General features: G+C 70.0%; 55 protein-coding genes (1 of these 55 running past the window's edge). 26 read left to right on the top strand and 29 right to left on the bottom strand.

From position 1 onward, the window contains the following. Together glpX and LXN57_RS41455 are read left to right on the top strand one after the other, a co-directional pair. On the top strand, positions 1-556 hold the 3' portion of the coding sequence (glpX, locus tag LXN57_RS41460; RefSeq protein WP_251803790.1) for a class II fructose-bisphosphatase. 488 nt of this gene lie to the left of the window's left edge; the window shows 556 of its 1044 coding nt (coding positions 489-1044); the start codon falls outside the window, past its left edge; it ends in the stop codon at positions 554-556. 137 nt (positions 557-693) lie between these two features. Further along, positions 694-1353: a rhomboid family intramembrane serine protease gene (locus LXN57_RS41455; protein WP_251803789.1), complete on the top strand. Its 660-nt coding sequence runs from the start codon at positions 694-696 to the stop codon at positions 1351-1353. Here LXN57_RS41455 and LXN57_RS41450 read toward each other — a convergent pair whose 3' ends face one another. The 3 genes from LXN57_RS41450 to phoH2 form a co-directional block, all read right to left on the bottom strand. Then, the gene (locus tag LXN57_RS41450) at positions 1354-2130 is read right to left on the bottom strand and encodes a S1 family peptidase (protein WP_251803788.1); all 777 of its coding nucleotides are present in this window, start codon (positions 2128-2130) and stop codon (positions 1354-1356) included. It abuts the gene before it with no gap. 68 nt (positions 2131-2198) lie between these two features. Beyond that, entirely contained in the window at positions 2199-2927 is a 729-nt protein-coding gene (locus LXN57_RS41445; RefSeq protein ID WP_251803787.1) for an aggregation-promoting factor C-terminal-like domain-containing protein, read from the bottom strand. Between the two features lie 304 nt (positions 2928-3231). Then, positions 3232-4641 (bottom strand): RNA 5'-3' helicase PhoH2, encoded by a 1410-nt coding sequence (gene phoH2 / locus LXN57_RS41440; protein ID WP_221375602.1) that lies wholly within the window; start codon positions 4639-4641, stop codon positions 3232-3234. A gap of 269 nt (positions 4642-4910) precedes the next feature. Here phoH2 and otsB point away from each other — a divergent pair, with 269 nt between their 5' ends. Then, a complete protein-coding gene (gene otsB / locus LXN57_RS41435) occupies positions 4911-5723 on the top strand; it encodes a trehalose-phosphatase (protein WP_251803786.1) in 813 nt (270 codons plus the stop codon). Here otsB and LXN57_RS41430 read toward each other — a convergent pair. The 4 genes from LXN57_RS41430 to LXN57_RS41415 all read right to left on the bottom strand — a co-directional run bounded on the left by LXN57_RS41430 (position 5720) and on the right by LXN57_RS41415 (position 10446). Then, entirely contained in the window at positions 5720-6502 is a 783-nt protein-coding gene (locus LXN57_RS41430; protein WP_221375600.1) for an isoprenyl transferase, read from the bottom strand. The two genes, otsB and LXN57_RS41430, sit on opposite strands and share 4 nt — an antisense overlap. Positions 6503-6534: 32 nt before the next feature. Next, on the bottom strand, positions 6535-7662 hold the full coding sequence (locus tag LXN57_RS41425) for an NAD(P)/FAD-dependent oxidoreductase (RefSeq protein WP_438872976.1): 1128 nt from the start codon (positions 7660-7662) through the stop codon (positions 6535-6537). A gap of 91 nt (positions 7663-7753) precedes the next feature. Further along, positions 7754-8590, bottom strand: coding sequence for a hypothetical protein (locus tag LXN57_RS41420; RefSeq protein WP_251803784.1), 837 nt, complete (start codon positions 8588-8590; stop codon positions 7754-7756). A 29-nt stretch (positions 8591-8619) separates the two neighbouring features. Beyond that, positions 8620-10446 (bottom strand): phosphoenolpyruvate carboxykinase (GTP), encoded by a 1827-nt coding sequence (locus LXN57_RS41415; protein ID WP_308206702.1) that lies wholly within the window; start codon positions 10444-10446, stop codon positions 8620-8622. 278 nt (positions 10447-10724) lie between these two features. Here LXN57_RS41415 and LXN57_RS41410 point away from each other — a divergent pair, with 278 nt between their 5' ends. Genes LXN57_RS41410 through LXN57_RS41400 form a run of 3 tightly spaced genes read left to right on the top strand, consistent with a single transcriptional unit; the run spans position 10725 to position 12645 of the window. Further along, on the top strand, positions 10725-11480 hold the full coding sequence (locus tag LXN57_RS41410; protein WP_251803782.1) for a sigma-70 family RNA polymerase sigma factor: 756 nt from the start codon (positions 10725-10727) through the stop codon (positions 11478-11480). Further along, positions 11461-12075, top strand: a complete 615-nt coding sequence (locus LXN57_RS41405) for a GtrA family protein (protein WP_438872975.1) — start codon at positions 11461-11463, stop codon at positions 12073-12075. Before LXN57_RS41410 ends, LXN57_RS41405 begins: the two co-directional genes overlap by 20 nt. 27 nt (positions 12076-12102) lie before the next feature. Continuing rightward, the gene (locus LXN57_RS41400) at positions 12103-12645 is read left to right on the top strand and encodes a GtrA family protein (RefSeq protein ID WP_221375593.1); all 543 of its coding nucleotides are present in this window, start codon (positions 12103-12105) and stop codon (positions 12643-12645) included. Here the strand turns inward: LXN57_RS41400 and LXN57_RS41395 are convergent. The 3 genes from LXN57_RS41395 to LXN57_RS41385 are packed head-to-tail and all read right to left on the bottom strand — an operon-like array spanning position 12642 to position 15145. Continuing rightward, positions 12642-13217 (bottom strand): PH domain-containing protein, encoded by a 576-nt coding sequence (locus LXN57_RS41395; RefSeq protein ID WP_251803780.1) that lies wholly within the window; start codon positions 13215-13217, stop codon positions 12642-12644. The two genes, LXN57_RS41400 and LXN57_RS41395, sit on opposite strands and share 4 nt — an antisense overlap. A gap of 4 nt (positions 13218-13221) precedes the next feature. Further along, a complete protein-coding gene (locus tag LXN57_RS41390; RefSeq protein WP_251803779.1) occupies positions 13222-14073 on the bottom strand; it encodes a biotin--[acetyl-CoA-carboxylase] ligase in 852 nt (283 codons plus the stop codon). Between the two features lie 16 nt (positions 14074-14089). Beyond that, complete coding sequence (locus LXN57_RS41385) at positions 14090-15145, bottom strand: hypothetical protein (protein ID WP_251803778.1); 1056 nt, start codon at positions 15143-15145, stop codon at positions 14090-14092. Positions 15146-15267: 122 nt separating this feature from the next. Between LXN57_RS41385 and LXN57_RS41380 the strand changes: the two genes are divergently transcribed. Next, entirely contained in the window at positions 15268-16821 is a 1554-nt protein-coding gene (locus LXN57_RS41380) for an acyl-CoA carboxylase subunit beta (protein ID WP_251803777.1), read from the top strand. Here LXN57_RS41380 and LXN57_RS41375 read toward each other — a convergent pair. The 4 genes from LXN57_RS41375 to LXN57_RS48690 all read right to left on the bottom strand — a co-directional run bounded on the left by LXN57_RS41375 (position 16818) and on the right by LXN57_RS48690 (position 22399). Further along, positions 16818-17477: a M50 family metallopeptidase gene (locus LXN57_RS41375; protein ID WP_251803776.1), complete on the bottom strand. Its 660-nt coding sequence runs from the start codon at positions 17475-17477 to the stop codon at positions 16818-16820. The two genes, LXN57_RS41380 and LXN57_RS41375, sit on opposite strands and share 4 nt — an antisense overlap. A 132-nt stretch (positions 17478-17609) precedes the next feature. Continuing rightward, positions 17610-18344 carry a M50 family metallopeptidase gene (locus tag LXN57_RS41370; protein WP_251803775.1) on the bottom strand — a complete coding sequence of 245 codons (735 nt, stop codon included), beginning with the start codon at positions 18342-18344 and terminating at the stop codon, positions 17610-17612. Between the two features lie 73 nt (positions 18345-18417). After that, a complete protein-coding gene (locus tag LXN57_RS41365; protein WP_251803774.1) occupies positions 18418-18606 on the bottom strand; it encodes a hypothetical protein in 189 nt (62 codons plus the stop codon). Between the two features lie 97 nt (positions 18607-18703). Further along, positions 18704-22399 (bottom strand): serine/threonine-protein kinase, encoded by a 3696-nt coding sequence (locus LXN57_RS48690; protein ID WP_438872974.1) that lies wholly within the window; start codon positions 22397-22399, stop codon positions 18704-18706. 101 nt (positions 22400-22500) lie between these two features. Here LXN57_RS48690 and LXN57_RS41355 point away from each other — a divergent pair, with 101 nt between their 5' ends. The 4 genes from LXN57_RS41355 to LXN57_RS41340 all read left to right on the top strand — a co-directional run bounded on the left by LXN57_RS41355 (position 22501) and on the right by LXN57_RS41340 (position 26450). Then, positions 22501-22698: an acyl-CoA carboxylase subunit epsilon gene (locus tag LXN57_RS41355; RefSeq protein ID WP_251803773.1), complete on the top strand. Its 198-nt coding sequence runs from the start codon at positions 22501-22503 to the stop codon at positions 22696-22698. A 92-nt stretch (positions 22699-22790) separates the two neighbouring features. Further along, on the top strand, positions 22791-23237 hold the full coding sequence (locus LXN57_RS41350) for a hypothetical protein (RefSeq protein ID WP_251803772.1): 447 nt from the start codon (positions 22791-22793) through the stop codon (positions 23235-23237). A gap of 1288 nt (positions 23238-24525) precedes the next feature. Beyond that, positions 24526-25761 (top strand): S8 family serine peptidase, encoded by a 1236-nt coding sequence (locus LXN57_RS41345; RefSeq protein ID WP_251803771.1) that lies wholly within the window; start codon positions 24526-24528, stop codon positions 25759-25761. A gap of 77 nt (positions 25762-25838) precedes the next feature. Further along, entirely contained in the window at positions 25839-26450 is a 612-nt protein-coding gene (locus tag LXN57_RS41340; RefSeq protein ID WP_251803770.1) for a Maf family protein, read from the top strand. 6 nt (positions 26451-26456) lie between these two features. On the opposite strand, the gene LXN57_RS41335 is transcribed toward LXN57_RS41340, so the two are convergent. From LXN57_RS41335 to LXN57_RS41325, 3 genes are read right to left on the bottom strand one after another with little or no spacing between them, the layout of a single operon-like run. Continuing rightward, the gene (locus LXN57_RS41335; RefSeq protein ID WP_251803769.1) at positions 26457-27212 is read right to left on the bottom strand and encodes an ABC transporter permease; all 756 of its coding nucleotides are present in this window, start codon (positions 27210-27212) and stop codon (positions 26457-26459) included. A 3-nt stretch (positions 27213-27215) separates the two neighbouring features. Further along, complete coding sequence (locus tag LXN57_RS41330) at positions 27216-28160, bottom strand: ATP-binding cassette domain-containing protein (RefSeq protein ID WP_221375568.1); 945 nt, start codon at positions 28158-28160, stop codon at positions 27216-27218. Between the two features lie 29 nt (positions 28161-28189). Beyond that, positions 28190-28774 (bottom strand): PadR family transcriptional regulator, encoded by a 585-nt coding sequence (locus LXN57_RS41325; RefSeq protein ID WP_251803768.1) that lies wholly within the window; start codon positions 28772-28774, stop codon positions 28190-28192. A 59-nt stretch (positions 28775-28833) separates the two neighbouring features. Between LXN57_RS41325 and LXN57_RS41320 the strand changes: the two genes are divergently transcribed. Continuing rightward, complete coding sequence (locus tag LXN57_RS41320) at positions 28834-30576, top strand: acetyl/propionyl/methylcrotonyl-CoA carboxylase subunit alpha (protein ID WP_251803767.1); 1743 nt, start codon at positions 28834-28836, stop codon at positions 30574-30576. A gap of 319 nt (positions 30577-30895) precedes the next feature. On the opposite strand, the gene LXN57_RS41315 is transcribed toward LXN57_RS41320, so the two are convergent. Beyond that, the gene (locus LXN57_RS41315; RefSeq protein WP_251803766.1) at positions 30896-31438 is read right to left on the bottom strand and encodes a GNAT family N-acetyltransferase; all 543 of its coding nucleotides are present in this window, start codon (positions 31436-31438) and stop codon (positions 30896-30898) included. A gap of 341 nt (positions 31439-31779) precedes the next feature. Between LXN57_RS41315 and LXN57_RS41310 the strand changes: the two genes are divergently transcribed. After that, entirely contained in the window at positions 31780-32607 is an 828-nt protein-coding gene (locus LXN57_RS41310; RefSeq protein ID WP_251803765.1) for a DedA family protein, read from the top strand. On the opposite strand, the gene LXN57_RS41305 is transcribed toward LXN57_RS41310, so the two are convergent. Continuing rightward, the gene (locus LXN57_RS41305; RefSeq protein ID WP_251803764.1) at positions 32537-33982 is read right to left on the bottom strand and encodes an NAD(P)H-quinone dehydrogenase; all 1446 of its coding nucleotides are present in this window, start codon (positions 33980-33982) and stop codon (positions 32537-32539) included. The two genes, LXN57_RS41310 and LXN57_RS41305, sit on opposite strands and share 71 nt — an antisense overlap. A 90-nt stretch (positions 33983-34072) precedes the next feature. On the opposite strand from LXN57_RS41305, the gene LXN57_RS41300 reads away from it, so the two are divergent. After that, on the top strand, positions 34073-34534 hold the full coding sequence (locus LXN57_RS41300) for a gamma-glutamylcyclotransferase (protein WP_221375564.1): 462 nt from the start codon (positions 34073-34075) through the stop codon (positions 34532-34534). 8 nt (positions 34535-34542) lie between these two features. Here LXN57_RS41300 and LXN57_RS41295 read toward each other — a convergent pair whose 3' ends face one another. The 4 genes from LXN57_RS41295 to LXN57_RS41280 all read right to left on the bottom strand — a co-directional run bounded on the left by LXN57_RS41295 (position 34543) and on the right by LXN57_RS41280 (position 37945). Further along, entirely contained in the window at positions 34543-35499 is a 957-nt protein-coding gene (locus tag LXN57_RS41295; protein WP_251803763.1) for a GNAT family N-acetyltransferase, read from the bottom strand. 40 nt (positions 35500-35539) lie between these two features. Continuing rightward, positions 35540-36277, bottom strand: coding sequence for an SCO6745 family protein (locus LXN57_RS41290; RefSeq protein WP_251803762.1), 738 nt, complete (start codon positions 36275-36277; stop codon positions 35540-35542). 98 nt (positions 36278-36375) lie between these two features. Continuing rightward, entirely contained in the window at positions 36376-37308 is a 933-nt protein-coding gene (locus LXN57_RS41285) for a hypothetical protein (protein WP_251803761.1), read from the bottom strand. A gap of 1 nt (position 37309) precedes the next feature. Continuing rightward, the gene (locus LXN57_RS41280; RefSeq protein WP_251803760.1) at positions 37310-37945 is read right to left on the bottom strand and encodes an MBL fold metallo-hydrolase; all 636 of its coding nucleotides are present in this window, start codon (positions 37943-37945) and stop codon (positions 37310-37312) included. Positions 37946-38087: 142 nt separating this feature from the next. Between LXN57_RS41280 and LXN57_RS41275 the strand changes: the two genes are divergently transcribed. Next, complete coding sequence (locus tag LXN57_RS41275; protein ID WP_251803759.1) at positions 38088-39053, top strand: DUF4349 domain-containing protein; 966 nt, start codon at positions 38088-38090, stop codon at positions 39051-39053. 52 nt (positions 39054-39105) lie between these two features. On the opposite strand, the gene LXN57_RS41270 is transcribed toward LXN57_RS41275, so the two are convergent. Both LXN57_RS41270 and LXN57_RS41265 read right to left on the bottom strand, forming a co-directional pair. Beyond that, positions 39106-40362 (bottom strand): amidohydrolase, encoded by a 1257-nt coding sequence (locus LXN57_RS41270; protein WP_251803758.1) that lies wholly within the window; start codon positions 40360-40362, stop codon positions 39106-39108. Positions 40363-40571: 209 nt separating this feature from the next. Next, positions 40572-42137, bottom strand: a complete 1566-nt coding sequence (locus LXN57_RS41265; protein WP_251803757.1) for an acyl-CoA mutase large subunit family protein — start codon at positions 42135-42137, stop codon at positions 40572-40574. Between the two features lie 206 nt (positions 42138-42343). On the opposite strand from LXN57_RS41265, the gene LXN57_RS41260 reads away from it, so the two are divergent. Beyond that, entirely contained in the window at positions 42344-44251 is a 1908-nt protein-coding gene (locus LXN57_RS41260) for a serine/threonine-protein kinase (RefSeq protein ID WP_251803756.1), read from the top strand. 27 nt (positions 44252-44278) lie between these two features. After that, positions 44279-45919, top strand: a complete 1641-nt coding sequence (locus tag LXN57_RS41255) for a phospho-sugar mutase (protein WP_251803755.1) — start codon at positions 44279-44281, stop codon at positions 45917-45919. Here the strand turns inward: LXN57_RS41255 and LXN57_RS41250 are convergent, their stop codons facing one another. Next, complete coding sequence (locus tag LXN57_RS41250; RefSeq protein ID WP_251803754.1) at positions 45920-46603, bottom strand: GOLPH3/VPS74 family protein; 684 nt, start codon at positions 46601-46603, stop codon at positions 45920-45922. An 86-nt stretch (positions 46604-46689) separates the two neighbouring features. Between LXN57_RS41250 and LXN57_RS41245 the strand changes: the two genes are divergently transcribed. Beyond that, positions 46690-47178: an NUDIX hydrolase gene (locus LXN57_RS41245; RefSeq protein WP_251803753.1), complete on the top strand. Its 489-nt coding sequence runs from the start codon at positions 46690-46692 to the stop codon at positions 47176-47178. Positions 47179-47238: 60 nt separating this feature from the next. Here the strand turns inward: LXN57_RS41245 and upp are convergent, their stop codons facing one another. Next, a complete protein-coding gene (gene upp / locus LXN57_RS41240) occupies positions 47239-47871 on the bottom strand; it encodes a uracil phosphoribosyltransferase (RefSeq protein ID WP_251803752.1) in 633 nt (210 codons plus the stop codon). Positions 47872-47930: 59 nt separating this feature from the next. Between upp and deoC the strand changes: the two genes are divergently transcribed. The 7 genes from deoC to LXN57_RS41205 all read left to right on the top strand — a co-directional run bounded on the left by deoC (position 47931) and on the right by LXN57_RS41205 (position 55890). After that, positions 47931-48881, top strand: coding sequence for a deoxyribose-phosphate aldolase (deoC, locus tag LXN57_RS41235; RefSeq protein ID WP_251803751.1), 951 nt, complete (start codon positions 47931-47933; stop codon positions 48879-48881). A gap of 56 nt (positions 48882-48937) precedes the next feature. Next, on the top strand, positions 48938-50356 hold the full coding sequence (locus LXN57_RS41230) for an aldehyde dehydrogenase family protein (protein ID WP_251803750.1): 1419 nt from the start codon (positions 48938-48940) through the stop codon (positions 50354-50356). After that, on the top strand, positions 50349-51173 hold the full coding sequence (locus tag LXN57_RS41225; protein ID WP_251803749.1) for an aldehyde dehydrogenase family protein: 825 nt from the start codon (positions 50349-50351) through the stop codon (positions 51171-51173). Before LXN57_RS41230 ends, LXN57_RS41225 begins: the two co-directional genes overlap by 8 nt. A 120-nt stretch (positions 51174-51293) precedes the next feature. Then, positions 51294-52166: a SatS C-terminal domain-containing protein gene (locus LXN57_RS41220; protein ID WP_251803748.1), complete on the top strand. Its 873-nt coding sequence runs from the start codon at positions 51294-51296 to the stop codon at positions 52164-52166. Between the two features lie 61 nt (positions 52167-52227). After that, complete coding sequence (locus LXN57_RS41215) at positions 52228-54456, top strand: transposase (protein WP_251803747.1); 2229 nt, start codon at positions 52228-52230, stop codon at positions 54454-54456. Positions 54457-54592: 136 nt separating this feature from the next. Continuing rightward, positions 54593-54817 (top strand): hypothetical protein, encoded by a 225-nt coding sequence (locus LXN57_RS41210; RefSeq protein WP_251803746.1) that lies wholly within the window; start codon positions 54593-54595, stop codon positions 54815-54817. Between the two features lie 86 nt (positions 54818-54903). Continuing rightward, entirely contained in the window at positions 54904-55890 is a 987-nt protein-coding gene (locus LXN57_RS41205; protein WP_251803745.1) for a glycosyltransferase, read from the top strand. 42 nt (positions 55891-55932) lie between these two features. On the opposite strand, the gene LXN57_RS41200 is transcribed toward LXN57_RS41205, so the two are convergent. Together LXN57_RS41200 and LXN57_RS41195 are read right to left on the bottom strand one after the other, a co-directional pair. Then, complete coding sequence (locus tag LXN57_RS41200; protein WP_251803744.1) at positions 55933-56580, bottom strand: 4a-hydroxytetrahydrobiopterin dehydratase; 648 nt, start codon at positions 56578-56580, stop codon at positions 55933-55935. Beyond that, positions 56577-57053, bottom strand: coding sequence for an Lrp/AsnC family transcriptional regulator (locus LXN57_RS41195; protein WP_251803743.1), 477 nt, complete (start codon positions 57051-57053; stop codon positions 56577-56579). The genes LXN57_RS41200 and LXN57_RS41195 overlap by 4 nt, the downstream gene beginning before the upstream one ends. Positions 57054-57140: 87 nt before the next feature. Between LXN57_RS41195 and LXN57_RS41190 the strand changes: the two genes are divergently transcribed. Continuing rightward, positions 57141-57599 (top strand): DUF2000 domain-containing protein, encoded by a 459-nt coding sequence (locus LXN57_RS41190; protein ID WP_251803742.1) that lies wholly within the window; start codon positions 57141-57143, stop codon positions 57597-57599. Positions 57600-57671 lie beyond the last annotated feature (72 nt).

Below are 57671 nucleotides of genomic sequence, written 5' to 3'. Positions count from 1 at the left end.
CAACGACGTGACCGTCTGCATCCTCGACCGGCCGCGGCACGCCGCGCTGGTCGAGGAGGTGCGCCAGGCCGGCGCGAACATCAAGTTCATCTCCGACGGCGACATCGCCGGCGCGATCTCGGCGGCGCGGTCCGAGTCCGACGTGGACGTGCTGATGGGCATCGGCGGCACCCCCGAGGGCATCACCGCGGCCTGCGCGCTCAAGTGCCTGGGCGGCATGATCCAGGCCAAGCTGTGGCCGCAGGACGCCGCCGAGCGCGAGAAGGCTCTGGCCGCCGGGCACGACCTCGACCGCGTGCTGACCACCGACGACCTTGTCACCGGCGACAACTGCTTCTTCGTGGCCACCGGCGTGACCTCGGGCGACCTGCTCAAGGGCGTGCGCTACCGCTCCGGCGGCGCGCACACCCAGTCGATCGTCATGCGCTCCAAGAGCGGCACCATCCGGGTGATCGACTCGTACCACCGGCTCGAGAAGCTGGCCCTGTACTCGGCCGTCGACTTCGACGGCCACCTGCCGACCGTCCCCCTGGGCGACGGCGACCCAGTTATCTGAGACCTCGCTGATGGCAGGGTCCGCCCACTGGAACTGCCGTCGGGCCCTGCTGCCGCAGCGACCCGGTTGTCTGAGAACTCGCTGATGGCAGGGTCCGCCCATTGGCGGGGCCTGCCATTGCCTGGAACTATCGAAAGATGAGTTACGGGGCGCAAGCGCGAGCGGACGCAGAGGCGAAGTTCGGCACGGACGCTTTCTATGCGTCCCTGGGACGGGCGTTCGTCACCATGTGCGCCGTCATCCCGGTGCTCTTCCTGGTCGAGGCGATCGACGTCGGCATCGGTTCGGGTCAGCTCGACGTGGCCGGCGGCATCATCCCCCACCGCGTCGACGGGCTCGACGGCGTGCTGTTCAGCCCGTTCCTGCACGCCGGGTGGGACCACCTCTACGGCAACGCCGTGCCGCTGATCCTGGTCGGCACGTTCGCGCTGGCCGGCGGCACGAAACGGTTCATCTGGTCGACCTTCGTCATCATGCTGGTGAGCGGTCTCGGCGTGTGGTTCGTGGGCGACCCCCAGAGCGTGGTCGTGGGGGCCAGCGGCGTTGTCTTCGGCTACCTGGGCCTGCTGCTCACCCGCGGCCTGGTCGAGCGCTCGTGGTGGAACCTCGGCGTCGCCGCCTTCATCGGCCTGCTGTACTGGTACCAGCTCTACAACATCCTGCCGACCGACCAGCCGATCTCGTGGCAGGGGCACCTGCTGGGCCTGCTGGGCGGCGCGATCGCGGCCGTCATCTTCCGCCGCAAGCGGGTGCGCCCGGCCCCCTCCACCAACAGCACGTCGACGCTGGAGTTCTGATCAGCGCAGCTTGCGCACGGCGGCCTTGATCGCCGGGCGAAAGGTCGAGATCTGGGTGTAGACGCCCGGGTAGCCGTCCCGCGCACAGCCCAGGCCCCAGCTCACGATGCCCACCTGCACCCATTCGCCGTGCCGGCCGTGGCCGATCATCGGTCCGCCGCTGTCACCCTGACACGTGTCGACGCCGGGCGAGCCGGCACAGAACTGCTCATCGGGCACCAGAGCCACTCCCGCTTTCTGGTACGACGTGGCGCATCTCTCATCCGGCACGGTCCGCACGGTCGCGTAGTGCAGCCGATCCTCCTGCTGGATCGAGTCCTCCCGGGTCTGGCCCCAGCCCATCACCACGTACCGCCCCTCGCCGATCGGCTCCCGGCCGATCGGCAGGGTCGGCAGGTGCAGTGGCTTGTCGAGCCGCACAACCGCCCAGTCGTCGCCGCGGACCTCGTTGACGAAGCCCTCGGCCCGGATCACCTGTTCCGACTGCGCGGTCTGAGCCCGCCGGGATTTGAGGTCGGTGACACCGGCGGTGACCACGATGCTGCTGTTCTTTCCGGTGCCGCCCACGCAGTGCCCGGCGGTCAGCACCACCCGCGGCTCGACCAGGGTCCCGCCGCAGCCCATCGAGAGCCGCACCGCCCACGGGAACTTGCCCTGCGGCGCCACCAGCCCACCGACCACGTCACGGGCCGGGCGCGTGTCGCTGACTGCCTGAGCGGACTGCCCTCCGAGCAGCAGCACCGTGGCCAGCGCCAACAAAGCGGCTTTTCGGACCATACAGACATTTGATCACAATGAAACGGGCCGCGCGGTTAGCCGCGCGGCCCGTCACCAAGCTCGTCTACTTAGTACCAGCCCACGTCCTGCGAGTGTCCCCACGCGCTGCACGGGGTGCCGTAGCGCCCCTCGATATAGCCGAGGCCCCACTCGATCTGGGTGGCCGGGTTGGACTTCCAGTCACTGCCGGCCGACTTCATCTTGCTGCCCGGCAGGGCCTGCGGGATGCCGTACGCCCCCGAGCTGCGGTTCTCGGCCTTGTGGTTCCAGCCGCTCTCCTTCTTCCACAGCTTCTCGAGGCAGGAGAACTGGGAGATCTTGAAGCCGGCGTCCAGCATCAGCGTGCAGCCGATGGCCCGGTTGCCACTGAACTCGTCGCAGGAGGCCGGGATGTCGCCGGTGAACTCCGGCGTGCTGCTCGAGCCGCCGTCGCTCTCCTTCTTGGCCGCTTCTTCCTCGGCCTTCTTCTTCGCGGCAGCGGCGGCCGCGGCCTTCTTCTGCGCGATGACCTTCGTCTCGAGCTGGTGAGCCTTGCCGGCGGCGGCCTTGGCGGCACTCGCGGCCTTGGCGGCGGCGTCACCGGCGGCCTCGCGCTGCGACGCGCGGGCGGCGGCGTGCTCGGCCTGACGTTGCTTCAGCAGCAGCACGTCGTCGACGGCGACCTGCGCGACGACGCTCGCTTCGGCTGACTGCTGGACTTCGCGGTCTTGTCCGAGGTAGATGCCGGTGGCCGCACCCGCAACCAGCAGGCTGACCGAGGCAACTCGTACTCCGACCCGGCTCCAGAGCCGATTCACGAAGTTTCCCTTCGTCGGGGGCAATGACGCGGCATCCGGCCACCAGGTCGATCAGTGGCTGAACACGCCGCGAGCGCCCGGCCCGCAATCGGGTCGGCGCGGGGTCTGAAGTCGATCTCCGACGACGGTGACACCGCATGGCGCTCGTCAGACACCATGGCCCACGGTGAAGGGGATGTGAAATGACGACGCGGTCTTGTGAACTTGCTCACACAAATTTGCCGCTCATACCGGGTGAAATACCCCAGAAATCGCGTCACTCCGAAGGGGAATCCGTGATCACGCCACGGATTCCCCCCACCACTCAGAGTGGAATTTCCTCCAGCAGATCGGTGACCACTTCGGCGATCGGCGAGCGCTCGGATCGGGTGAGCGTGACGTGGGCGAAGATCGGGTGGCCCTTCAGCGCCTCGATCACCGCCGTGACGCCGTCATGCCGGCCGACGCGCAGATTGTCGCGCTGGGCCACATCGTGAGTGAGCACCACCCGCGAGCCCTGCCCGATACGTGAGAGCACCGTGAGCAGGACGTTGCGTTCCAGCGACTGCGCCTCGTCGACGATCACGAAGGCGTCGTGCAGGCTGCGCCCGCGGATGTGGGTCAGCGGAAGCACCTCGAGCATGCCGCGGGCCATCACCTCTTCGACCACGTTGGCGTGCACCACGGCGCCCAGCGTGTCGAACACGGCCTGAGCCCACGGCGACATTTTCTCGTTCTCGGTGCCGGGCAGGTATCCCAGCTCCTGGCCGCCCACGGCATAGAGCGGACGGAAGACGATCACCTTTTTGTGGCGGTTGCGCTCCATGGTGGCTTCGAGCCCCGCGCACAGCGCCAGCGCCGACTTACCGGTGCCGGCCCGGCCGCCCAGCGAGACGATGCCGATCGACTCGTCCAGCAGGATGTCCAGGGCGACGCGCTGCTCGGCCGACCGGCCACGGAGGCCGAACGCCTCCCGGTCACCGCGTACCAGCCGTACGGTCTTGTCGGGGTTGACCCGGCCCAGCGCCGACCCGCGCGGCGAGTGCACCACCAGACCCGTGTGGCACGGCAGGTGGTCGACCTCCTCGAGTTCCAGCTCCTCGCCGCTGTAGAGCGCGTTGACCTCTTCCTCGCCCAGCTTCAGGTCGGCCATGCCCGTCCAGGTCGGGTCGCTCGCCTGACCGTGGCGGTATTCATCGGCCGTCAGGCCCACCGACGCCGCCTTGACCCGCAGCGGCATGTCCTTGCTGACCAGCGTGACCTCGCGGCCCTCGGCGGCCAGCCCGAGGGCGACCGAGAGGATCCGGGTGTCGTTCGAGTCGTTGCGGAAGCCCTGCGGCAGCACGCTCTGGTCGGCGTGGTTGAGCTCGACGCGCAGCGTGCCGCCCTCGTCGTTGCAGAGCACGGGCTGGTCGAGCCGCCCGTACTTGATCCGCAGTTCGTCGAGAAGACGCAGCGACTGCCGCGCGAACCACCCGAGCTCGGGATGGTGACGCTTGCCCTCCAACTCGCTGATGACCACGAGCGGAATGACCACCTCGTGATCGGTGAAGCGGCGGAACGCCGCCGGGTCGGACAGCAGGACCGAAGTGTCCAGAACGAAAACACGGCCCGCGGGGGCCGGTTCTGCGTCAGCGTGCCTGTCCCGGGACTTGCGCCCGGTGCGCGCTGTGCTGGGGGAGACTTCGGCGGCCGAGTCGCGGGCGACGTCGGCGTCTGATCGGCGAGATGTCACAGGCCTGCTCCAGCGGCGGGCGTGCAACCCGGTACGCCCGCGGTCCGCCACCTCCGGCGCCCGTCTCAAGCACGGGGTCGGATTGCGGGGCCCCGTGGCGCACTTGTCGCAGGTCCGGGCCGGCCGGCTGGCTCGGGATGACCCCGTGCCATGACCCAAACGCTAGCGGTCAACTGCGCAACGCGGTAGTACGCAAAAACGGGTGACGGGCGACGTCCAGGCAAATTTCTCCGGCATGAAACGTCACCTCAGGCGGGTAATCTGACGACGTGGCACAGACTCCGCGTCCGACCCATCCGCCGAGCATCGACGAGGCCTGGGCGTTCACCGCCGCCCACGCATCGGCGACCACCTTCTTCTTCGACTTCGACGGCGTGCTCTCACCCGTCACCGACGACCCCGACGCGTCACAGCCCGCGGCGGCCGTCCTCGGCACCCTCGAACGCCTGGCCGGGGTGGTCCAACGCGTCGCGATCGTGTCGGCCCGCCCCGTGAGCTTCCTGCGCTCCCGGTTCGCCTCGCTCGATCACGTCGACCTCTACGGCTTGTACGGCCTCGAGGTGTGGCACGACGGCAAGGTCGTCACCAACCTCGCTGCCGAGCCCTGGGTGCCCGCGATGGCCGAGCTGGCCGATCGGGCCCGGGCCGAGCTGCCCGCGTCGACCCTGGTCGAATACAAGCGTCTCTCCGTCGCCCTGCACTACCGCACCGCCCCGCACGAGGCGCCCGCGGTCGAGCGCTGGGGTCACGAGCAGGCCGAACAGCTCGGGCTGCGCATCCAGGCCGGCCGCATGGTGGTCGAGTTGAAGCCCCCCGTCGACCAGGACAAGGGCATGGTCATCACCGAGGGCGTCCGCAACGCCGGGTGCGCGTGGTATTTCGGTGACGACATGTCCGACATCAAGGCGTTCGACGCGCTGCGCGCCCGCGAGGCCGTCGACCCGTCGTTCTTCGGGGTGGCGGTCGCCGTGGCCAACCCCGAGACGGGCGCCGAGGTTTCCAGCGCAGCCGACCTCACGCTCGATTCGCCCGACGCGGTCGCAGCCTTCCTCAACGAGGGCCTGCGAAGTTTTGGGGTCTAGGCGCCGTAGCGGCGCTGCCTGCTTCCGTACGACCGAAGGGCCCGCAGGAAGTCGATGCGGCGGAAGTCCGGCCAGTTGGCGTCGTGGAAATAGAACTCCGAGTGCGCCGACTGCCACAGCAGGAAGCCGGAGAGCCGCTGTTCCCCACTGGTGCGAATGACCAGGTCGGGGTCGGGTTGCCCGCGGGTGTAGAGGTGCTCGGCGATGTGCTCGACGTCGAGGATCTCGGCCATCTCCTCGATCGTGCGCCCGGCCGCGGCCTGCTCGTGCAGCAGTGACCGCACGGCGTCGGCGATCTCGCGGCGACCGCCGTAGCCGACCGCCAGGTTGACCTCGACGCCGATCGTGCGGTCGCGGGTCTTCTCCTGTGCCGCTTTCAAGGTCGCCGCGGTGGCGGCGGGCAGCACGTCGAGCGCGCCCACCATGCGCAGCCGCCACGGGTTGCCGTCCTCGGCCAGCTCAGTGGCCAGATCTTCGATGATCTTCACCAGCGGGTCGAGCTCGGCGGCCGGGCGTTGCAGGTTGTCGGTGGCCAGCAGATAGAGCGTGACGTGCTTGATGCCGGCCTGGTCGCACCAGGTCAGCAGCTCTTTGATCCGGGTCGCGCCGACGCGGTGGCCGTCGTTGGGGTCGACGAAGCCCATCTCGCGGGCCCAGCGGCGGTTGCCGTCGCACATGACGCCGACGTGCTGGGGCACGGGCTTACCGGCCAGCTTGCCGGCCAGCCGACGTTCATACACGCGGTAGAACGGAGTTGAAATCAACGACCGCAGACTCATCGCTTAAAACCCTAGCCCTTGTCGACGACGACTCAAGGGGCGGCCGGGTGACGCCGGCCCAACCGGGACGCGATGCGACCGATCGTGCGGAGGTCGAAAACTCCGTCACCGAGGCCAAGCTCCACCATCCGGTCGAAGACCTCACCATCTCGGGCAGCCGCCGCCACCGCGGCGTCAACCACCCAGGACTGACGGGTGAGTGAAGCCGCCAAGCCGGAGTGCCGCAGATGCCGGCCGAGCCGGTGACGAAGAGCACGCCCGTACCGTTCGGCGACCCGCTTCCCACCGGCCGCGGCCACTTCGCCGGCCAAGGCTCCGGAGAGGACGGCGTAGAAGATGCCCTCCCCCGTGAACGGGTTGATCAGCGACAACGCGTCCCCCGCGAGCAACACGCGCCCACGCGCCGGCGGCGGCCGGTGGGTGGACAACGGCAGGTGATGCCCCCGCAGGTCGCTCGGTTCGCGGCCGGGCAGCAGGTGGCGGAGGCGTTCCACCAGGTACGCCCGGGAGAGCGGGGCGCCGCGCAGAACTTCCCCGTAGCCGACGTTGGCGGTGCCGTCTCCGAGCGGAAATTCCCACGCGTACGCCGGCCAGCGCGCCCGCGTCGTGACGATGATCTGCTCGCTGGTGTTCGCGGTGCGCGTGTAGCCCCGAAGGGCGACAGCCAGATGCCCCGGTGGATTGACCGCGAACCCGAGCGCCCGCCGTACCACCGAGCCCGCGCCGTCGGCCCCGATGAGCACCCCGGCCCGCCACCGCCCGTCGATCGTGACGCTGCTGCCGGTGGCGCGAACCGCCCGTACGGTGTGTTTGCGCAGTTCCGCACCCGCCGCCACCGCCGCCCGCACGAGCCGCTCGTCGAAGACCCGCCGCGGCACGGTGTGCGCTACCCGGGGCAGTGGCCTCGCCACCGCCGAACCGCGCGGCCCGACCAGGCGCAGACTCTCGACCGCCGGGTAACCATCGGTGACACCCTGCACGCCCAGTCCATCCAGGACGGTGATGGCCTCGGCCGCGATGCCGTCGCCGCAAACCTTGTCGCGTGGGAAGTCGGCCCGGTCGAGCAGCAGCACGCGCGCGCCCGCCCGGCACGCCGCCAGGGCCGCCGCCGACCCCGCAGGCCCGGCGCCGACAACCGCGACATCAAACTCGCGCAAGATCGTTCCGCCTCGCCGCCCATCCCCAGCCCCCGTCTCGGGGGGCGTTGTGGGGTGGACGTTACGCCTTTGTCCACCGCGCGGCTGACCGTGCTCAGGCGGTGTCGAGCTTGGCCGCTCGGTGGAGTGCGTACCAGGTCAGCAGGCCTGCGGCCAGCAGTGGGACGCCGTCGCGGATCAGGCCGTCGACGCCCAGCAGGAAGTAGCAGAGCGGCAGGTCCCACAGCAGGACGAAGAGGGTCAGCCAGCCCAGGTAGCGGCGCGCTCCCGGCTTGCCGCGCAGCAGGAAGAACGTGCCGAGCAGCACCGCGTAGCTGACTCCGATGCCCGTGGCGAGCCAGAACAGCACGGCCAGCAGCCACTCCGGACGGTCGCGCAGTTCGCCGAACGAGACCAGGCAGGGCACGAGCATCAGCGGGCTGTAGGTGAACGCCGCTATGCGAGCCGTCAGCAGCCAGCCGGTCACGGGGGCGCGGCGCGGGGCTGCTTCCTCGACGCGCAGGCCCTCGCGGGTCAGCACCACGCGGTTCGGATGGCGGACCAGGTACTCGCGGACGACCGGATGCCGGTAGAGCAGGACGACCACGGCCACGCACAGCAGGAGCAGCACAACGAAGCCGGCCACGCCGGGCAGCGGCGGCAGGCCGGTACGCGGCACGATCAGCCGGCCGACGGCGAACACCGTGGTGACGGCCAGGATCAGGCCCAGTGGCCGGGCGACCGCTCGGTTGCGGCGCACCTGCCGGACGAGCAGCAGCCAGCCCAGGGTGCGCAGCAACGCCCAGCCTGTGCGCACCGCAAAACCGAAGCCGTGCGATGGCGCGTACCAGTAGTTCAGCACCTCGACCACGACGGTCGCCGCGGCCGTGGCCAGCAGGAGGGCGGTCAGCGCGCGCAGCACGCGTGGCCGCCGCTCCGCATCGATCGTCACCACCGGGTCTTACCCGGTGCGGGCCGAAATCAGGCCAGGCGGGCCTTCAGCGCGTCCAGTTCGGCCCACAGCACGGCCGGCAGCTTGTCGCCGAACCTCTCGAACCACTCGGTGACCTGCGGAATCTCGGCCAGCCACTCGTCGCGGTCGACGCGCAGCACGGCTTCCAGGTCGGCGTCGTCGAGGTCGAGGCCCGTACGGTCGATCGCCGCGACCGTCGGGACGTGGCCGATCGCGGTCTCGACCGCCTCGCCCCGGCCGTCGAGCCGTTCGACGATCCACTTGAGGACCCGGCTGTTCTCGCCGAAGCCGGGCCAGAGGAATCCGCCGTCCTCGTCGCGGCGGAACCAGTTGACGTAGAAGATCTTCGGCAGCCGGGCCGCGTCGCCCGAGGCGCCCTTGGCCATGTCGATCCAGTGCTGGAAATAGTCGCCGGCGTGGTAGCCGATGAACGGCAGCATCGCCATCGGGTCGCGGCGGACGACACCGACCTGGCCGACCGCGGCCGCCGTGGTCTCGCTGGACAGGGTCGCGCCGAGGTAGACGCCGTGCACCCAGTCGCGGGCCTCGGCGACCAGCGGGACCGTGGTCTTGCGGCGCCCGCCGAACAGAATGGCGTCGATGGGCACGCCGCGGGGGTCGTGGTATTCGTCGGCCAGGATCGGGCACTGCTCGATGGGCGTACAGAATCGGCTGTTGGGGTGGCTCGAGGGCGCGTCCGAGTCGGGGGTCCAGTCCTCGCCCTTCCACGACACGAGGTGCTCCGGGGGCGTGCCCATGCCCTCCCACCAGATGTCGCCGTCGTCGGTCAGGGCCACGTTGGTGAAGACCGAGTTGCCGCGGGCCAGCGTGCGCATCGCATTGGGGTTGGTGTGGAAGTCGGTGCCGGGAGCGACACCGAACAGGCCGTACTCGGGGTTGGTGGCCCAGAGCCGGCCGTCTTCACCGAAGCGCATCCAGGCGATGTCGTCGCCGACGGTCTCGACCTTCCAGCCGGGCAGCGTCGGTTCGAGCATGGCGAGGTTGGTCTTGCCGCAGGCCGACGGGAACGCGCCGGCGATGTAGCGGACCTGCCCCTCGGGCGAGGTCAGCTTCATGATCAGCATGTGCTCGGCCAGCCAGCCCTCGTCGCGGGCGGCCACGCTGGCGATCCGCAGGGCGTAGCACTTCTTGCCGAGCAGCGAGTTTCCCCCGTACCCGGAACCGAAGGACCAGATCTCGCGGGTCTCCGGGAAATGGGAGATGTATTTGGTCTCGTTGCACGGCCAGGCCACATCTTCCTGGTCCGGCTCGAGCGGAGCGCCCACCGAGTGCAGCGCCGGCACGAAGTCGGCGTCGGAACCCATCGCCTCGAGCACCGCCGAGCCCATCCGCGTCATGATCCGCATGCTGGCCACGACGTACGGGCTGTCGGTCAGTTCCACCCCGAACAGGGGTTGCTCGGCATCGAGCGGGCCCATGCAGAACGGGACGACGTACATCGTTCGACCGCGCATACAGCCGCGGTAGAGCTCGGTCATCGTCGACTTCATCTCGGCCGGGTCCATCCAGTTGTTGGTGGGACCGGCGTCGGCCTCGTCGGCCGAGCAGATGAAGGTGCGTTCCTCGACGCGGGCGACGTCATTGGGGTCGGTGCGGGCCCAGAACGAGTTCGGCTTCTTGGCGGGATCGAGGCGGACCAGTGCGCCCGACTCGACGAGCGCGTCGGTGAGCGTCGCCCACTCCTGCTCGGAGCCGTCACACCAGACGATGCGGTCGGGGGTCGTCAGTGCGGCAACCTCGTCGATCCAGGCGGCCAGGCGGGCGTGCGCTTTCACAGCGGTCAAGACGTGCTCCTTCGGTCGGCGCTGACCAATGACCGCAGGGCCGGTAAGCGCCGGCCCGGGTCTTGGGGAGTTGGCTCAGCCTAAGCCGCGGACACGTTGAGTTCATCGGCCGTTGCTGTGGATAACCGCACAATCCTCGGCTGCGGTGCTCGTACGCGATCGATCCTTCGACGAAGGGCGCAGTTACGCGCAACATCGCCGGAACGGCCGGGCGCGCCCAGCCAAACGTCGACTTTCGCAAAACGGACGTAACCGCCTAAGCTGGTCGTCATCGGGCTTTCCTCTTACTCCCGCCGCAGGAGGCAGGAATGACGATCCCGGGCAGTCCGCCGGACACCGAGCTGCTGGCCGCCGTCCGGGCCGGGGACACGGCGGCGTACGGGACGCTTTACGAACGCCACCGCGCAGCCGCACGCCAGCTGGCGTGGGGCCTGACGAGCGACCCGGCCGACGTCGACGACCTGGTCGCCGAGACGTTCGCCAAGGTGTTCGCCTCGCTGCGAGCCGGGCGGGGCCCCCTCGTCGCCTTCCGCGCCTACCTGCACACGACCATGCGGCACGTCTGTTACCACCGGGCCCAACGCGACCGCCGGCTCGAGTTCACCGACGACCTGACCCGGTACGACGAGGGCCAGCCCTACGTCGACCCGGCGCTCGACCGGCTGGAGCGCACGTACGCCGCGGCCGCCTTCCGCCAGCTGCCCGAGCGCTGGCGTGACGTGTTGTGGCAGACCGCCGTTGAAGGGAACAGCCCGGCCGAGGTGGCCGGAATGCTGGGCATGACGCCCAACGCGGTGGCCGTGCTGGCCCACCGCGCCCGGGAGGGGCTGCGCAGCCTCTACCTCCAACAACACGTATCCACCGCCGACCATCCCGAGTGCCGGTGGGCAGGTGACCGGCTCGGTGTCCACCTGCGCGGGCGGCTCGCCCCGCGGGACGGCAACCGGATGCGCGTCCATCTGGGGTGGTGCGCCGAGTGCCGGAAGAGAGTGGCCGAGATTGCCGAGATCAGCGAGATCCACCCTCCGTACCGGCAGCGTCACCATGCGGGATCAAGCGGTTAAGACTCGCCAACGAAAACAGCGGTCCGTGACTGCCCCCGGTACTCTCGGGACCGTGCCCGAATCCTCGTCGCCGCAGCCGTCCGGCTTGCGCTACCGGCTCCGGGCGCTCATTCGCGAGCTGGGCAAGTTCGGCACGGTCGGCGGCGTCGCGTTCGCCATCGACGTGGCGATCTTCAACGTACTGCTCCAGGCCGGCTTCGAGACGCTGATAGCCAAGACCATCTCGACGGTGATCGCCACCACGTTCGCCTTCCTCGGCAACCGGTTCTGGACGTGGCGTCACCGCGCCCACGCCAACATGGCCCGGCAGTACACGGTCTTCTTCGTGCTCAACGCCATAGGCCTGGGGATCGGTCTCGCCTGCCTGGCGATCAGCCACTACGGTCTCGGACAGCTCTCACCCGTGTTCCAGACCCAGCTCGCGGACAACATCTCGGGCCAGCTGATCGGCACCGCCGCCGGCTCGCTGTTCCGATTCTGGTCGTACCGCCGGTTCGTCTTCCCGGCCTCGACCCCGCCGGGCACGCCACCACGACAGGAGCACAGCGCGGCCGGGCCGACCCCGCCGCCATCCCCTCTTCGTGACACGGCGTAATTGCCCTCTCTCCCGTAAGGTTGCTCAATGCCCTCAGCTCGTGCGCTGACGGAACACCTGCGCCGTCTTGCCCCGGAAGTCCTGGCGTTCGGCGTGATCGGTGCCGGAAACACTCTGCTCTACCTGGTGATCACGTGGGTCGCACTGCCCATCGGCGCCGTCAAGGCCAGCGTCATCGCCACGGTGGTGACGACCACCCTGGCGTACATCGCCAACCGGTACTGGACCTACCGCAAACACAGCCGCACCGCCCTGCGCCGGGAGTACACGCTCTTCTTCGGCTTCAACCTGGTCGGCATGGTCATCCAGTCCGGGTCGATCGCCGTCGGCAAGTACGGCTTCGGCCTGACCGAGGCGAACGACGCGCACGCGTTCATGGCCGTCACCGCAGCCGGCATCGTGATCGCGACGGTGTTCCGCTTCTGGGCCTACCGCACCTTCGTCTTCCTCAAGCCGCCGGTCGACGGTCACGAGGGTGACCTCGCCGAGCTGGACGCGGTGGCCGGCCTGGCCGAGCTGAGCGCCGAGGACGAGCCGGGCAGCGTCGCGCAGCTCGACGCCCGGCGCTAACGCCGCTGCTTCTTGAACAGAAACCCTTTTCGCTGTACGGGGACCTCGGGCTCGTCCTCGTCGGTGTCCTCGTCGTCGGGACGCAGCAGACGGTCCTGCTCGATCAGCTCGTAGAGCAGCGTCTGCACCTGCTGGGCCCGGGGCAGGGCGGTCAGCACCACGGCCTGCTCGCCGATTGAGTCGATCTTGAGGGTGCCCGTGCCGAACAGCCGGTCGAGCACCGACTGGGTCACCACGTGGTCGTTGACCCGGCTGAGCGGCAGGTCCCGCCGCTCCCGCGCGATCACGCCGTCCTGCAGCAGGATCCGCTCGTCGGTCAGCACGTAGTGGGTGCACCGCCAGACCGCCAGGGGCGCCACGCCGTACCGGACGCCCTGATAGACCATGATTGCCGCGACCACCAGGAACGCGATGCGACCGCCCTCGGTGACGGGCAGCATCACCCAGGCCACGGCGGTCACGACGACGGCGATCAGCACGAGCAGGCCGGGACCCAGGGCCGTCTTCCAGTGCGGATGCAGGTGGAGGACGAGCTCCTCCTCCTCGGCGAGAACTTCAGCGGGGAACGCCACGCGGTCAGCGTACGTGCAGCACGTCACCCGCCGAGACACGATGCTCGGCGCCGTCCGCCGTCCGGACGACCAACTGGCCGGCCGCGTCCACCTCGGTCGCCTCGCCGGTCAGCGTCTCACCCGCCGGCAGCAGCACCCGCACCTGCCGGCCGATCGTCGAGCAGCTCCGGCGGTACGCCGCGAGCAGCCCGGACATCTCCGCGTCGCCGCCCGCCTCGCGCCAGCCCGCGTACCACGAGGCGAAGCCACGCAGCAGCGCCCGCAGCAGCGGGTCGCGGTCGGTCACGGCGGCGCCGGCCACCCGCAGCGAGGTGGCGGGCAGCCCGTTGGTCTCGGGAAGCTCCTCGGCGCGAGTCGTCACGTTGAGCCCGAGCCCGACCACGACCGCGTCGCCGGACACCTCGGCCAGGATTCCGGCGCACTTGCGGTCGCCCACGAGCAGGTCGTTCGGCCACTTCAGGGTCGCCTCGACCTCGGCGACCCGCTCGACCGCGTCGCACAGCGCCACGCCCGCCAGCAGCGGCAGCCAGCCGAACGTGGCCGGCGACAGGGTGCGCCACTCGTGCTCACGGTCCGGACGGCCCGGTCGCAACAGGACACTCAGGGTAAGACCGGCCCGGGCCGGAGAGACCCACTGCCGGTCGCGGCGGCCCCGGCCCGCGGTCTGCTGTTCGGCCACGACGACCAGGCCCTCGGGCTCGCCCTTGGCCACCGCGGCGCCGACGTCGGCGTTCGTGGAGGCCGTCTCGGCGACGACCTCGACCCGCGTCCACAGGCTGCCCGGAGTCACCAGGGCGCGCTCGAGCGAGCGCGGTGACAGCGGAGGTCGGTCGAGGTCCGTGAACGGCGAGGACATTCGCCGAGCCTAGCCTCTATCTGGGCGGGGGCTCGGCGGCGTGACGGCTGACATATACGCGGGTGCTGCGGTCGGGGGGTTCGACGGACGGGCGAGGGCGGGGGCGCGGACGGCGACGGCGGGCGGGCGGCTGGTCGTCGGAGACGGCGGCGAAGAGCTGAGTGGTGGGTAGCGCTTCGTTCTCCGTACGCCACTCGCGTCTTTCCCGGCGGTCGCTGCGGCTCTCCTGTTTCTCGGCGCGACCTGCCCGCTTCTCGTTGCGGGCGGACCAGCTGCGCGGCGGCCCGAACCGCTCGTCGGACCGGGCCGAGACGACCTCGGTCGGCTCGTGCTCGACCGGGGCCAGATCGAAGCCGGTGGCCGGCTCGTAGTCGGGAACGGAGGGGAGGCGCTCGACGGGCGACGGCCAGCCGTAACCCTTGGCCGAGGGCTCGGGGTCCGGGTCGAGGTCGACCGGGATCGGCGTCCAGTACTCGCCGGACGCGGGCTCCTCGGGGACGTGCCGGTACTCGGGGCGGACCCAGCCCTGGATGCGGTGGCCGTAACGCTCGCCCGGATAGTCCGGCTCGTCGTCGTCGAGGTCGTCGAAGCCGGGAGCCGGGTCGAGCTCCAGATCGGGCACGAGCTCAAGTCCGGCCAGCTCAAGTCCGGCCAGCTCAGCGGGTTCCGGGCCGTGATCGACGGGCTCGGGGACGAAACCGACGGGCTCGGGTGCGAAGTCAACGGGTTCGGGCACGAAGTCGGCGAGCACGCGTTCCGGCTCCGCCGAGGCGGCGCGCGGATCATCCTCGTACGAAAAAGGCTCTTCGCCCTCCTCGGCCAGCCCGATCGACGCCAGCGCTCCCCGCGGGTCCTCCTCGGCCGGCGGGATCAACGGTTCCGGCGCCCGGCCGCGCCGTCGGCTTCCCCTCGGACCGCGAGACTTGGGCTGGATCTCGGCCGCCTCGGCAGTACGCGTATTGCGCCCGGCCCGGCGGCTGCCCCGGGCAAACAGGACGGATCGGAAGCAGATCAGCGTGGCGAGCCCGCCGGCGATGAGGGCGATCCCGGCCGCGGTCATCCAGTTGGTCACGACACAGGTAACGAATGGGGCATTGAGTGCGAAACGCACCCGTAGCGGCGCGAGGCCTGCTATCGCACTACGATCATTACTGACCAGTACACCGCCGCCCGTGGAGAGCGCAGGAAGCCACCGTGACCGACATCCACAGCACCGCGGGCAAGCTCGCCGACCTCGCCCGGCGCACCGACGAAGCCGTGCACGCCGGCTCGGCCCGAGCGGTCGAGAAGCAGCACGCCCGCGGCAAGAAGACGGCCCGCGAGCGCATCGAGATGCTGCTCGACGAGGGGTCGTTCGTCGAGCTGGACGCGCTGGCCCGGCACCGGTCCACCAACTTCGGCCTCGAGAAGAACCGCCCGTACGGCGACGGCGTCGTGACCGGCTACGGCACGGTCGACGGCCGGCAGGTCTGCGTCTTCTCCCAGGACTTCACGATCTTCGGTGGCTCGCTCGGCGAGGTCTTCGGCGAGAAGATCGTCAAGGTGCTCGACCTGGCCATGAAGATCGGCTGCCCGATCATCGGGATCAACGACTCCGGCGGCGCCCGCATCCAGGAGGGCGTGGTCGCGCTCGGCCTGTACGCCGACATCTTCTTCCGCAACGTCCGGGCCAGCGGGGTCATCCCGCAGATCTCGCTGATCATGGGCCCGTGCGCGGGCGGCGCCGTCTACTCCCCCGCCATCACCGACTTCACGGTGATGGTCGACCAGACCTCGCACATGTTCATCACCGGCCCCGACGTGATCAAGACGGTGACCGGCGAGGAGGTGGGCTTCGAGGAACTGGGCGGCGCCCGCACCCACAACAGCCGCAGCGGCAACGCCCACTACCTGGCGTCCGACGAGGACGACGCGATCGACTACGTGCGCGCGCTGCTCTCCTACCTGCCGTCGAACAACCTCGACGAGCCGGTCGTGTTCGCGGATTCCGCGCCGCGCGACCCCGATCTCGAACTGGACACCCTGATCCCCGACTCGGCCAACCAGCCGTACGACATCAAGAAGGTCGTCGAGACGGTGGTCGACGACTTCCTCGAGGTGCAGCCGCTCTACGCGCAGAACATCGTGGTCGGCTTCGGCCGGGTCGAGGGCCGCCCCGTCGGCGTGGTCGCCAACCAGCCGCTGCACCTCGCGGGCACGCTCGACATCGCCGCCTCGGAAAAGGCGGCCCGTTTCGTACGCACGTGTGACGCCTTCAACATCCCGGTGGTGACCTTCGTCGACGTGCCCGGCTTCCTGCCCGGCACATCACAGGAATGGGACGGCATCATCCGGCGCGGGGCGAAACTCATCTACGCGTACGCCGAAGCCACCGTCCCCAAGGTCACCGTGATCACCCGCAAGGCCTACGGCGGCGCGTACGACGTGATGGGCTCGAAGCACCTCGGCGCCGACCTCAACTTCGCGTGGCCCACTGCGCAGATCGCCGTGATGGGCGCCCAGGGCGCGGTGAACATCCTCTACCGGGCCGAACTCGCCGAAGCCGAGGACCCGGCCGCCCGCCGCGCCGAACTGATCCAGGAGTACGAGGACACGCTGGCCAACCCGTACATCGCCGCCGAACGCGGCTACGTCGACGCGGTGATCATGCCCTCCCAGACGCGCGCCGAGGTCACCCGCGGCTTGCGCACCCTGCGCACCAAGCGCGAATCCCTGCCGCCCAAGAAGCACGGCAACATCCCCCTCTAAACGGGGTTCGTCAACAGCAGGACGCCGCCGTAGACCAGAGCGACCATCGAGCCCAGCCAGAACAGCGCCACGAAGAACGCGTCGGACAGACCGGTCGCCTCGGCCAGCGTGCCGGTGTCCGGTTCGCCGCCGTTCTTCCAGTTGCCGTACAGCTCGGGGATCTGCCGGGTGCCGCCCATCAGCAGGAACCAGATCCAGATGTACGTGAACACGAGCTGGACGTCCGCACTCGCGCGCATCGCGACTGTCCACACGAGCGCGGCGGTCGCCGGCACCGCGATGAACCCGAACACGTTGCGCACCATGACCAGCAGCACGGCCAGCAGCACGAGGGTCATGAGCAGGATCGACCGGGGACTGATGCCACGCACCAGCATCCACGCGCCGGCCAGCCCGAAGATCGAAGGGCCGAGGTAGCCGGCCAGCCCCGCCGCCAAGGTCTGCAGGACCGACCATTTCTCCTGCCGGTAGGCGGTCGAGCCGCTGCCGCCCCGATCCACCCGCACCTTCTTGACGAACAACCCGGTGAGCGACCCGAACATGGCATGCCCACCCTCATGGGCGATCGTGATGGCGTGCGTGGTGACCCGCCACAGCGGCACAGCCGCGACAAAGGCGAGCACCGCCGTCGTCCACGCCAGCCCCGGACCACCCATGCCCCGGAAGCTAACGCCCCCGACGCACCCGCCCCATCACCCTTTGGTCCGGATACGTGACCTGAAGGTGGCGTTCCGTGATTGACATTCATGGCCTCGGAGGGGGCTAGGGATGGGGCCGCGAAATGAAGATCAAGAAGTGGTTGCGGGGAGCCACTGGCCGGCCAGCAGGAAGGCGCCCGCGACCAGGGCGGCCAGGTTGACGGCCAGGAAGACGCCGACCCAGAAGATGGCGGGCACGTGGGTGACGTGGGCCAGTTGGTCGGCGTCGGACTCGGGCATGCGGCCACGCCGGCGCAGGCTCTGGAGTTCGAAGACCGGGCGTACGCCGCCGAAGAGCAGGAACCACACCCCGGCGTACGCGAAAGCGGCTTGCACTTCCGGTGTCGCGTACCACGAGACCGCGAAGACGATCGCGCCCGTGACGACCAGGGAGAGCACGCCGAAGAGGTTCCGGATGTTGATCAGCATGAGGAGCAGCAGCACCACGGCCAGCCAGAGCAGCAGCGTGATGCGATTGCCCCCGAGCAGCCAGGCACCCAGCAGACCGACCAGCGACGGCGCTATGTAGCCGCCCAGCAGGGTGAGCATCATGCCGGGGCCGGTCGGGCGGCCCGACGACAGCGTCAGGCCGGAGGTATCGAACTCGAGCCGGATGCCGCGCAGTCTGCGCCCGGTGAGCAGGGCGAACAAAGCATGCCCACCCTCATGGGCGATCGTCACGGCGTTGCGGGCGATCCGCCACACCGGGCGGAAGGCCACCGCGAGCAGGCCGGCCAGCGCGGTGAGCAGCACCAGCAGACCGGGCGGGTCCGGTTGGGCACCGAGCAGCTTGTCCCAGAAGTCAGTCACGCCTTCGATCGACACAGCGCGGAACTGTATCCGATCTCGCTATGCGGGTCCTGGTACGCGCGGGGACTTCTGTTGCCGGCGACCTCTGTTACGCGCGGCGGCGGACCACGGATTCGGCGGGTACGGCGGCCGCACGCTTCGTGAGCAGCGGACGGGCAGCGACGAAGCCCCCGGCCAGCACCGCCAGCGCGACCAGCACCGAGATCGTGACCAGCGCACCCGCCGCGGCGGCGAGAATGGCCAGGTCAGCAAGGGCCACCAGCATCCACAGGGCCATCGTGGGCTTCCTGCCGTGTCGTCGGCAGTTCATGTCGTACCTCCCGATCGTGATGCGACATGAACTACCCATTCATTCGCGTCATCACTCACCGGAGTTACTTCTTGGGCTGAAACCCCTGGTAAACAAGCTTGAGATCGGCTTGCGAAGCGTCCCAGTCGTCGGGTGAGACATACCAGGAGATCGAGTACGCCTGGCTGTCGCTGACGATGATGTTGCGCTTCACCGCGTGCTGGGGGTTGCCACTGCTCGTGGTGTAGAAGAACTCCCAGTCAGCGGCCTGCTTGAAGTAGTTGCTGACCGGGACCAGCTTCACCTTCTGGTAGTCCCGGTAGTCCCGGCCCGCGCGGTCCCGCTCCTGCTGCTTCCAGTCGGCGAGCGCGTCGGGCTTCGGCTCGTCGGTCTGGTCGATCAGCAGCAGGCGGTTGTTCCACCGGATGCGGGTCTCGCTGCCCGACTGCGAGATCGAGGCGCTCTTGGGCAACGGCACCTTGAAGCCGGAACCGTCCGAGTACACGCGCCAGGTGCTGGGCAGGGCCAGCCCGGCCGGGCTCGACGGCGCCGTGGACTTCGGCGTGGACGGGGCGTTGCTGGGGGCTCCGGCAGCCGGTTTCTGCGACGCGCCACCGGCCGAGGCGGTGGGGACGACCGGTGGTTGCTGAGACTGGTTGTCGTCGCCGTCACTACCGAGAACGCCGATGAGCACGACCACCAGCACGATGATGAGCAGCAGGACACCGCCGGCGAACGCGGCCTGGCCGTAGGTGAGGCGCGTGCCGAAGACGGTGACACCGGGCGACTGGCGCACGGGCATGGGGGCCCAGGCCGGGCGGGACGAGCGATTGAAGGCGGGCGCCGGGCTCAGCGGTTCGGCGTCGTCGACCGGGGTGTGCTTTCGCCGTGCATTGGCCGGCAATTCCGCACGCGTACGGTCCTGAGGCGCCGCGGCTGCGGCCGAGGGCACGGTCGGGACGTCCTTGGCTTGCGCCTCGGTGGCCCTGACCTTTGCGTCCGGGGAGTCGCTCTTCGCGCTAGTCGCTTGGGGATCGCTCTTCGCGGTGGTCGTTGCAGCGCTGGCCTGCGCGGCGGAAGAGGGGCTGCCCTTCTTCGCGGCGGCCTGAGCGGTGCTGTCGTCTGCGGCGCTGTCCTGCGCGGCGTCGCTCTCCGTGGCGTTGCTCTGGGCGGCGTTGCTCTCCGCAGCTCTGTCTGCCGCAGTGGCGACCTCAGTGCCACTCTTGGCAGCTACCTCTGGGGCGTTGTTCTGCGCGGTGCTGCCTTGCTCGGTGCTGCCCTGCTCGGTGCTGCCCTGCGCGACGTCACCCTCCGCGACGGCGCCCTGCTCGGTCCCGACCTGCGCGGTGTTGCCCTGCTCGGTGCCGCCCTGCTCGGTCCTGACCTGCGCGGTGTTGCCCCGGGCAGTGCCACCCTGCTCGGTGCTGCGCTGCTCGAGGCTGTCCTCCTCGGGCCGAGCCTGCGCGGCCCCGGCCTGCTCGGGGCTGCCCTGCGCAGTTCCGCCCCGCACGGTGTCGCCCTGCTCGGGGCTGCCCTGCGCGGTGCCGCCTTGCTCGGTGCCGCTCTGCTCGGAGCTGCCCTGCTCGGAGCTGCCCTGCGGGGAGCTGCCCTGCGCGGAACTGCCTTGCTCGGAGCTGCCCTGCTCGGAGCTGCCCTGCTCGGAGCTGCCTTGCTCGGAGCTGCCCTGCGGGGAGCTGCCCTGCGCGGAACTGCCTTGCTCGGAGCTGCCCTGCGGGGAGCTGCCCTGCGCAGCACTGTCCTCCGTGGTGGATTGGGCGGCGCTCTTCGCGGCACGTTCCGAGGCATTGTTCTGCTCGGCGGCGGTCGGGGTCTCGCCCTCGGAGTTCGGCTCGGCTGCAGCGGGCGCGACCCTCTTCGCCGGCGCCGCAGTCTTCTTGCCCTTGGCCGGGGCGCTCTTGGCCGGGCTCACGACCTGGGTCGCGTCCACGACAACGGGCTTGTCGGGCTCGCCCTTGGCTGACCCGCCGTCCTTGACGTCGCCCTTGGCGCCTGCCGGCTGGGTGCCCTTGGGCTTGGCTCCTGCAGGCTTGGCGCCCGCAAGTCTGGCGTCCTCGGCCTTGGTCTTCGCGGGCTCGGGCTTCTTCGCCGGCTCCGTGATCTTGGTTGTCCGGTCGACCGGCTCGGAGATCTTGGTTGTCGTGTCAGCCGGCCGAGCGGGGGGCCCCGCGATCTTCGTCGTCTGGTCGACCGGTGCCGGGATCCTGGTCGTCTTGTCGGCAGGCTCGGGCGTGTTCCGCTTCGGCTTGGCCGGGGCCGTCGTGTTCTTCGACGGGGTTTGGATCTTGGTGGTCGGGTCGGCCTGCGCCGGCACCGGCTTCTGCTCGGCCGGCGCGTCGGGTTCCACTCGCGGGATCAGGGCGGTGGCGTCCGCCAGGGAGCGCTCGTGCTCGGGAGCGGCCGTCTTTCGGCGGTTGGCCGCGACGTCTGCTGCCGTGAAGCCGGATTGCGCGCCACGGGACGTACGGGAAAGCCCGCCACTCGCATGCGGGCCGGACCGCGGCGGCTCGGACGTGTGGGGACCCGTACCGATGAAGGTGGTCTTGTCGTCGCGGACCGGGGGCCCGTCGACGCGCGTGGCATCGATCTTGGGACCGTCGACCCGGGTCGCGTCGAGGCGCGGCGCGTCCACCTTCGGCGTGTCGACCCTGGTCGGGGTCTCGGCGGCGGGACGGCTCACCGGCGCCTTGCCCGGCGCGAAGACCGGACGGTCCTGGTCGGCGCCCGGGCGACCCGGATTGACGGGCGGCTGCGGCGGGCTCGCGGCACGACCCTGCGCCGGCGTGACCGGCGTACGGCCGGGTGGGTTGGCCGGACGGGCCACCGGAGGACGTGGACCCGGCACGACCGGGGTGGAGGCGGTGCCGCCGGTCAGTGCCGCCCGGTCGCGGCCGACACCCGGACGGCGCATCGTCGGGCTCATCGGGAAGCTCAGCTTGGAACGGCGGCCGGCGGCGCGCAGCAGCAGGCGCTCGGCTTCCTCGGCGTTGATGCGATGCGTCGGGTCCTTGCGGAGCAGACCGTTGAGCACGGGCTTCATCGGGCCGGCGTTACGCGCGGGCGGCGGGTTCTCGGTGGCCAGCGCGGCCAGGGTGGCGATCGCGGACGGGCGGGCGAACGGCGAGGCGCCCTCGACCGCGGCGTAGAGGGTGGCGCCCAGCGACCAAAGGTCGGCGGCCGGACCGGCGGAACCGTCCCGGGCCCGCTCGGGCGCGATGTAGGCCGGCGAGCCGAGCACCAGGCCCGTACGCGTGACGTTGGGGTCCCCCGGGACGGTGGCCAACCCGAAGTCGGTGAGCACCACTCGGCCGTCGGCGCCGATCAGCACGTTGCCCGGCTTGACGTCGCGGTGGACGACACCGGCCCGGTGGGCGGCACGCAGCGCGTTGAGGACGCCCAGACCGATCTCGGCGGCGCGCACCGGGCTGTACGGGCCGTCGGCGGCAAGCGTGTCCTGCAGCGAGCGGGACGGCACGTACTCCATGACGATCCACGGGTCGGCATCCGTACGCAACACGTCGAAGACGCGGACCACGTTGATGTTGTTGAGCCGGGCGATCGCACGCGCCTCGCGCAGCGACCTCTCTCGCATCTCTTGCCGCTCGCCTGCGGTCAGGCCGGGCGGCGGCACCAGTTCCTTGATGGCAACTTCACGGTGCAGGACGACATCGGTCGCCCGCCAGACACGACCCATCCCGCCCTGACCGAGCGGCGCGACAAGCCGGTAACGGTCAGCGACTACGAGCGGGGGAGAGGAAGACATCACGGAGAAAATACCCGGTCATGTCGAGCGACAGCGAATCGATCAGCCGAGTGTGGGATGCGTGTCACCGGATCTCCGCTGTCAAGCCGTACGCTCGGTCGATGAATACGGAACCGCTGGTCAGCGTCGTGCGTGGCAAGCCCACCGACATCGAGCTGGCCGCGCTGGTCACGGTGCTGGTGGCGGCATCCAGCGAAGTTGATGCCGAGCCTGCTCAGACCCCGGTTTCCCACTGGTCCCGATCCGCACGCCCATCGATGACCCCCCACTCGTGGAAGACGTCGGCACTCCCCCGATAGATCATCGTTCGTCACTGTCCACAGGGTCCCCGACGCTGGCAGTGACCGACTACTCTCACAAGCGCTCCAATGTTCGGACCGGGGAGGCGCAGATGATTCCGGAGGAGGATCGCGGTCCCGCATGGCTGCGTGACTACGGCACCACCGACTTCGGCGCGATCGAGGCCGACATCCAGGCGATGGAACAGTTCGCCGCCAAACTCGCCGCCAACGTGAAAGACAGCTACGCCCCCCACATGTCCACGGTGAGCGAATCAATGGGCACACCGCTGCCGCCGCCACCGGGCGAATTCGTCGAGCTTTCTTCGTTCCTGCTGGCCCACCGCGAGGCGCAAGACGTCACCCACCAGAACGTCTACAACTACGCGAACGGCACTCAAGGCTTCGCGAACGCGGCCGCCGACATCAGCAAGCAGTACAGCGGCTCCGACGCCTTCGCGCACGCCCGGGTCAGCGACGTCGACAAGGCCTTCGACAAGGTCGGCATCCCCGAGGCAACGACACCCATAACGCCCACGACCAGCGAGGGGAACCTCTGATGCTCGTCGCCAGCGGCGGTGGAGGAGCCGGCGGCACCCCGTGGGGCATGCTGACGATGCAGCAGATGCAGGCGCTCATCCAGAACCCCGACACAGCCAGGCATTACGAGCTGCTGACGGGCTGGAAGCAATCGGCCGACCTGCTGGTCGAGCACCGCTGGCAGGTGCAGAACTACCGAGACAACCTGGCGTCGGTCTGGCCCCCGGAAAAGAACGCGGCCTCAGCGGCCTACATCGCCCGCCTGGACGAGCTGATCACCAACCTGAGCGAAACCTACGAAGCCGCCATCTCCAACCACGACGCCTTCGCCGCGGCCACGCTCTCCATCAGCCTCGCCCAGAAAGAAATGGACGACCTGGCCCGAGAGTACGAGTCAAACGAGCAACTCCTGCTGACCCACACGGCCCCACAACAGTCAGCAAGCGGCCAGCCCCAGCCAACCCCAAGCCCGAGCCCTAGCGGCGAACAGCCCCCGGTAGCCCCCGGCCGCCAAGAGGCCCTACACCAAAAAGCCGTAACCCTCCTAAGCGGCGTAAGCGCAGACCTGGCGCAGGCTCAAGTCAACATCCGCACACCCCAGCCTTATCGACCGAACTCGAAGTTTGATGACCCGACGGACACCGGCACCGGCGGCTACGTGCCTCCAGCCATTCCACCTGTTGTGCCAAGCTTCGACGACAGACCTCGGTCGGCAAGTCCGAAGGCTCCAACAGCCACATTCCCGACGTCCCCGTCCGTTGCGCCGCCCGGCACCCCGCAACCGCCAGCTCCACAACCAGGGTTGATTTTGGGCGGAGCAAACCCTTCGGCTACACCCCCTCCCCTCTCCGGATTCTCCCCGCTCACGCCGACAGCCCCCAGCGTTTCCGGGCCTACTTCGCTGGCGCCTGGCGGTATCCCCTTGACGCCAGGCGGCTTCAGCCCTCCCGGCGGAAGCGCCGTACTTCCTCCGGCGAGCTCCGGTGCGCCTGGCAGGACTGCGGCGCTTCGTGATGGGCTCAGCCGACCAACCGGATCAGTCCCCGGCGGCATTCATGCAATGCCCCCCGGCGGAATGATCGGAGGTGCCCCTGGCATTGGAGTGGCTCAGCCTGGCGGCGCGAGGCCATCCCCCAGCCGGATCAACCCGGTCGGGGGTGTAATCGGCGGCGCGCCTCCCGGCAAACCGAGCGGCGCATATGTTCCCGGTCCACATACGTCCGCGAGTAACGCTCTCTACGGTCAACCGAACGGCCGCAGCCTCGGTAAGCGACAAGAGGAACAGGACCGCTGGGATCCTGACAATCCATGGCAGACGGCATCTGGTGTCGAGCCAGTCGTTCTACCACCTCGGGAGCAACGTGTAGATCCCGGACCTGCGATCGGCCTCAATTGAGGATCTTAAGCAAGGTCGGCGCTGCGACCGGGTCCTCGCTCCTTGCCATAGCGCTATGCCCGGCATCTCCTGCATTCGCGGACTCGGTTCGTGATCGCCAATGGTACCTAGAGAGCTTGCAGGTGGCGCGAACGAGAAGCATCTCGACCGGCGCTGGCGTCACAGTGGCGGTTTTGGACACAGGAGTTGCTTCGCACCCTGATGTCAAAAGAAACTTACTTTCAGGCAGCGACCTAACCTCGTCCAGTATTCGCGATGGCCGCAATGACATAGATGGTCATGGAACCCGAATGGCTGCACTAATTGCGGGCCACGGCCGATCACCCGGTTCAGGAATTCAAGGAATTGCCCCCAACGCCAAAGTCCTACCCGTAAGAATCTCCAAGGACGGGCATGAGATCGACTCGGCGGTCATGGCCGAGGGCGTAATCTGGTCCGCCAACCAAAAATCCAAAATTATTAATATTTCAGCTGGCGCCGGACCCGGGTTTGACCTTCAAGATGCAATTAATTCCGCAATCAATGATGACATAGTCGTCGTCGCCGCAGTGGGCAATACATCTTCAGGAGCCATCGTTAGTTACCCTGCGGCATTCGACGGCGTCCTGGCGGTTGGAGCATCTGATCGAAACGGAAAGTATTCGGCCGCCTCTGTCAAAGACGACAAGGTCCAGATATGCGCACCAGGGGTTGACATCATTTCGGCCCAACCTACAAGCACCTACGGATCTGCGACCGGAACATCTGATTCTTCTGCGATCGTTTCCGGCGCTGCGGCTCTCGTAAGGTCGAAATTTCCGGAGCTTTCGGCGAAGGACGTTATTCGACGACTGACCGACACAGCGGATGACATCGGGCCGCCAGGGCGAGATGACGAATGCGGGTTCGGGCGACTAAATATCGTGAAGGCGCTTACCGTTGGGGCGCCGCCACCGGAGAGCGCCACTACTGCCCCTAGCAGCGGTGATCCGAACACAGCCACAAACGCGCCTGGCGCCGTGCGGCCGGAATTTGCATCACCCGAGGCGGCGGCGACGCCCGAGCCGGCCAGCGACAGCCGTGTTCTGATTTGGGGCGGCCTCGCGGGTGCTCTCGCTATCATTGCTGTGCTCGCAGGGCTCTTGTTGCGTCGGCGTCGGCGAAGTTAGACGCCAATGGCCCCGTTTGAGGTGAAACAACGACTCCCGCGCTCTTCGAACGCCGTGGGGCTTGTAGCCTCTTGAGCGTGGAGAAGGACATTGTGTATCGGTTGATTCTTGCTTCGGCCAGTCCGGCTCGGCGCGGGTTGCTCAGTGCGGCCGGGATCGAGGCTGACGTCATGGTCAGCGGCGTGGATGAATCGACCGTTGAGGCTGCGGATGCGCACTCGCTCTGTCTCGCGCTGGCGCGCATGAAGGCGCGCACCATTGCCGCTCAGTTGAACGCCGATCCGGGGGTTGTCGTGCTCGGGTGTGACTCCGTGCTGGCGTTCGAGGGTGAGGTTTTCGGCAAGCCGGCCAATGCCGAAGAGGCCACCGCGCGTTGGAAGCGGATGCGTGGGCGGGCCGGCGTGCTGCACACCGGGCATCACGTGACCAGCCTTGTCACCGGCAAGCAGGCCGAAGCGGTCGGCACGACCACCGTGCACTTCGCCGATATCAGCGATGAGGAAATCGCCGCCTATGTGGCCAGCGGGGAACCGCTGCACGTGGCCGGCTCGTTCACGCTGGACGGCCGCGGGGGCGCCTTCGTGGAGCGCATCGAAGGCGACCCCGGGAACGTCATCGGGCTGTCGCTGCCCCTGCTCCGGAACCTGTTGGCCGAGATGGGCGTGCCCTATATCGCCCTCTGGAAGTAGTAGGGGTCAGCGGACGCTTCGGGCGAACTCCCTTGCCGCCCAGCCCACCGCCACAACGGCCAGCACGGCCATGATGAGCAGGCCCTGCCAGACATCCGGCGCGCCGAGGTCACCGCGGAACAGCGCCCTCGTGCCGTTGACCGCCCACGAGAACGGATTCCAGTCGGCGACGCCCTGGAGCCAGCCGGGGGCGTACGTCAACGGCAGCAGGATGCCGCTGAGCAGCAGCACCGGCTGGGCGACCGTGTTCATCAGTGGCGCCAGTGCGTCTTCGCTCTTCACCACGAGGGCCACGCCGTACGAGACCGCGGACGTCATCAACGAGATCAGCGCCAGCATCAGGTAGGCCAGCAGCAGGTTGGGCACGAAGACCCGCAGGTCGAACACCAGCGCCAGCAGCGTGATGATGACGGCCTGGGCGATCAGCGACACCACGTCGCGCAGTGAGCGGCCCAGCAGCAGCGCCAGGCGGCTGACGGGGGTCACCCGGGACCGTTCGATGACGCCGGCCCGCAGCTCGGCGATGAGGCCGAAGCCCTGGAACAGGCCGCCGAAGATGGCCAGGAGCACGAGCAGACCGGGTACGAAGATCTCGTACGCCTCGGCGTTGGTCGGCACCTGCAGGGCCGGCTTGAGGAGGGGGGCGAAAAGCAGCAGGTACATCACCGGCTGGAAGACGCCGACGAGAATCCAGACCGGGTTGCGCAGCAGCAACTGCATCTGGCGGTTGAAGATCAATGAGGTGTCGCGCAGCAGCTTCATTTCTCAGCTCTCCCGCAGCGATCGGCCGGTCTTGGTGAGGAACACGTCGTCGAGGCTGGGCCGGTGCAGCTCGACGGTGCCGAGCGGGACGCCGGCCGCGTCGAGGGCGCGCAGGATCTGCGGGATCGCCACGGCGCCGTCCTCGACGTAGAGGCGCACGTTGTCCTCGTACGTCTCGGTCTTGTAGGAAGTCAGGGCCTGGACCGCCGCCGGGACAGCATCGACCGGCAGGCCGACCCGCACGACGTCGCCCGAGATCTCGCGTTTGAGTTCGGCCGGCGTGCCCGAGGCGACGATCTCGCCGTTGTCCATGATGGAGATGCGGTCGCAGAGCGCGTCGGCCTCGTCGAGGTAGTGGGTCGTGATGAAGACGGTCATGCCCTCCGCGCGCAGCCGTCTGATCTCGTCCCACATGTGGGCCCGGCTCTGCGGGTCGAGGCCGGTGGTCGGCTCGTCGAGGAAGACGACCTTGGGCTCGTGGATGATGCCGAGCGCGATGTCGACCCGCCGCCGCTGGCCGCCGGAGTAGGTCTTGCACTTGCGGTCGGCGTACTCGGTCAGCTGGAACCCCTCGAGGACGCGCGCGGCCCGGGCGAGCGCATCACTCTTCGAAGCGCCGTAGAGGCGTGCCTGGAGAACCAGTTCCTCGCGGGCAGTGGAATCGTCCCAGGTGCTGCCGCCCTGGGCGACGTAGCCGATCCGCCGGCGAACCTCGCCCGGGTCGGCGCGCAGGTCGGCGCCGGCGATCGTGGCCGAGCCGTCGTCGGGGACGATCAGCGTGGCCAGCATGCGCAGCGTGGTGGTCTTGCCGGCCCCGTTGGGACCCAGGAAGCCGAAGATCTCGCCCTCGGCGACGGTGAGGTCGACACCGCGTACGGCCTCGACCGTCTTTTTCTCGCGCCCCTGGCGCGACACGAACGACTTGCGTAGCCCGCGCGTCTCAATCATGCAGGCGAGCCTACGACCGTCAAGTTTTACTAGTCAAACTTTAATTTGGGATCGGCGGTACTCTGCGCCTCGTTCAGCGGTTGCCAGGCGTCCCCCATCGTTTCAATGCGCCGGGCCGTGCGCTCGCACCAAGCGATCTCGGCCTCGGCCATGACGATGCTGCGCTCCCACATCCACGCCACGAAGGCCGGTTTGTTGTCGGCCCAGTCGGCCTTGGTCGCCGCTTCGAGCTGCTGCGCGCCGGCCCGCAGCTGGTTCGCCCGGTTCCGCAACGCCGCCGCGGACTCCTCGCGGGAGAGCGCGGGCAGAAAGGAGAACGCGGCCATGAACGGGTCGGGACCCGGCGTCAGGTTCCACCAGCCGTTCCGCAAGAGCGCCTGAAACTCCGCCTTGCCCTTGTCGGTGGTTTCGTACGTCGTACGCGCGGGACGGCCACCCACCTGCTCGGTGGCGACCTCCCGCAGCAACCCCTCATCGGTCAACTTGCGCAGACCGTGATAGATCGACCCCGGTTGGACGTTGGCCCATTTGTCGGCGCTCCAGCTCAGCAGCTCACGCCGTACGTCATAGCCGTGCACCGGCTCCAGCCACTGCACCAGGCCGAGGATCATCATGCGGGTCGCGGACACTCCGTCAGCGTAAAACTGTCGGTCGCTGCGGCTAGGCTCAGCCCGTGCGCAAGGTATTGATCGCCAACCGTGGCGAGATCGCCGTCCGGGTCATCCGGGCCTGTCAGGACGCCGGGCTGACCAGCGTCGCCGTCTACGCCGACAGCGATCGTGACGCGCTGCCCGCCCGGCTCGCCGACGAGGCGTACGCGCTGGTGGGCGAGACCGCGGCCGACACCTACCTGAGCATCGGCAAGCTGCTCGAGGTCGCCGCGCGCAGCGGCGCCGACGCGGTCCATCCGGGCTACGGTTTCCTCTCCGAGAACGCCGATTTCGCCCAGGCGGTGCTCGACGCCGGCCTGACCTGGATCGGCCCGACCCCGCAGGCGATCCGCGACCTGGGTGACAAGGTCACCGCCCGGCACATCGCCCAGCGGGCCGGGGCGCCGCTGGTGCCGGGCACGGCCGAGCCGGTGGCCGACGCGACCGAGATCGTCGCGTTCGCCGAGCAGCACGGTCTGCCCGTGGCGATCAAGGCGGCGTTCGGCGGCGGCGGGCGCGGGCTCAAGGTCGCGCGCACGATCGACGAGATCCCGGCCCTGTTCGAGAGCGCGACGCGCGAGGCGGTGGCGGCGTTCGGGCGGGGCGAATGCTTCGTCGAGCGCTACCTCGACCGCCCCCGGCACGTCGAGGCGCAGGTGCTGGCCGACACGCACGGCACGGTCATCGTCGTCGGCACGCGTGACTGCTCCCTGCAACGGCGGCATCAGAAGCTCGTCGAAGAGGCGCCGGCCCCCTTCCTGAGCGAGCAGCAGCGAGCGTCCATTCACGAGAGCGCGAAGGCGATCTGCCGCGAGGCCGGCTATCACGGCGCGGGCACGGTCGAATACCTGGTCGGCCAGGACGGCACGATCTCCTTCCTCGAGGTCAACACCCGCCTCCAGGTCGAGCACCCGGTCAGCGAGGAAACGGCCGGAATTGATCTCGTACGCGAGCAGTTCCGCATCGCCGCGGGCGAACCGCTGCGGTTCACGAGCGATCCGGCCCCGCGCGGCCACTCCATCGAGTTCCGCATCAACGGCGAAGACCCGGGCCGCAACTTCCTGCCGGCCCCCGGCGCGGTCGAGGCGCTGGTGTGGCCCCTCGGCCCCGGCGTCCGGGTCGACGCGGGGGTCGAGGCCGGCAGCGTCGTCGGCGGAAACTTCGACTCCCTGCTAGCCAAGATCATTGTTTCCGGCCGTACGCGGGAAGAGGCCCTGGAACGCTCGCGCCGGGTCCTCGACGAGACAGTCATCACCGGGCTGGCCACCGTGCTGCCGTTCCACCGCGCGGTGGTGCGCGACCCGGCCTTCACGTCCGAGCCGTTCACCGTCCACACCCGATGGATCGAGACGGAGTGGGAAGGCGGCATCGAACCCTTCACCCCGAGCGGCGAGGCAGCGCCGGGCGCCGAAGAACGCGAGACGGTCGTGGTCGAGGTCGGCGGCAAGCGCCTCGAGGTCAAGCTGCCGTCGAAGCTGTTGCGCGCCGGCCCGGCAGCGGCCGCGCGACCGGCTGCACGCCGCGGCGGCGGGGGCGCTCAGACCCAGACGAGCGGCGCGGCGCTGATCGCCCCGATGCAGGGCACAGCCGTCAAGGTGGCCGTGGCCGACGGCGACAACGTGTCCGAGGGCGACGTGATCGTGGTGGTCGAGGCCATGAAGATGGAGCAGCCACTCACTGCCCACCAGGCCGGCACGGTGTCCGGCCTGTCGGTGAAGGTCGGCGAGTCCGTCACCGCCGGATCAGTGGTGTGCAACATCGAGTGACCGCAACCGGCACGGCGGTGTGACGGCAACCGGCACCGGAAAGTGGCCTCCCGAGGTGAGCCGGGAGCGGAGCTTTCGTCACGGCAGACGCGATAGAACCGGCCCCAGATGGGAGCCGGCCAACGCCACAACAGCAGACCCAGGCGGTGAGCCGGCCAACGCCACAGCAACAGACCCAGGCGGTGAGCCGGCCACGGCTACAGCAACAGCCTCAGATGGGGAGCCGGCCACCGCTACAGCAACAGCCTCAGATGGGGAGCCGGCCACCGCTACAGCGGCGGGCTCAGATGGGGAGCCAGCCACCGCTACAGCGGCGGGCTCAGGTGGTGGGTAGCCAGTAGCGGAGCTTCTCGTCGCGGCGGGCGGCCGGGACGCCGCCGTTGCGTTCGATGGTTCGGCGGGACGGCTCGTTGTCGAAGTCGCAGGTTATGAGCACCTTGGAAAGGCCCAGAGCAGCCGCCACCGGCCGTGCCGCGGCCAGCATGGCGGTGGCATGGCCCTGGCGGCGGGCCGAGGGGCGTACGTCGTAACCGATGTGACCGTTGCGTTCGCCGGCGGGACCGGGCGCGAGGCGGTGGCGGATGTTGAGGCGGCCCAGGTAGGCCTCGGCCTCGAGCCACCACAGCACCGTCGTGGGCACGTAGCCGGGCGGGCGGGGTGTCTCTTCCCGGCGCTGCGCGAGCAGGAAGCCAACAAATTCCGCGAAGCCCGCCGGGCTCGACCAGGTCGGCGCGTACGCGCGAAGGTCGGCCCCGATGTTGCTGAAGTCATCCGGGCCGCCGCGCCCCTCGGCCACGTACTCGTCCATCGCGGCCAGGAACGACGGCCGGACAACGACTGTGGGCGGGACCAGCGCGGGCACGCGCTCCAGCGTAGGTGAGGCAGAGGTGGGCCGCCCGTACGGGACCTACGGACGGCCCACCGGCCGGCACACCGAGAACGGGGGACCCGGAGTTCCGGCAACTTCACGGTACGCCCGCCGCGCTTCGGCGAAAAATCGCTCGGACAAATACGGACCGAACGCCCTTACGAGACGGCAGCGTCCCGAAAATGACAGGCACCGCGGGAATCGAGGCTTTACCGTGTCAGGCATCACCGACGACCGGGTCTGATCAGGGAGCATGCTGAACACAGCACATTCTCAGGTGACTCCACGGACAATGTCGTGGGCCCCGAATATAAAGCCGCGAGGTGGCGAGACCGATGACCGAACTGTTGACCATGATGGCAACACCGGCATGGGCGTACCTTGCTCTTTTCGGCTTCCTCGCCATCGACGCGCTGATCCCGGTGGTGCCGATCCAGGCGATCATGATCACATCCGGCGCGCTGACTGTCTACGGCAATTTGGATCTTGCTCTGGTCATCCTGGTCGGGGCGCTGGGCATGTTCACCGGCGACGCCATCGCGTTCGTTCTCGGCCGCAGCAGCGCTGAGCGGGGCACGGGCCGGCTGGCCGCCTTACGCGCCCGCTACGCCCCCCGGCATGACGACGAGGCCAAAGACCCTTCCCGTACGAAGCTGGCGGCCGCCCGCTTCACCCGCGGCCTCCGCCGGCCGGGCCCGCTCGTCCTGCTGCTCTGCCGGTTCGTGCCGGGCGGGCGCATGGCAGCGGGCTTCCACGCCGGCCGGCGCGGCTACCCGGTCAAGCTCTTCGTCCTGTACGACGGCGCCGCCGCGATCGCGTGGGGTTCGTACGGCGGCCTGGTCGGCCACATCGGCGGCACGGCGATCACCCAGTCGGCCTGGCGACTGTTCGCGATCGCCGCCACCGCCGCCGTCGTCTTCGGCACCGCCGGCTGGATCCTGGCCCTCTTCGGGGGCCGCAAGGAAGAGGGCCGCAGGGAAGAGGCTCGTCAGCTCGCCGTCGCGGCCGAGCAGGCGGCGGCCTTCGACCTCGAGCGGGCACTCGCCGCTGGGGCCGGGGCCGCCGATTTCCACCAGGCCGCCGAGCCGGACGCTACTGCAGCTCGTGCTGCATCAGCTGACGCGCCGCTTCCGCGATCGACCCCGACAACGACGGGTAGATAGTGATCGTGTGGGCCAGCTGGTCCACGGTCAGGTTGTTCTCGATCGCCATCGTGATCGGCAGGATCAGCTCGCTCGCCTTGGGCGCGACCACCACCCCGCCCACGATCTGACCGGTCGCCGGGCGGCAGAAGAGCTTCACGAAGCCGTCGTGCAGGTCGGCCATCTTGGCCCGCGCGTTGCCGGTCAGCGGCAGCATCACCTGTCGCGCCGGCACTCGGCCCGCGTCCACGTCGTTCTGTGTGACGCCCACGGTGGCCAGCTCGGGGTCGGTGAAGACGTTGGCCGAGACCGTACGCAGCCGCAGCGGCGCCACGGCCTCGCCCATCGCGTGCCAGATGGCGATGCGGCCCTGCATGGCGGCCACGCTGGCCAGCGGCAACACCCCGGTGCAGTCGCCGGCGGCGTAGATGCCGGGCACGTTGGTGCGCGACACCCGGTCGACGGTCACATAGCCGCCGTCGCCGACCTGCACGCCGTACTCCTCGAGCCCGAGGGCCGCCGTGTTGGGCACCGCGCCGACCGCGATCAGCGCGTGCGAGCCCTCGACGACCTGGCCGTCGCCCAGCGTGACCTGCACCCCGGAGCCGGTGTTGACCACGGACTTGCCACGGGACTGGCTGAGAATGGCCATGCCGCGCTCGCGGAAGACCCGCTCGATCGCCATCGCGGCGTCGGCGTCCTCGTGCGGCATGACCCGCTCGCGGCTCGAGACCAGGGTGACCTGCACGCCCATGGCCAGGTAGGCGCTGGCGAACTCGGCGCCGGTCACACCCGAGCCGATCACGATGAGGTGGGACGGCAGCTCGGTGAGGTCGTAGAGCTGACGCCAGTCGAGGATGCGCTCGCCGTCGGGCTGGGCGGTCGCCAGCACCCGGGGCGTGGCGCCCGTGGCCAGCAGCACGGTGGTGGCCTCAACCGCGTACGTGTCCCCGTCCAACCGCCCCGCCGCCGCCCCTGACCGGACTGAAGACTGGCCTGAATGCGGCGTAACCAGCACCTGGTGGGTATGGCCGAGGGTGTCCTCCCCCAACCGGGCCCGGCCGTGCACGACGTCGACCCCGGCCTTGATCAGCTTGGCGTGGATGTCGGCCGACTGGGCCAGGGCCAGCTTCTTGACCCGCTCGTTGACCGCCACCGCGTCGACCGACACGCCCTCGAGCCCGGCCGAACGGATGCCGAAGCGCTCGTTGTGCCGGTAACCCGTCATGACCTCGGAGCTTGCGATGAAGGTCTTGGAGGGCACACAGTCGGTCAGCACGCAGGCGCCGCCCGGGCCCTCCGCTTCGACGAGGGTGACGTCCGCGTCGAGTTGCGCGGCGACCAGGGCCGCCTCGTACCCGCCCGGTCCCCCACCGATGATCACGATCCGGCTCACAGCGTTCCAACCCTCTTCCCGCATGGCAGTTGTGCCGACACGCACTCCTTGTATTCTCCACGACCGCCCTGTCCGGCTATCGTCATCGCCGTGCGTCATTACGCCGCGTATGGCTCAAACCTCGACCCGGCCCGCATGCGGGCCTACTGTCCGCACTCGCCCATGGTTGGCGTGGGGTGGATAGAAGGCTGGCGCCTGACCTTTGCCGGTGAGGGGGAAATCGGCAGCGAGGGCGCCGTCACGACGATCGTCGAGTCGCCCGGCGACCGCGTCTTCGTGTCGCTCTACGACGTCCACCCGTGGGATGCGTCACAACTCGACGAGGTCGAGGGGGTGACTGCGGGCGCATACCAGAAGGTCACCGTACGTGTATCGACGCTCGAGGGCGAGTTCAGCGCCTGGGTCTACGTCTTCGCCGGCTACGAGGGCGGCCTGCCCACGGCGTGGTACCTGAGCGAGATCGCCACCGCGGCCGAGAAGGCGGGCGCCCCCGACGACTACGTCGAGGAGCTGCGCCGCCGCCCCACCGGCCCCTCGTCACCCGAGGTCTAGATCGACCTCTAAATCCACTTCTGATAGATGTTGGCCTCGTACAGCGGCTTCATGCCGACGGCGAGGTAGAGCCGGGCGGCCCTCGTCGGGTTCGCCATGTCGACGCCCAGCCCCGCCTTGTCGCGTCCCTTCGCGGCGTAGGCGGCAAAGGCGCGGCGCAGCAGAGCCTCGCCCAGACCCTTCTTCCGGTACGACCCCAGCACCGCGAGCCGCTTGACCCAGCCCTCACCGGAGTCCTCGTCGCTGTCGTACGACGACTCGAGCACGCCCGCGACCACGCCGTCCACCTCGGCCACGAACCACTCGTCGAAGACCGGCGCCGGATCGTCGGCGACCTGTCTGCGCCAGTTCTCGTAGGACGCGCTGCGGTGGTCGGAGTCGAGGAACGCCTGCTCGATCACGGCGTGGAAGGCTCGTAGGTCGCCCTCGTCGTCGGCCCGGACCGTACGCAGGGTGACGCCCGCCGGTGGCTCCGGAGCCACCGCCGGCACGTCCTCGAGCGGGATCTGCATGCGGGCGTGCTGCTTGAGGAAGGCGAACCCGTGCTCGGTCAGCAGGTCGATGTACGCGATTTCGGTCGGCACCGCCCCGGCCCGCACCTCGTACGTCCCGTGGCCGAATTCGATCTTGCGCTCGGCGACCCGGGCCAGCATGAGCTCGAGCAGCGGGCGCATCGCCGGCGCCCCGTCCCCCGGCCACACGTACACCTCGATGAAGTCGCGGTTCTCGCCGGTCGCGTTGCCCGGATAGGTCCAGCCGACGATGCGCCCGCCGGCGTCGCACGCGACCCAGACGTCGCGCGCCAGGTCGGTGTTGGGCTCGGTGAGCGCCTCACGCACCTCTTCGGCGGTGTAGTCGGGATAGCCGACAGCGGCGATGTCGCTGGCGTGCACCAGCTTCAGGATCGCGGGCGAGTCGTCGAGGGCGGGCCGGCGCACACTCCAGCCGTCGGGAAGCTCAGTCACCCCGGCATCGGATCACGACCCGGGCCCGCCGGGCGAGCCGTTATTGCGCGAGGCGGTGCCGCAGCGATTCCAGCAGGCCGATGAGTTCGATGCGCTCACCCAGGTCGAGGGCCGCGTAGGCCTGACCGGCCATCGCGTCGGCCACCGACTCGGCCCAGATCAGGCGCCGGACGATCGGGCCCGCCGGCGGATAGGGCGGCTGCCAGCCGAACGCGACCGCGCCGGTCTCGCCCTCGGGGCCGGCGATGATCGCCTGGAGCGGGGTGAGGCCACCCGCCCGTACGGCCACCAGCTGCACGCCGAGGCGGTGCTCATGCAGCAGGTGCAGCAGCACCGCGGCCTGCGCGCCCGGCGCCTGGTCGGGCACCGGCATGGCCCGCCACGCGGCGAACAGCGGAAGCCCCGCGTAGTCGACCGCGGTGACCACCCGGCGGGTCAGCTCGTGCAGGCGGGCCAGCCGGGGGAACCCGCCGAGCTGTTCGGCGCCCCAGGTGCACAGCTCGTGCAGGTGCCAGGTGGCCACCTCCATGGGCGCGGAGGTCTTCGCGGTCGCCTCCCAGCCGTCGATGACCGCCTCGGGCGCGATCATGCCGATCGACGCGGCAACAGTTTCGGGACGGACCTCGCCGAGCGCACCGGCGCGCGCGGACACGTGATAGGCCCAGCCGGACAGGCCCAAGAGGCGGGCCCGGCGAAGCGTCTGAGGCGACTCCGCAAAGGCGCCCACTATCGTCGCGAGTCCCGTCTTGGCAGTGGCGGCAGCCTGTTCGGGTGTCACCCGCCCGATTCTGCTCTCCCTGGCACGTTCTGGAAAATATTCTTTCCGTTCCAGCGGACGATAAGGACGCTTTAGTCCGGTCTAAGGGGGCGGTCGGACTAGCAGTCTGACAAGTCTGATTCGAGGTCTTCCAGGGCCGCTTGAACGTCGCCGACCTGACGGCGAGCGGCGGCCGCTTCTCGTTCGGCGAGGCGACGGGCCTGCTTGCGGCGGGCCACGTCGGCCTGCGCTTCGGTACGCCGGCGTTCCAACTCGGCCAGCTCCGCGTCCAGATCCTCGACAACGTGACCAGCGTCACGTTCGGCCGCCTCGGCCTTCTCGAGCTGGGTGTCAGCCCGCTTCTCGGCCGACTGCGCGTTGCTCAACTCGCGGCGCAGTTCCCGGCGGCGCTGCTCCAGCTCCCGCTTACGTCTTTCCTCGGCCGCCCGCTCACGGGCCGACTGCTGCGGGAACTCGACGACCTCGCCGCCCTCGTCCGCGTCCTCGTCGTGGTCCTCGGCGTCGTCACTGTCGACATCGGCCTCATCGGTGACCAGACGCAGCCGGGGCCGCGGCACCTCGCCGAAGCCCGCGTAGGTGGCGGCCCGGATCAGCCGGCCGGTGCGCACCTGGGCGGCGATCTCGGGCTCGGCCAGCGCGGCCGTCAGCGTCGCCTCGACCTCGCCGAGCGGCACCTTGACCGACCTGTCCTCGCCCCGGGCCAGCTTGCCGGCCGCCGCGACCAGGGCCGAGACCACCTGACGGCGCTGGGCCGTGAGCTCGCGCAGAGCCGAGCCGTCCAGACCACGCTGGGCGTCGCGCAGCGCGGTGGACAGCTCGACCAGTTCCTCGATCAGGTCGGGCCGGCGCAGGGCGAGCAGGTTGACCACCCAGGCGGCCACGGTCGGCTTCTTGAGGGCGGCCAGGCGTTTGGCGGTCGCCTTGTCGCCGGCCTGGCGGGCCTGCTCGATCGCGGCCGTGCGGGCCGCGACGAAGCCCTCCGGCGGGGACTCGTACAGCCGCTGGATCAGTTCGTCGGTGGCGCTGGGCACGTCAGGCGATGCTAGTGCCCGGCGCGACGTGCGCGTACTTCGTGCCACCGAGTCGTTCGAGATGTCCGTCCGACACCTTGGCCCCGGTTTCGGTGAGCAGATAGTCGTGCAGCGCGTAGGCCCGCCCCGGCTTGACGGCGCGGATGAAATCGATGGACTCGGAAAGCTTCATCCAAGGAGCATTCAACGGCGCGAAAAGCGTGTCCACCGTCGTGTCCTCCGGCACGGTGAACGAGTCACCGGGGTGGTAGAGATTCGTGGACCCGTCGTCGATCAGGTAGCCCACGTTCGCGATGCGCGGGATGTCGGGGTGAATGACCGCGTGCTGACCGCCGTACACCCGGACCTGATAGCCGGCGGCCTCGAATGTGCCGCCCGGCTCGACCGCGGTGGCCACGTCGGCGAAGCGCGGGTGCTGCTCCAGCACGTCGGCGTGCGCGAAGAGCCGCAGACCGGGCTGCTTCCCGATCGCCTCGCCCAGCGCGTCGGGGTCGAGGTGGTCGAAATGCTCGTGGGTGATGAGCACCGCGTCGGCACCGTCGAGCGCCGCCCGCTCGCTGAAGGCGCCGGGGTCTACGACGAGGACGCCCGCGCCCTCGACCCGCAGACAGGAATGGGTGAACTTCGTGATGCGCACGGGATCCCTCCGCTGCCGATTCGTAACCGCTCTTCTCGCAGTCTGCCGGAACCGGAACGGCTCCGCCGCACGTCCCAGGGGCACACCGAAACTCCGATGGGGAGAAGACATGCGCGCATTTCGCACGCGAATGACATATCTGGTGGGAACGGTCCTTCTGGGCGGCGTCCTGCTCGCCGGCTGCGGGTCCGACGACACGGCGCAGAACTCGTCGGCCGGCGCTCCGGCCATGGACGAGGGCGCGGCCCTACCGGCCGAGGGTGGGGCGGAGACCCAGGCCGACAAGGGCGCCGACACCGCCGCCAAGGCGCCGGACCTGCGGGTCGAACAGCGCTCGATCATCTATCGGGGCACGGTGACCGTACGGGTCGAGAACGTGGACGCCGCGGCCGGCCAAGCCGGGGGCATCGCCAAGACAGCCGGCGGTTTCGTCAGCGGTGACAACCGCAGCAGCGGCTCCGGGGCCGACACGGCGACGATGGAGCTGCGCATCCCGGCCGAGAAATTCGACGCTGCCGTCGCCCAGCTGGCCGAGCTGGGCACCGAGGAACAGCGCCAGATCAGCACCGAGGACGTCACCGAGCAGACCATCGACCTCGATGCCCGGATCACCGTGCAACAGGCCCGGGTCGACAGCGGACGCAAGCTGCTGGCCCAGGCCAAGTCGCTGAACGACCTGGTCATGCTCGAGCGCGAGGTGGCCACACGCGAGGCCGACCTGGCGTCCCTGCAGGCCAAGAAGCGGAACCTGGCCGACCTGACCGCGCTCTCGACGATTACCGTGACGCTGCTCGACCCGCGGGCCGAGGCGATCGACGACGACCCGCCGGGCTTCCTGGGTGGGCTGGGCGCCGGCTGGGACGCGCTGCTGGCGTCGCTGCGGGTGCTGCTGACCGTGCTGGGCGCGCTGCTGCCGTGGCTGATCGCGTTCGGCCTGCCGATCTGGGGCGTCATCTACGCCGTGAAGCGCTACAACCGCACCCGCCGCGCCCCGCATCGGGGCACCCCGGCCTACGTCGTGCCCGGCGCCCAGCTGCCGCACCCGCCCGCGGCACAGGCCCCGGTCTCGGCGCCGCCGGTCCAGCAGCCGCCCTCGGAGACGCCGTAAGAAGAGACGGGATCCCGCGCTCGCGGGATCCCGTCGCCGTTCTCGGCGCCGGTCAGAAGGCCGCGGTGGCCAGGGCGGCCAGGGCGGTGTGGACCATGACGCGGACGCCGTAGCCGATGGACCTCTCGTCCACATCGAAGTCGCCCTGGTGCAGGTCGTGCTTGGCGTCCGAGCCCGGCGCCCCGGTGCCCAGCCGGATCATCGCGCCCGGCACCTGGTCGAGGTAGAAGGCGAAGTCCTCGCCGCCCATGCTGATCTCGGCCTCGACCACCCGCTCGGCGCCCAGCGCAGCGCCGGCCGCACCCGCGATCACCGCGGCAGCCATCCGGTCGTTGATCACCGGCGGGACGCCCCGGTGATAGCCCACCTCGACCTGCGCCCCGGTCGGCGCGACCACGTCTTTGATCAGCTGGGTCACCAGCTCGGGCGCCGTCCGCCAGGCGTCCCGGCTCAGGATGCGCACGGTGCCGCGCGCCACGCCCTCGCCCGGGATCGCGTTGAACGCCTCGCCGGCGTGCACCGCGCCCCACACCATCGACAGGCCGGCCCGCGGGTCGACGCGTCGGCCCAGCAGGGCGGGCACGTCCACGATGACCTTGCCCAGCGCGTACACCAGGTCAGCCGTCAGGTGCGGCCGCGCGGTGTGCCCGCCGGGACCGCTCAGCTTGATGTCGACCGTGTCGGCGGCCGCGGTGAACGGACCGGAGCGCACCCCGATCAGCCCGGCCGGCAACTGCGGGTAGCAGTGCAGCGCGAAGATCGCGGCCACGTCCTTGAGGGCGCCGGCGGCGATCAGCTTGGGCGCGCCCGACGGAACCGTCTCCTCGGCGCACTGGAAGATCAGCCGGACCCGGCCCGGGAGCTGGCCGCTCTGGGCGAGCTGCTGCAACGCCAGGCCGAGGCCGAGCATCACGGTGGTGTGCACGTCGTGGCCGCACGCGTGCGCGACGTTGGGGACCGTGGACTTGTAGGGCACGTCCTTGAGGTCCTGCAGCGGCAGCGCGTCGAGGTCGGCCCGGAACGCGATGACCCGGTCACCCTCGCCGATGTCGCAGATCAGACCGTTGCCCTCGGGCAGCATCTGCGGGGAGAGCCCGGCCACGGCGAGCTCGCGGGCGACCAGGGCCGCCGTCTCGAACTCGTGATAAGACGGCTCGGGGTGGGCATGAATGTGCCGACGAATCGCTACGAGCTCCGCGCCACGGGTGGCGAGCCAGCGGTCGAGCTGGCCGGGCAGGGGCTCGGCGCCGGGCAGCGGCCCGGGCCACTCCGCATGGGCCCCTTCGGGCTCCGTCAGAGTAGTAGTCACGTCGGATTCCGCACTCTCGAAGTTTTGTCAGGTTTTTGCGACGCGCGACAGCCTAGACCGTTTTAGGTGACGCTGTGCAACGCCATTCCCGTGCGCAATGGATCGCGCTCGGTGACAAAAGACCTGGGTACAGGAGCTGGTGGTCCCTCACCTCCTACAACCGGTTACGAAGGTGGAGGTGACGCAGGTTCAACGGTGCCACGCGGTGGTCAGAAACGCTCGACAGGGTGGTGGACGCCCCACACACCGCGCAAGGTGTGGCACACCTCGCCCACAGTGGCACGAAGGCGCAACGCCTCTTTCATCAACGGTAGGACGTTCTCGGTCCCACCGGCGGCCTTCGCCAAATCCGCCAGGGCGGCCTCGACCGCCGCGTTGTCGCGCGCGGACCGCAGGGCGGCCAGCCGGGCCACCTGGGCCGCCTCGATCGCCGGGTCGACGCGGAGCGGCTCGTAGCGCTCCTCCTCGTCGGCCGCGAAACGGTTGACCCCGACCACGACCCGCTCGCCGCTGTCGATCTCGTTGGCTATCCGGTAGGCCGACGTCTCGATCTCCTGCTTCTGGAAGCCCTGCTCGATGGCGTCGACCGCCGACCCGTACGAGAAGACCCGCTCGATCAGCTCGGCCGCCTGCCGCTCCACCTCGTCGGTCAGGGCCTCGATCGCGTACGACCCGGCGAACGGGTCGACCGTGCCGGTCAGGCCCGACTCGTACGCCAGGACCTGCTGGGTGCGCAGGGCCAAGCGGGCCGACTTCTCGGTGGGCAGGGCGAGCGCCTCGTCGTAGGCGTTGGTGTGCAGCGACTGGGTGCCACCGGCCACCGCGCCCAGCGCCTGGATGGCCACCCGGACCAGGTTGACCTCGGGCTGCTGGGCAGTGAGCTGAACCCCCGCGGTCTGGGTGTGGAAGCGGAGCATCAGCGATTTCGGATCCTGGGCGCCGAACTCGTCCCGCATGATCCGGGCCCACATGCGGCGGGCCGCGCGGAACTTGGCGATCTCTTCGAGCAGGGTCGTCCGGGCCACGAAGAAGAACGACAGCCGGGGCGCGAAATCGTCGACCTCAAGACCGGCGGCGAGCGCGGCCCGTACGTACTCGATGCCGTTGGCCAGGGTGAACGCGATTTCCTGAACGGGTGAGGCGCCCGCCTCGGCCATGTGATAGCCGGAGATCGAAATGGTGTTCCATTTCGGGATCTCGGACCGGCAATAGGCGAAGGTGTCGGCGACCAGCCGCAACGACGGTTTCGGCGGGAAGATGTAGGTCCCCCGCGCGATGTATTCCTTCAGGATGTCGTTCTGGATCGTGCCCTGCAGGGCCGATCCGGGCAGACCCTGCTCCTCGGCCACCAGCTGATAGAGCAGCAGCAGCACCGAGCCCGGCGCGTTGATCGTCATCGAGGTGGAGACGCGGTCGAGCGGGATGCCGTCGAACAGCTGCCGCATGTCGTCGAGCGAGTCGATGGCCACGCCCACCTTGCCGACCTCGCCGTGCGCGATCGGGTCGTCCGAGTCGTAGCCCATCTGGGTCGGCAGGTCGAACGCCACCGACAGGCCCATCGTGCCCGCCGCCAGCAGCTGGTGATAGCGCGCGTTGGACTCGGCCGCCGTGCCGAAACCGGCGTACTGCCGCATCGTCCAGGGGCGTTTCGTGTACATCGTCGGGTAGACGCCGCGGGTGTAGGGGAACTCACCCGGCTCGCCGATCGGCGCGTCCGGCGGCACGTCCCCGGGTCGGTACACCGGCTTGATCTCAAAACCCGACTCCGCGTTCACATCGGGAATCCTAAGGCTTCGTTCAACCCTGGAGCGTGAGGACTTTCGCACTGTGCGTCCGATTCCTTCGACACAATGCGATTCCACCGTCACCTACCGTCGAGTTCAGCGGAACACGACGGTAGTGACTTTCAAATAGGACCCGGGGCACGGCAAGATAGCGGGGTTGGTCGACGGCCCCCTACACCCCCTCGGTGGCATCCTCAGTGACTCAGATTCCGACGTGGAGCGGCGGCAGCAACGCTCCCACCAGCGGACGCGCAGCCCCGGGCACGCTGATCGGCGGGCGCTACACGCTTCGTGCCGCGGTGGGCCACGGTGGCATGGGCACGGTGTGGCGCGCAGCCGACACGCTGCTGCGACGCGACGTGGCCATCAAAGAAGTCATCCTCCCGCCCGGCCTGGCGCCGAGCGACCGCGACGCGATGTACGAACGGACCATGCGCGAGGCCCGCGCCGCGGCCGCCCTCCAGCACCCGGCCGTGGTGCAGGTCTACGACGTGGTGCACGAGAACGGCCGGCCGTGGATCGTGATGGAGCTGCTCGACGCGCGCAGCCTGGCCGACATGGTCATCGAGGACGGGCCGGTCCCGCCGCGGGTGGTCGCCAAGATCGGCATCGCGCTGCTCGGCGCGCTCGAGGTCGCCCACGCCCATGGCGTGCTGCACCGCGACGTCAAGCCGGCCAACGTGCTGATCTGCGGTGACGGCCGCTGCGTGCTGACCGACTTCGGTGTGGCCCGCATGCCCACCGACGTGCAGCTGACCACGCCGGGCATGGTGCTGGGCTCGCCCCACTTCATCTCGCCCGAGCGGGCGATGGGCAGCGAGTTCGGCCCGCCGAGCGACCTGTTCTCGCTGGGCGTCACGCTCTTCACCGCGGTCGAGGGCCGTCCCCCGTTCGACAAGGGCGACCCGATCGAGACCATGCACGCGGTGGTGGAGGATCCGCCGGCCGCGGCCGTCCGGGCCGGCTCGCTCACCCCGGTGCTGATGGGCCTGCTCGAGAAGGACCCGGCTCGCCGGATGGACGTGGGCACCGCCCGCACCCTGCTGCGCCAGCAACTCGCCGGCCCGCTGGCCAGCAAGAGCCCGCCGCACATGATGACCGATCCCTATTCGGTCGTCCCCGCGCAGCGCCCGCCGGCGGCGCCGGCCGAGACCCAGCCGATCCCGCCCCAGCCGAGCGGCCAGATCGGTGGCCGCGCCATGCTGGCGCCGGGCCAGTCCCTCACCGACCACCTGGCCAAGCTGCAGCAGGAGAACGCGCCCACTTCGGGCGGCGGCCGCCGCCGGGCCCCGGAGGTCGCGCCCACCGGCCTGATGCCGACCGCCGGCGACCCCACCAGCGTGCTTCCGCCGCGCGGAGCGTGGAACGGCAACCGGTCCGCCCACGACCCGATGTCCGGCGGCACGGTCGTGACGAGCCCGTCGGCCAAGCGCAAAGCGATGATCGACAAGGCCGTCACCACGGCCAGGCAGACCACCGGCAAGGCGGTCACCACGTTCAAGGGCTGGCCGCAGAAGCAGCAGTTGATCGCCGGTGGCGGCGCGCTGGCCGTGGTGGTGCTGCTCATCGTGGTCTTCTCGCTGGTCGGCTCGGGCAACGACGACCCCGGCACGCCGCAGGCCGGTTCCACGGGCGCGGCCGCCGTCAAGCCGGCCGCGCTGCCGACGCAGCAGTACAACGATCGCGGCATCACGGTGGCCGTGCCGAAGGCGTGGAACAAGAAGTCGGGCGGCGTATGGGTCGACTACGTGGACCCGGACGACGCCAAGCGCAAGGTGCGCATCCTGGTCGAGGACGCGTCGTCACGGGCCACTCCGCAGTCCTTCCTCGGCGTTGCCGAGAACACGCTGAAGACCCGCTCGACGAACTGCCCCAAGCCGTACGCGCAGGTGGGCATGACCGACACCAAGATCGCCGGCCGGGACGGAGCGGTGCTGGAGTACACGTGCGGCACCGGCGACCAGGCCCGGCACGGGCTCTGGGGTGCGGTGATCGCGGGCGGCAAGGCGTACTCGTTCTTCCTCACCTCGAACGAGTCGCAGTTCGCGGCCAGCAAGCCGATCTTCGACCAGATGATCAAGACCTACGCCCTCCAGTCCTCCTGAGCGGTCGCGGCGTGCTATCAATCCCTGATGGCGCCTGACGACGAACTCCGCACCCGCGCGATGGCCTGGCTGGCCGACGATCCGGACCCGGCGACCCGCGACGAGCTGACCCGGCTGATCGCGGGGCTGCCCGGCACCGAGGCCGAGCTCCGCGACCGCTTCGCCGGTCCGCTCACCTTCGGCACCGCCGGGCTGCGGGGCCGGCTGCGTGCCGGGCCCAACGGCATGAACCTCGCGGTCGTCACCCGGGCGGCGGCCGGGCTCGTCGGCTGGCTGGCCGCGCAGGGCGGTCAGGGGGCGCTGGTGATCGGCTACGACGCCCGGCACGGTTCGAAGGAGTTCGCCGAGCAGACCGCCCGGGTCGCCACCGGTTCGGGCCGGGAGGCGCTGGTCATGCCCGGGCTGCAACCGACCCCCGTGCTGGCGTACGCCGTCCGCGCGCTCGACGCCGTGGCCGGGGTGATGGTGACCGCGAGCCACAACCCGCCGCAGGACAACGGCTACAAGGTCTACCTGGGCCGCGAGCTGGGCGGGCCGGCCGGCGACGGTGCGCAGATCGTGCCGCCGGCCGACGCGGGCATCGAGGCCGCCATCCGGGCCATCGGCCCGATCGCCGACATCCCGCTGGGCTCGACGGGGACGCTGATCGACGAGAAGACCATCGACGCGTACGCCCGGAGTGCCGCCGACGTGCTCGAGGCGGGTGGCCCGCGCGACCTCGCCGTGGCCTACACGCCCATGCACGGTGTCGGGGGCGCCACGCTGCTGGCCGCGTTCGCCGCCGCCGGGTTCCCGGCCCCGGCCGTGGTGGCGGCGCAGGCCGAACCCGACCCGGACTTCCCGACCGTCGCCTTCCCCAACCCGGAGGAGCCCGGCGCCATGGACCAGTTGCTCGCGCTGGCCGCTGCCACGGGCGCCGACCTGGCCATCGCCAACGACCCGGACGCCGACCGGTGCGCGGTGGCGATCCCGGTGGCCGGCGGGGGATGGCGGGCGCTGCGCGGCGACGAGCTGGGGGCGCTGCTGGGTGATCACCTGATCCGGCGGGGCGTCCCGGGGACGTACGCGACCACGATCGTCTCGTCGCAGCTGCTGGGCCGCCTGTGCGCCGCCCGGGGGGTGCCCCACGCCGAGACGCTGACCGGGTTCAAGTGGATCGTGCGGGCGGCCGAGGATCTGGCCTACGGCTACGAGGAGGCCCTCGGCTATTGCGTGGCGCCCGGCCTGGTGCGCGACAAGGACGGCATCACCGCCGCGCTGACCGTGGCCGAGCTGGCAGCCGGGCTCAAGGCCGAGGGGCGGACACCGGCCGACCGGCTCGACGAACTGGCCGCCGAGTTCGGCGTGCACGCCACCGACCAGCTCTCGGTCCGGGTCGACGACCTCGCCGAGATCGGGGCGGCGATGACCCGGGCCCGGCAGGCGCCGCCGGCCACGCTGCTCGGCTCGCCCGCGAGCGTGACCGACGACGCCGGCAACAACGTGCTGACCTTCCGCACCGGTGCGGTGCGCGCCGTGATCCGGCCGTCCGGCACGGAGCCCAAACTCAAGGCGTACCTCGAGGTGGTCGAGCCGGTCGCCGGGGATGACCTGACCGCCGCCCGGGCGCGGGCGACGGACGGCCTGGCCGAGCTGCGGCGCGAGATCGCGGCCGCCCTCGGAGTCTGATCAGGCCGGCTTGGGCGCGCCCAGCGCGGCCTGGATCGCCTTGCCCAGCGTCGCCACGACCAGGGCCACGCTGGGCCGGACGATCGAGTCCTCCAGGTTGGCGCCGGCCATGAAGCCGGCGCCCGAGGCGATCTGCTCGAGCCGCTCGTGCGCCCGCGCGACCTCCTCGGCCGGCAGCCGCAGATTGGGCTCCATGCGGCACGCGACCAGCAGGGTGGCCAGCGCGGCGGTACGTTCGTCGCAGAGGGCGCCGCTGGTCAGCGCCTCGGCGAGCCGCCCGCGGATCTCGGCCTCGAAGGCGTGGTCGGTGGTCGGGTAGCGGTGCACGTGGATGACGCCCATCTGGGTCTCGTCCACGTCCTGGATCACGCCCCGGGCCACCAGATCCTCGAGGACCCGGGTGCGCAGGCGGTGCCGCAGGCGCTGCAACCACTGGGCGGGCGTGTGCGGCTCGTCGTCGGCCGCCTTGGCCAGCACGGCGTCGGCGATCGTGTCTCCGATCGGGCTGGGGTCGATGACCTTGAGGTAACCGTCGACGTACGCGATCCGCCCGGCCAGCGCGAGGTCGACCAGCACGGCCGCGGACATGCCGAGATCGAGCCCGATGCGGGAGCCGGTCGCCTTGCCGGTCTGGTCGTCATAGGCGAGGAGGAGCAGTTCCTCGGCGAGAGGCATGGAGGTCATGGATCAAAAGATAGTGTCCCCAGTCACGCAGTGAGATCGCCAGGTCGGTTATATCCGGGTTGTAACTGGTCCCTTAGAGTCGCGGCATGCAAGCGATCATCGCGACCCTCGGCTACGTGCTCTCCCCCGACCACAGCGAGGTCCTGATGGTCCGCCGCGACACCCGGCCCGACGACCTGCACTACGGCAAGTACAACGGCCTGGGCGGCAAGCTGGAGCCGGACGAGGACGTGGTGAGCGGCCTGCGGCGCGAGATCCACGAGGAGGCCGGCATCGGGTGCACGGCCGTCGAGCTGGCCGGCACGATCTCGTGGCCCGGCTTCGGCCGCGGCGGCGCCAACTGGTTCGGCTTCCTCTTCCGCGTCACCGCCTGGACGGGCACGCCGCTGAGCGGCAACGACGAGGGCAGCCTGCACTGGGTGCCGGTCACCGACGTGCTGGCCGGCAAGGTGCCCATGTGGGAGTCCGACCGGCACTTCCTGCCCCTGGTCTTCGCCGACTCCCCCACCGTCTTCCACGGCGTCATGCCCTTCGCCCAGGGCAAAGCTCTGAGCTGGTCTTACAGCATGGTTTGACCGCAACCTAAGTCGCGCTTCGCCCACCGAGGTCGAGGACGCCGACCGGAGGCGAGGCCCTCAGAATCTGCGCATGCCGCCGAACTGGCGGTCGCCGGCGTCGCCCAGGCCGGGGACGATGTACTTCTTGTCGTTCAGTCCCTCGTCGATCGAGGCGGTGACCAGGCGCAGCGGCAGGCCGGACTCCTCGAGGCGGCGGACGCCCTCGGGCGCGGCCAGCACGCAGCAGACGATCACGTCGGTGCAGCCGCGGTCGACCAGCAGCCGGCAGCAGTGCAGCAGCGACCCGCCGGTGGCGAGCATCGGGTCGAGCACCAGCACGGGCTGGCCGGAGAGGTCGCCCGGCAGCGATTCCATGTAGGCGCGGGGCTCGTACGTGTGCTCGTCGCGGGCCAGGCCGACGAAGCCCATCGACGACTCGGGCAGCAGGGCCAGCGCCGAGTCGGCCATGCCGAGGCCGGCCCGCAGCACCGGGACGATCAGCGGCGGGTTGGCCAGCCGGATGCCCTCGGTGGGGGCGACCGGGGTGCTGATCGGATAGGTCTCGGTGGCGAACGAGCGCGCCGCCTCGTAGACCACCATCGTGGTCAGCTCGTGCAGGGACGCCCGGAAGACGCCGGAGTCGGTCTCGGCCCTGCGCATCGCGGTGAGCCGGGTCTGAGCCAGCGGGTGATCTACGACGAGTACGTCCACGCGATCAACCTACCGGTCAATCAAGATCAACTGTCGGGGGCCCGCGTAGAATCGTTCTCATGACTGCGACAGCGACGTCAAGGCTGTCCGGCCGGCCCGATTCACCCGCCGATCTCCGGACCTTCCTGCATGGTCTGCCCGGTGTCGACAAGGTGGGCATCGAGGCCAGGGCGGCGGCGCTGGGCACCCGATCGGTGAAGACGAGCAGCAAGGCGCAGGCGATCGACCTGGCCATCCGGATGGTCGACCTCACCACCCTCGAGGGCGCCGACACCCCGGGCAAGGTCCGCGCGCTCTCGGCCAAGGCCCTGCGGCCCGACCCGGCCGACCCCACCTGCCCGCCGGTCGCCGCGGTCTGCGTCTATCCGGCCATGGTGCCGACGGCGGCCGCCGTGCTGGCCGGCTCCGGCGTCCATCTGGCCAGCGTGGCCACCGCCTTCCCGTCCGGCCAGGCGCCGCTCGACGTCAAGCTGGCCGACACCCGTGACGCGGTGGCCGGCGGCGCCGACGAGATCGACATGGTGATCAGCCGCGGCGCCTTCCTGGCCGGCGACTACGCCAAGGTGTTCGACGAGATCGTCGCGGTCAAAGAGGCCGCCGGCCCGGCCCACCTCAAGGTCATCCTCGAAACGGGCGAGCTCGGCACGTACGACAACGTCCGGCGCGCCTCCTGGCTGGCCATGCTGGCCGGGGCCGACTTCATCAAGACCTCGACCGGCAAGGTCCCGGTGGCCGCGACGCTGCCGGTCACACTGCTGATGCTCGAGGCCGTGCGCGACTTCCGCGAACGCTACGGGCGGCAGGTCGGCGTCAAACCGGCCGGCGGCATCCGTACGACGAAGGACGCCATCAAGTACCTCGTGATGATCAACGAAACCGTGGGCGACGACTGGCTGCACCCCGACTGGTTCCGCTTCGGCGCGTCCTCGCTGCTCAACGACCTGCTGATGCAGCGCACCAAGCTCACGACCGGCCACTACGCCGGTCCGGACTACTTCACCCTGGACTGAGTGAGGCAGTGCCTATCCGAAGCGGCTCCGCCGCACTGCCCGAGGACTGGGGATAAATGTTCGAATACGCTCCCGCCCCCGAATCCCGCTCGATCGTCTCGCTGGCCCCGTCGTACGGGCTGTTCATCGACGGCGAGGCCGGCGAGGCCAAGGACACGTTCAAGACGATCAACCCGGCCACCGAAGAGGTGCTGACCGAGGTCGCCCTGGCCGGTCCGGAAGACGTCGACCGAGCTGTCGCGGCCGCCCGCCGGGCCTTCCAGAGCTGGTCGGCTCTGCCGGGCTCGGAACGCGCGAAATACCTGTTCCGCATCGCCCGGATCATCCAGGAGCGCTCCCGCGAGCTGGCCGTCCTGGAGTCGCTCGACAACGGCAAGCCGATCAAGGAGTCCCGCGACGTCGACCTGCCCCTGGTCGCGGCCCACTTCTTCTACTACGCCGGCTGGGCCGACAAGCTGAAGTACGCCGGCTTCGGCCCCGACCCGCGCCCGCTGGGCGTGGCCGGTCAGGTCATCCCGTGGAACTTCCCGCTGCTGATGCTGGCCTGGAAGATCGCCCCGGCCCTGGCCACCGGCAACACCGTGGTGCTCAAGCCGGCCGAGACGACCCCGCTCTCCGCGCTCTTCTTCGCCGACGTGTGCCGCCAGGCCGACCTGCCGCCGGGCGTGGTCAACATCGTGACCGGCGCCGGCGACACCGGCCGCTACCTGGTCGAGCACCCCGACGTCAACAAGGTCGCGTTCACCGGCTCGACCGAGGTGGGCCGTCAGATCGCCCGCTCGGTGGCCGGCACCGGCAAGCGCCTGTCACTCGAGCTGGGCGGCAAGGCGGCCAACATCGTCTTCGACGACGCGCCGATCGACCAGGCCGTCGAGGGCATCGTCAACGGCATCTTCTTCAACCAGGGCCACGTCTGCTGCGCGGGCTCCCGGCTGCTGGTGCAGGAGTCGATCGCCGAGGAGTTGCTCGCCTCGCTGCGCCGCCGGATGGCCACGCTGCGGGTGGGCGACCCGCTCGACAAGAACACCGACATCGGCGCGATCAACTCCCGCGCCCAGCTCGACAAGATTGTTGAATTGTCGGAAATCGGTAGCGCGGAGGGCGCTGAACGCTGGTCGCCGCCGTGCGAGCTGCCCGACCGCGGCTTCTGGTTCGCTCCGACGATCTTCACCGGCGTCACCCAGGCCCACCGGATCGCCCGGGAAGAGATCTTCGGCCCGGTGCTGTCGGTGCTGACCTTCCGGACGCCGGCCGAGGCGATCGAGAAGGCCAACAACACCCCGTACGGTCTGTCGGCCGGCATCTGGTCCGACAAGGGCTCCCAGATCCTGGCCGTGGCCGACAAGCTGCGGGCCGGCGTCATCTGGGCCAACACGTTCAACAAGTTCGATCCCACGTCGCCGTTCGGCGGCTACAAGGAGTCCGGTTACGGTCGCGAGGGCGGCCGCCACGGCCTGGAGGCGTACCTTGCCTAAGTCTTCGACTCCGTCCCGCCTGGCGGTGCGGAAGACCTACAAGCTGTACGTCGGCGGGAAGTTCCCGCGCAGCGAGTCAGGACGGACCTATCTGGTGGACGGCGACAACGTAGCCCTCGCCTCCCGCAAGGACGCCCGCGACGCGGTGGTGGCCGCCCGTGCCGCTCAGCCCAAGTGGGCCGGCGCCACGGCGTACAACCGGGGTCAGGTCCTCTACCGCATCGCCGAGATGATCGAGGCCCGGCGGGCCGAGTTCAAGGCGCTGGGCGTGAGCGGCGCCGAGGTGGACGCCACGGTCGACCGCTGGGTCTGGTACGCGGGCTGGTCCGACAAGATCGCCCAGGTCGCCGGCAACGCCAACCCGGTGGCCGGGCCGTTCTTCAACATCTCGGCCCCCGAGCCCACCGGCGTGGTCGGCGTGGTCGCCCCGCCGTCGCTGCTCGGGCTGGTCAGCGTGATCGCCCCGGCCGTCGTCACCGGCAACACGGTCGTCGTCGTCGCGTCCAACCCGCAGGCCGCGATCACCCTGGCCGAGGTTCTCGCCACCTCCGACGTCCCCGGCGGGGTGGTCAACATCCTCACCGGCCAGGGCGCCGAGATCGCTCCTTGGCTCGCCTCGCACGACGACGTGAACGCGCTCGACCTGTCCGGCGTCGAGGACGCCGGCCTGGCCACCGACCTCGAACGGGCGGCGGCCGGCACCCTGAAGCGGGTCCTTCGCCCCGTTTCCGGCGTTGACTACACGGAAGACCCGGGCACGGGCGCCATGACCGCTCTGTTGGAGATCAAGACGGTCTGGCACCCGAAGGGTTTCTGACCGTTTCCCTCCGGTCAATGGGGAAGTGCGGGGGACGGTCAGCCCTCGCCCAGGCGCGCCCATTAGGGTGTGTCGGCAGTATCACCCGTCCCGTCAGCCAGATCGATCCCGGAGGTCACCGTGACCAGCCAGTCCGACGAGCCCGAGGCGTCCGCGCCGGTGGCCGCGAAGTCCGAGACCGGACTCTCCGGGCGTGACCTCTGGGACAAGGTCGGCGTCGAGCCGGTCGAGATCGCGTTGCCCGGCGGCGTAGCCCTGACCCTGCGGGCCTACCGCAAGGCGTCCTCGCTGACCCCGACCGAGATCGCAGTCGACGAGGACGACCCGTTCGAGGCCCGCAAGCGCGCCGCCGTCCGCAACGAGGACGACGACGAGGAAGTCATCGTCGACGACGAGTTCCAGGCGCTGCTGGCCGAGGGCGAGGCCGACAAGGACGCCAAGGCAGCCGACGAACCCGATCCGGCCGACTTCGAGGACGAGCCGGGGGAGTCCGCCGCCGAAGAGGACGAGGAGGTACCCGCCTTCCTCAGCCACAAGGGCCGGTTGATCGCCTTCAAGTCGCCCGAGTCGCTGGTCTCCTTCATTCGTTCGGGTGCTCCGCACGACCTCGCACAACTCGAGTCCTGGGGCACCCTCGCCGAGCAGGTACAGTCGACCGACGTCGACCCGCTGCCGGAAGACCGCTACGAGCTCGACCTCGTGGTCGAGAACCTGCGCGGCGGGCACGACACGTGGGACTTGCCGCTCCTCATCGCCGCCGGCGAGGTGGCGCGTGACCTGGGTCACGCGCTCCGGCTCAAGCCGGTGATCCTGGCATTGTCGCCCGGTTCGCCGCTCGACGACCTGGACGAGTCCCTTCGTTCCGCGGAAAGTGGCGGAATGGGTGGTTTCTTCGGTCGGCGTCGATTGAAGAAAATCGGGGCACAACAGGCAAGTCTCGGCTGGCGCTCGGTAATCGGCAAGATCTCTGCAGCTGTGGACTGGCGCGACTGACCCCTCAACAGGGACCATCATCTCTTGGCCATACAGCTGCCTCGGGGAGGAGGACGACGCCGTGGCGCTCGTGCGCGTGTACTGCGGTCTGGCGTCGGCGGATGAAGCGGTGCGTGGGGCCTCGGCCACACAGCTGACCATCGCCGTCGTGGACGACGCAGGACGACTGCTCGGCGTTCACGAGATAGGTGACGATCCCGGCGGTTACGCCGAGCTCGGCGCCCTCCTCGTGGAACGTACGAGTGGATTCACCGACGCCGCGGTCGCCGCCGACAGCGACGACCATCTGGTCACCTCCCTGCTGACCGCGGCCGGCCGGCCGCTGGTCGTGGCCGACGACGACACCGTCGACGACTTCGCCGAGCGCTTCGCCGACGACGACTCCGTCGAGGAGATGCAGGCACCGCCCGCGGCCCGCCGGGCTGTCGGCCTGGCCCGCGCGCTTCAGGCGGGGGCGCTGGTCGCCGGCACCCTGCCGGTCCCGCGTGACCTGGTCAGCTACAAGCCGGTCCTGGCCGCCCACGTCGCCCTGCTCAGCGGGCGGCACGCGGCCGCCATCGCGCTGCGCGAGGTGCTCCGCGAGCTCTACCCGGCCGCGCTGCGCGCCTACCCCGACCCGTCGCACCCGCTCGCGCTGTCCGTGCTCGACGCGCTGCCCGAGCCAGGCCGCCTCACCGCGCAGGGCGAGCCGCAGCAGATCGCCGAGCAGGTCGCTGTCGAGCTCACCCGGGCCGGCGCCGGCTCCGAAGACGAGATCATCGCCGCCGTCACCGCGCTCCAGGTCGCCATCAGCGAATCGCCTCGCCGTGGCGGGGTCAACAAGTCGCTGGCCCCGGCCGCCGGCGAGACGGTGCGCCAGTCGGTCGCTTCGGTGCGGGCCTGCGATGCCGCCTGCGCATCGCTGGTCGGCACGCTCGCCGCCCGCGCCGCCACCTCCGAGGCCGGCCGCCGCAACCGCCGCGCCGAGGCTGCCCCGCTGCAGTCCGTGCCCGGCTTCGGCCGGCGCAACCGGCCCGAGCCCGCCTCCACCGGCACCGGCCCGGTCAGCCCGCAGCCGCTGACCACGCCGCCGGTCGCGCCCAGCCCGGTCATGCCGCCGCCGCTGGCGCCCCGGCCGGTCACGCCGCCGCCGGCCGCGCCCGCGGCTCTGTTCCCCAACCGCGCTCCCGCCCCGGGCAACCGACCCGTCTCGGTGCCGCCGCCCCCGCCGGGCATGACACCGATCACGCCGGGCTCGCGCCCGCCGACCGGCACGCGCACCCCGGCCCCGCCGACCGGCACCGTGTTCCCGGCGGCCTCGGTCTCGCCGGCCGCGGCGGCTCCGTCCTCGGGTGCCCCCAACGGCACCTCACCGGCCGACACCGGCCAGCCGTTCCGGGCGACCCTGACCAACGCCGCGATCAACAGCGTCCGCGCCGAGCGTCAGCGCACGGTCATCCCGCCGCGCCCGACCACCCGCCCGGCGACGCCCGCGGCCGACGCCACCGACTACTCGCTGCCCATGCCCTCGCAGCGTCCCGGTCCCGAGGCCGCCGAGCCCGGCTCGCGCGCCAACTGGCCGCTGATGAACAGCGGCAGCGACGACGCGGCCACCCTGCCGGCCGCGTCGGCCAGCGCCCCGCCGGCCGACGGCCGGGTGCGCCCGCCCTGGCAGGACATGCCCAAGGAGCCGCCGGCCCTGCGCCTGGTCGACACCCAGCTGGCCAACGGCCTCGACAAGACGGTCACCGATCTGCCGCCGGCGGCCGACCCGCCGCCGCTGCGCCTGGTCGACAGCCGCAACGGCCGCCGGTCCCCCGGCCAGACCACCACCAAGCTGACGGCGCTCGACCGCAGCACCACGCCGCCGGTCCCCGCCGACAGCAACGACACCGACCTGCTGATCTTCGCGGCGGCCCGCTCGGCCTGGTTCACCGGCCACAACGAGCAGCCCGACAAGCTCGACTGGACCAACCCGAACGACACCGGCTGGCGCGCCGCCGAAAAGGCGTCGACGCCCGCGGTGGCGGCCGAGACGGCAGCCGGCCTGCCCAAGCGCGTGCCCCAGGCCAACCTGGTGCCCGGCTCCCCGCTGCGCGACGAGCGCCCCCTGCGCATCGTTCGCGACGCGGCCAGCATCGCCGCCCACACCACGGGTTACTTCCGCGGCTGGCGGCGCGGGCAGGAGATCGGCGGCTTCGCCATGGGCGGCCGCCCGGGCCGCGAGGCCGCCGGCGGCTGGGACTTCACCCGCGACCGCGAGGGCGCCGACGATTTCCGCAACAACAACGCCGGCTACGGCTCGCGCTGACCGCATCGCATCGCTTCGGCCCGGTCGCTCCGCCATGGAGAGGCCGGGCCGAGTGCTTTCTGGCTTGGGCGCCGAGCTCGTTGCAGGGGTGTCGCGTAATGCGGTGCTGCGCCGGTAGTGCCAGCCGTTGTCGGTCATGACGCGTTCGATGTGCTGGATGCCGTGGTGGGCGAAGTACCCGGCGGCGCAGGTGGCGGCTTTCTCACGGGGTGGATTCGGCGTGGGCCAGACGGGTGTGGTCGTCGATCGCGGCGTGGACGTATTCGGAGCCGACGCGGCGGCCGGCGTCACGGTCACGTTCAGTTTGGCGGTGTTGGGTGCTGTCGCGGCCGTGTACGCGCCAGCCGCCGCCGTCGCGTAGGCGGCCGATCTTCTTGACGTCGACTTGGATCAGTTCGCCGGGACGTTCGGCTTCAGATTTGTGGCTTGTGTGCCGAACAGGTGCTTGTGAGCAAACCGTTTCTGGTCGCCTGCCTGATCGTGCGGGACGAATCCGCTGAACTGGCCGGGTGTCTCGCGTCTCTGGCCGGTGTGGTCGACGAGGTACGCGTTCACGACACCGGGTCAGTTGACGAAACGCCTCAGATCGCCGCTGAGTGCGGCGCGATCGTCACCCTCGGCCGGTGGACCGATGACTTCGCCGCGGCCCGCAACGCGGCTCTGGAGGGCTGGAGCGCTCTCTGGGTGCTCAGTGTGGACGCCGACCAGCGGTATGTCGGAGATCCGGAAAAGCTGCGGGATCTGCTGACGGGCAACACGGCCGAAGTCGTCGAGGTCGAGGTGGACAACGCGCACGACGAGCTGCCCTATGCGAACACCGCAGCCCATCTGTTCCGCAAGGACGACGTCGGCTGGACCGGGCGGGTGCACGAGCGGCTGACCGGAGTGGACGGGCGGGCGCCTCGCACGGCGGTCGCGCCGCGGGGAGCCATCGTTCTGGCGCACGGAGGCTATGCCCGGCCCGAGGTGCGTGCGGCCAAGGCTCTGCGCAATGCCGAGCTGGCCCGGCGGACGCTTCAGGAGGCGGGCGGCGACCGTGCGTTGATCGCGCGAACCCTGCTCGACCTCGGCCGAAGCCTGATCGGCGCCGGGCAGCGGCAGGAGGCGGTCGACACCCTGGAGACGCTGCGGGACCTCTTCCCGGGTACGCCGGAGTGGCTGCACGGCACCGACTTCCTGGCTCGCCTGGTGCTGGCCGCGGGCCTGGACGACGTCTGCCTCACCCTCGTCGAGCAGATGCGGGCTGCCGGGGCGGCCCGCCCCTACTGCGACTGGCTCGCCGCGCAGGCCCTGGCCCAGCTCGGCGACGTCGCCACCGCCACCCGCCTGCTGGCCGGCGTCACCGAGGTCGTCGACACCGCGGGCCGACGGCACGACCCGCGGGCCCTGCACGAGTTGCGCACCCTGCTGGCCGCCCTGGCCCACGCGGCTTAGCTCCTGTTCGGCACCGGGCCGGGCCCCGTACCGAAGCGTCGACTAGAGAGGGTTGTTGCGGTCCTGCCAGGTGCAGAGGCACACCCGGTTGCCCTCGGGATCGGCCAGCACCCAGAAGGCCGGCGCCTCGGCGTCGCTGACCAGCGTGCCGCCCGCGGCCACGGCGGCGTCGATGCGCGGCTGCACCTGGGACGGGTCGAGCCAGATGTCGGGGTGCCAGCGCTGGCGCGGCTCCTCACGGCCGGACTGCTGGAACCAGAGCGTGGGGTTGAGGCCGGCCGGGTCCAGGAGGTCGTTCTCACCCTCCTCCATGGCGAGGAGCGCCTTCCAGAACGGCCGCACGCCGTGGAAGTCGGGGCTGTCGAGCGCCCACTCGAACCGGGACACCTCGGCCACCGACGGCCGCAGGGCCAGGGCCGACGCCACCGAGGAGATCGCCCGGGCCAGGCGCACGTCGCGCGCCGTCACGCCACCGAGGTCATGGCTGGTCAGGCGGATGTCGACCGCCGGATAGCGCAACGTGAGGTCGGGGTGGTGGTCCATCTGCGCGGCCACCTCGGCGATGGCGTTGACCAGCGTCAGGCCCGTGCCGAAGTCTCCGGTCTCGATCCTGGTGTACAGGGCGCCGGGCAGATAGACCCAGCCGTCCAGCTTCTCCGCCGCGACCTGCTTGCCGTAGAGCTTCGTCATGAGCCCATCCTGACCCGGTTGTTGCGGATGTGCTCGTAGACGATCGACGTGCGCACATCGGCCACCTCGGGCCGCTGGGTGAGCCGGTCGATGACGAACTCGTAGAGGCTGTCGTTGTCGGGAACGGCCACGTGCACGATGAAGTCGTCGGTGCCGGTCGTCACGTAGAGCCCCAGCGTGTCGGGCAGGGTGGACACCCATTCGCGGAACGCTTCGATGTTGCGGCGTGACGGCGGCCGGATCCGGATGGCGATGAGCGCCTGCACCGGCCGCCCCACGGCCTTGAGGTCGACGTCGAGGATCGCCCCGCGGATAACGCCGCGCCGGCGCAGCGCCCGGGTGCGGTCGAGCGCCGTGGTGGGTGAGACGCCGACGGCCGCCGCCACCTCGCGGTTGGTCTTCCGTGCATCCAACTGGAGTTCCCGCAGGATCGCCGTATCTAGTTCGTCCAGGTCCACCGATTCGGCCCTCATTCCGATACAAGTACGGATCTGTTGCCGTCGAACCTAACAGCTGCCTAGCATTTCGGTCGCATGCTGCACAGACGTACGGAGGCCAACATGATCGGATTCGAGCCGGCGGAGATCGACCCGAGCGCGCCCACCCGCGCCGCCCGGCTGAAATGGGTCGTCGTGGTCGACGGCGACCTGCCCGCCGGACGTGCGGCCAACGCTGCCATCTGCACCGCCGCCGCCACCTCGCAGGCGGTCGCCGGGCTGCTGGGCAACGACGCGGTGGACGCCGACGGCAACGCGCATCCGGGCCTGCCGTGGGCGGGCTGCACGGTGCTGTCGGCCGACCCTGCCACGTTGCGCACGATCCGCGCCAAGGCGGCCGCCCGGGCCGACTTCTTCGTGGCCGACATGCCGGCGGCCGCGCAGCACACCCGCGTCTACACCGAATATCTGTCGTCCGTGGCCGGCACCGCCGCCGACGGCCTCGACTACTACGCGGTCAGCATCGTGGGCCCGCGCAACCCGGTCGACAAGCTGGTCGGCAGACTCCCGCTGCTCGCCTAAGGGCTCGCCGAGAAATAACCCGTAGCTTGACGGATTGTGGTCCGTTGATCTGTTATGGGCGTGATGGTGGAG

Source organism: Paractinoplanes hotanensis, from assembly GCF_023717965.1.
Taxonomy (GTDB): Bacteria; Actinomycetota; Actinomycetes; order Mycobacteriales; family Micromonosporaceae; genus Actinoplanes; species Actinoplanes polyasparticus.
This window is presented reverse-complemented; position numbering and strand designations above follow the sequence as displayed.

Excerpts from the sequence above, each read along its gene's own strand:
- LXN57_RS41455 (WP_251803789.1), top strand. The coding sequence starts at position 694 with ATGAGTTACGGGGCGCAAGCGCGAGCGGACGCAGAGGCGAAGTTCGGC.
- LXN57_RS41450 (WP_251803788.1), bottom strand. The coding sequence starts at position 2,130 with ATGGTCCGAAAAGCCGCTTTGTTGGCGCTGGCCACGGTGCTGCTGCTC.
- LXN57_RS41430 (WP_221375600.1), bottom strand. The coding sequence starts at position 6,502 with ATGAGTCTGCGGTCGTTGATTTCAACTCCGTTCTACCGCGTGTATGAA.
- LXN57_RS41410 (WP_251803782.1), top strand. The coding sequence starts at position 10,725 with ATGACGATCCCGGGCAGTCCGCCGGACACCGAGCTGCTGGCCGCCGTC.
- LXN57_RS41405 (WP_438872975.1), top strand. The coding sequence starts at position 11,461 with ATGCGGGATCAAGCGGTTAAGACTCGCCAACGAAAACAGCGGTCCGTG.
- LXN57_RS41400 (WP_221375593.1), top strand. The coding sequence starts at position 12,103 with ATGCCCTCAGCTCGTGCGCTGACGGAACACCTGCGCCGTCTTGCCCCG.
- LXN57_RS41390 (WP_251803779.1), bottom strand. The coding sequence starts at position 14,073 with ATGTCCTCGCCGTTCACGGACCTCGACCGACCTCCGCTGTCACCGCGC.
- LXN57_RS41375 (WP_251803776.1), bottom strand. The coding sequence starts at position 17,477 with ATGGGTGGTCCGGGGCTGGCGTGGACGACGGCGGTGCTCGCCTTTGTC.
- LXN57_RS41365 (WP_251803774.1), bottom strand. The coding sequence starts at position 18,606 with ATGGCCCTGTGGATGCTGGTGGCCCTTGCTGACCTGGCCATTCTCGCC.
- LXN57_RS48690 (WP_438872974.1), bottom strand. The coding sequence starts at position 22,399 with ATGTCTTCCTCTCCCCCGCTCGTAGTCGCTGACCGTTACCGGCTTGTC.
- LXN57_RS41355 (WP_251803773.1), top strand. The coding sequence starts at position 22,501 with ATGAATACGGAACCGCTGGTCAGCGTCGTGCGTGGCAAGCCCACCGAC.
- LXN57_RS41350 (WP_251803772.1), top strand. The coding sequence starts at position 22,791 with ATGATTCCGGAGGAGGATCGCGGTCCCGCATGGCTGCGTGACTACGGC.
- LXN57_RS41345 (WP_251803771.1), top strand. The coding sequence starts at position 24,526 with ATGGCAGACGGCATCTGGTGTCGAGCCAGTCGTTCTACCACCTCGGGA.
- LXN57_RS41335 (WP_251803769.1), bottom strand. The coding sequence starts at position 27,212 with ATGAAGCTGCTGCGCGACACCTCATTGATCTTCAACCGCCAGATGCAG.
- LXN57_RS41330 (WP_221375568.1), bottom strand. The coding sequence starts at position 28,160 with ATGATTGAGACGCGCGGGCTACGCAAGTCGTTCGTGTCGCGCCAGGGG.
- LXN57_RS41325 (WP_251803768.1), bottom strand. The coding sequence starts at position 28,774 with ATGATGATCCTCGGCCTGGTGCAGTGGCTGGAGCCGGTGCACGGCTAT.
- LXN57_RS41310 (WP_251803765.1), top strand. The coding sequence starts at position 31,780 with ATGACCGAACTGTTGACCATGATGGCAACACCGGCATGGGCGTACCTT.
- LXN57_RS41255 (WP_251803755.1), top strand. The coding sequence starts at position 44,279 with ATGGCGCCTGACGACGAACTCCGCACCCGCGCGATGGCCTGGCTGGCC.
- LXN57_RS41250 (WP_251803754.1), bottom strand. The coding sequence starts at position 46,603 with ATGACCTCCATGCCTCTCGCCGAGGAACTGCTCCTCCTCGCCTATGAC.
- LXN57_RS41245 (WP_251803753.1), top strand. The coding sequence starts at position 46,690 with ATGCAAGCGATCATCGCGACCCTCGGCTACGTGCTCTCCCCCGACCAC.
- deoC (WP_251803751.1), top strand. The coding sequence starts at position 47,931 with ATGACTGCGACAGCGACGTCAAGGCTGTCCGGCCGGCCCGATTCACCC.
- LXN57_RS41230 (WP_251803750.1), top strand. The coding sequence starts at position 48,938 with ATGTTCGAATACGCTCCCGCCCCCGAATCCCGCTCGATCGTCTCGCTG.
- LXN57_RS41210 (WP_251803746.1), top strand. The coding sequence starts at position 54,593 with ATGACGCGTTCGATGTGCTGGATGCCGTGGTGGGCGAAGTACCCGGCG.
- LXN57_RS41200 (WP_251803744.1), bottom strand. The coding sequence starts at position 56,580 with ATGACGAAGCTCTACGGCAAGCAGGTCGCGGCGGAGAAGCTGGACGGC.
- LXN57_RS41195 (WP_251803743.1), bottom strand. The coding sequence starts at position 57,053 with ATGAGGGCCGAATCGGTGGACCTGGACGAACTAGATACGGCGATCCTG.
- LXN57_RS41190 (WP_251803742.1), top strand. The coding sequence starts at position 57,141 with ATGATCGGATTCGAGCCGGCGGAGATCGACCCGAGCGCGCCCACCCGC.